This is a genomic window from Nonomuraea aurantiaca (genome assembly GCF_020215705.1).
GTDB classification, from domain to species: domain Bacteria; phylum Actinomycetota; class Actinomycetes; order Streptosporangiales; family Streptosporangiaceae; genus Nonomuraea; species Nonomuraea aurantiaca.
The window spans coordinates 283,267-338,246 of the sequence record NZ_JAIWNB010000010.1 but is presented as its reverse complement, the minus strand read 5'-3'; the positions used below and the strand labels follow the sequence as shown (position 1 = coordinate 338,246).

Annotated in this window: 66 protein-coding genes (1 of these 66 running past the window's edge); 56 read left to right on the top strand and 10 right to left on the bottom strand. The window is 68.3% G+C overall.

Annotated features, from left to right (window positions below):
• The 40 genes from LDL49_RS25205 to LDL49_RS25010 form a co-directional block, all read left to right on the top strand.
• A partial coding sequence (locus LDL49_RS25205) for a DNA-directed RNA polymerase subunit beta (protein WP_443689883.1) occupies window positions 1–600 on the top strand: 600 nt, incomplete at its 5' end.
• Between the two features lie 17 nt (window positions 601–617).
• Complete coding sequence (locus LDL49_RS25200) at window positions 618–4,493, top strand: DNA-directed RNA polymerase subunit beta' (protein ID WP_225293957.1); 3,876 nt, start codon at window positions 618–620, stop codon at window positions 4,491–4,493.
• Between the two features lie 567 nt (window positions 4,494–5,060).
• A complete protein-coding gene (gene rpsL / locus LDL49_RS25195) occupies window positions 5,061–5,435 on the top strand; it encodes a 30S ribosomal protein S12 (protein ID WP_214633169.1) in 375 nt (124 codons plus the stop codon).
• A gap of 2 nt (window positions 5,436–5,437) precedes the next feature.
• Entirely contained in the window at window positions 5,438–5,908 is a 471-nt protein-coding gene (gene rpsG / locus LDL49_RS25190) for a 30S ribosomal protein S7 (RefSeq protein ID WP_138670613.1), read from the top strand.
• A gap of 39 nt (window positions 5,909–5,947) precedes the next feature.
• The gene (gene fusA / locus LDL49_RS25185) at window positions 5,948–8,047 is read left to right on the top strand and encodes an elongation factor G (RefSeq protein WP_225293955.1); all 2,100 of its coding nucleotides are present in this window, start codon (window positions 5,948–5,950) and stop codon (window positions 8,045–8,047) included.
• A 151-nt stretch (window positions 8,048–8,198) separates the two neighbouring features.
• Window positions 8,199–9,392: an elongation factor Tu gene (gene tuf, locus LDL49_RS25180; protein ID WP_225293953.1), complete on the top strand. Its 1,194-nt coding sequence runs from the start codon at window positions 8,199–8,201 to the stop codon at window positions 9,390–9,392.
• Window positions 9,393–9,663: 271 nt separating this feature from the next.
• The gene (gene rpsJ, locus LDL49_RS25175) at window positions 9,664–9,972 is read left to right on the top strand and encodes a 30S ribosomal protein S10 (protein WP_012887830.1); all 309 of its coding nucleotides are present in this window, start codon (window positions 9,664–9,666) and stop codon (window positions 9,970–9,972) included.
• Window positions 9,973–9,986: 14 nt separating this feature from the next.
• Window positions 9,987–10,640 (top strand): 50S ribosomal protein L3, encoded by a 654-nt coding sequence (gene rplC, locus LDL49_RS25170; protein ID WP_225293952.1) that lies wholly within the window; start codon window positions 9,987–9,989, stop codon window positions 10,638–10,640.
• A complete protein-coding gene (rplD, locus tag LDL49_RS25165) occupies window positions 10,637–11,314 on the top strand; it encodes a 50S ribosomal protein L4 (RefSeq protein WP_225293950.1) in 678 nt (225 codons plus the stop codon). The genes rplC and rplD overlap by 4 nt, the downstream gene beginning before the upstream one ends.
• The gene (gene rplW / locus LDL49_RS25160) at window positions 11,314–11,616 is read left to right on the top strand and encodes a 50S ribosomal protein L23 (protein ID WP_221519391.1); all 303 of its coding nucleotides are present in this window, start codon (window positions 11,314–11,316) and stop codon (window positions 11,614–11,616) included. The genes rplD and rplW overlap by 1 nt, the downstream gene beginning before the upstream one ends.
• 104 nt (window positions 11,617–11,720) lie before the next feature.
• A complete protein-coding gene (gene rplB, locus LDL49_RS25155; RefSeq protein WP_225293948.1) occupies window positions 11,721–12,557 on the top strand; it encodes a 50S ribosomal protein L2 in 837 nt (278 codons plus the stop codon).
• An 11-nt stretch (window positions 12,558–12,568) separates the two neighbouring features.
• Window positions 12,569–12,847, top strand: a complete 279-nt coding sequence (gene rpsS / locus LDL49_RS25150; protein ID WP_225293946.1) for a 30S ribosomal protein S19 — start codon at window positions 12,569–12,571, stop codon at window positions 12,845–12,847.
• Between the two features lie 32 nt (window positions 12,848–12,879).
• Window positions 12,880–13,233: a 50S ribosomal protein L22 gene (gene rplV, locus LDL49_RS25145; RefSeq protein WP_219539598.1), complete on the top strand. Its 354-nt coding sequence runs from the start codon at window positions 12,880–12,882 to the stop codon at window positions 13,231–13,233.
• A complete protein-coding gene (gene rpsC, locus LDL49_RS25140; RefSeq protein WP_225293944.1) occupies window positions 13,233–14,093 on the top strand; it encodes a 30S ribosomal protein S3 in 861 nt (286 codons plus the stop codon). The genes rplV and rpsC overlap by 1 nt, the downstream gene beginning before the upstream one ends.
• 2 nt (window positions 14,094–14,095) lie before the next feature.
• Window positions 14,096–14,515 carry a 50S ribosomal protein L16 gene (gene rplP / locus LDL49_RS25135; RefSeq protein WP_214633179.1) on the top strand — a complete coding sequence of 140 codons (420 nt, stop codon included), beginning with the start codon at window positions 14,096–14,098 and terminating at the stop codon, window positions 14,513–14,515.
• Window positions 14,515–14,751, top strand: a complete 237-nt coding sequence (gene rpmC / locus LDL49_RS25130; protein WP_214633180.1) for a 50S ribosomal protein L29 — start codon at window positions 14,515–14,517, stop codon at window positions 14,749–14,751. The genes rplP and rpmC overlap by 1 nt, the downstream gene beginning before the upstream one ends.
• A complete protein-coding gene (gene rpsQ, locus LDL49_RS25125; RefSeq protein ID WP_214633181.1) occupies window positions 14,744–15,040 on the top strand; it encodes a 30S ribosomal protein S17 in 297 nt (98 codons plus the stop codon). Before rpmC ends, rpsQ begins: the two co-directional genes overlap by 8 nt.
• A 192-nt stretch (window positions 15,041–15,232) precedes the next feature.
• Window positions 15,233–15,604 carry a 50S ribosomal protein L14 gene (rplN, locus tag LDL49_RS25120; RefSeq protein WP_225293942.1) on the top strand — a complete coding sequence of 124 codons (372 nt, stop codon included), beginning with the start codon at window positions 15,233–15,235 and terminating at the stop codon, window positions 15,602–15,604.
• 8 nt (window positions 15,605–15,612) lie between these two features.
• The gene (gene rplX, locus LDL49_RS25115) at window positions 15,613–15,915 is read left to right on the top strand and encodes a 50S ribosomal protein L24 (protein ID WP_225293984.1); all 303 of its coding nucleotides are present in this window, start codon (window positions 15,613–15,615) and stop codon (window positions 15,913–15,915) included.
• Window positions 15,915–16,490 (top strand): 50S ribosomal protein L5, encoded by a 576-nt coding sequence (gene rplE, locus LDL49_RS25110; RefSeq protein WP_225293940.1) that lies wholly within the window; start codon window positions 15,915–15,917, stop codon window positions 16,488–16,490. The genes rplX and rplE overlap by 1 nt, the downstream gene beginning before the upstream one ends.
• Window positions 16,491–16,492: 2 nt before the next feature.
• On the top strand, window positions 16,493–16,678 hold the full coding sequence (locus LDL49_RS25105) for a type Z 30S ribosomal protein S14 (protein WP_090769707.1): 186 nt from the start codon (window positions 16,493–16,495) through the stop codon (window positions 16,676–16,678).
• A gap of 168 nt (window positions 16,679–16,846) precedes the next feature.
• Complete coding sequence (gene rpsH, locus LDL49_RS25100; protein WP_192789898.1) at window positions 16,847–17,245, top strand: 30S ribosomal protein S8; 399 nt, start codon at window positions 16,847–16,849, stop codon at window positions 17,243–17,245.
• A 16-nt stretch (window positions 17,246–17,261) separates the two neighbouring features.
• Window positions 17,262–17,804, top strand: coding sequence for a 50S ribosomal protein L6 (rplF, locus tag LDL49_RS25095; protein WP_225293938.1), 543 nt, complete (start codon window positions 17,262–17,264; stop codon window positions 17,802–17,804).
• Between the two features lie 2 nt (window positions 17,805–17,806).
• The gene (gene rplR / locus LDL49_RS25090; protein WP_225293936.1) at window positions 17,807–18,190 is read left to right on the top strand and encodes a 50S ribosomal protein L18; all 384 of its coding nucleotides are present in this window, start codon (window positions 17,807–17,809) and stop codon (window positions 18,188–18,190) included.
• 27 nt (window positions 18,191–18,217) lie between these two features.
• Entirely contained in the window at window positions 18,218–18,847 is a 630-nt protein-coding gene (gene rpsE / locus LDL49_RS25085; protein WP_049572667.1) for a 30S ribosomal protein S5, read from the top strand.
• A 2-nt stretch (window positions 18,848–18,849) separates the two neighbouring features.
• Window positions 18,850–19,032, top strand: a complete 183-nt coding sequence (rpmD, locus tag LDL49_RS25080; RefSeq protein ID WP_080043226.1) for a 50S ribosomal protein L30 — start codon at window positions 18,850–18,852, stop codon at window positions 19,030–19,032.
• Between the two features lie 2 nt (window positions 19,033–19,034).
• On the top strand, window positions 19,035–19,490 hold the full coding sequence (gene rplO, locus LDL49_RS25075) for a 50S ribosomal protein L15 (RefSeq protein WP_225293933.1): 456 nt from the start codon (window positions 19,035–19,037) through the stop codon (window positions 19,488–19,490).
• Between the two features lie 169 nt (window positions 19,491–19,659).
• Window positions 19,660–20,970 (top strand): preprotein translocase subunit SecY, encoded by a 1,311-nt coding sequence (gene secY, locus LDL49_RS25070; RefSeq protein ID WP_225293931.1) that lies wholly within the window; start codon window positions 19,660–19,662, stop codon window positions 20,968–20,970.
• Complete coding sequence (locus LDL49_RS25065) at window positions 20,970–21,620, top strand: adenylate kinase (protein WP_225293929.1); 651 nt, start codon at window positions 20,970–20,972, stop codon at window positions 21,618–21,620. The genes secY and LDL49_RS25065 overlap by 1 nt, the downstream gene beginning before the upstream one ends.
• Before the next feature lie 109 nt (window positions 21,621–21,729).
• The gene (gene map / locus LDL49_RS25060; protein ID WP_225293927.1) at window positions 21,730–22,533 is read left to right on the top strand and encodes a type I methionyl aminopeptidase; all 804 of its coding nucleotides are present in this window, start codon (window positions 21,730–21,732) and stop codon (window positions 22,531–22,533) included.
• A gap of 20 nt (window positions 22,534–22,553) precedes the next feature.
• Window positions 22,554–22,982: a DUF1707 SHOCT-like domain-containing protein gene (locus tag LDL49_RS25055; protein WP_225293925.1), complete on the top strand. Its 429-nt coding sequence runs from the start codon at window positions 22,554–22,556 to the stop codon at window positions 22,980–22,982.
• A 138-nt stretch (window positions 22,983–23,120) separates the two neighbouring features.
• Window positions 23,121–23,570, top strand: a complete 450-nt coding sequence (locus tag LDL49_RS25050) for a hypothetical protein (protein WP_225293923.1) — start codon at window positions 23,121–23,123, stop codon at window positions 23,568–23,570.
• Between the two features lie 320 nt (window positions 23,571–23,890).
• Entirely contained in the window at window positions 23,891–24,112 is a 222-nt protein-coding gene (gene infA / locus LDL49_RS25045) for a translation initiation factor IF-1 (RefSeq protein ID WP_012887858.1), read from the top strand.
• 24 nt (window positions 24,113–24,136) lie between these two features.
• On the top strand, window positions 24,137–24,250 hold the full coding sequence (gene rpmJ, locus LDL49_RS25040) for a 50S ribosomal protein L36 (RefSeq protein WP_003956441.1): 114 nt from the start codon (window positions 24,137–24,139) through the stop codon (window positions 24,248–24,250).
• 218 nt (window positions 24,251–24,468) lie between these two features.
• The gene (gene rpsM, locus LDL49_RS25035; RefSeq protein WP_214633192.1) at window positions 24,469–24,849 is read left to right on the top strand and encodes a 30S ribosomal protein S13; all 381 of its coding nucleotides are present in this window, start codon (window positions 24,469–24,471) and stop codon (window positions 24,847–24,849) included.
• A gap of 45 nt (window positions 24,850–24,894) precedes the next feature.
• Window positions 24,895–25,299, top strand: coding sequence for a 30S ribosomal protein S11 (gene rpsK / locus LDL49_RS25030; protein WP_020542285.1), 405 nt, complete (start codon window positions 24,895–24,897; stop codon window positions 25,297–25,299).
• Window positions 25,300–25,319: 20 nt separating this feature from the next.
• Window positions 25,320–25,946 carry a 30S ribosomal protein S4 gene (gene rpsD / locus LDL49_RS25025; protein WP_225293921.1) on the top strand — a complete coding sequence of 209 codons (627 nt, stop codon included), beginning with the start codon at window positions 25,320–25,322 and terminating at the stop codon, window positions 25,944–25,946.
• A 92-nt stretch (window positions 25,947–26,038) separates the two neighbouring features.
• Window positions 26,039–27,055: a DNA-directed RNA polymerase subunit alpha gene (locus LDL49_RS25020; RefSeq protein ID WP_214633194.1), complete on the top strand. Its 1,017-nt coding sequence runs from the start codon at window positions 26,039–26,041 to the stop codon at window positions 27,053–27,055.
• 157 nt (window positions 27,056–27,212) lie between these two features.
• Entirely contained in the window at window positions 27,213–27,782 is a 570-nt protein-coding gene (gene rplQ, locus LDL49_RS25015) for a 50S ribosomal protein L17 (RefSeq protein WP_225293919.1), read from the top strand.
• A gap of 129 nt (window positions 27,783–27,911) precedes the next feature.
• On the top strand, window positions 27,912–28,925 hold the full coding sequence (locus tag LDL49_RS25010) for a tRNA pseudouridine synthase A (protein ID WP_225293917.1): 1,014 nt from the start codon (window positions 27,912–27,914) through the stop codon (window positions 28,923–28,925).
• A 19-nt stretch (window positions 28,926–28,944) separates the two neighbouring features.
• Here the strand turns inward: LDL49_RS25010 and LDL49_RS25005 are convergent, their stop codons facing one another.
• The 3 genes from LDL49_RS25005 to LDL49_RS24995 all read right to left on the bottom strand — a co-directional run bounded on the left by LDL49_RS25005 (window position 28,945) and on the right by LDL49_RS24995 (window position 33,342).
• Window positions 28,945–31,275, bottom strand: a complete 2,331-nt coding sequence (locus LDL49_RS25005) for a hypothetical protein (protein WP_225293915.1) — start codon at window positions 31,273–31,275, stop codon at window positions 28,945–28,947.
• 354 nt (window positions 31,276–31,629) lie between these two features.
• Window positions 31,630–32,550: a hypothetical protein gene (locus LDL49_RS25000; protein ID WP_225293914.1), complete on the bottom strand. Its 921-nt coding sequence runs from the start codon at window positions 32,548–32,550 to the stop codon at window positions 31,630–31,632.
• A 24-nt stretch (window positions 32,551–32,574) separates the two neighbouring features.
• Window positions 32,575–33,342, bottom strand: coding sequence for a CAP domain-containing protein (locus LDL49_RS24995; protein ID WP_225293912.1), 768 nt, complete (start codon window positions 33,340–33,342; stop codon window positions 32,575–32,577).
• Window positions 33,343–33,663: 321 nt separating this feature from the next.
• Here LDL49_RS24995 and rplM point away from each other — a divergent pair, with 321 nt between their 5' ends.
• Genes rplM through LDL49_RS24965 form a run of 6 tightly spaced genes read left to right on the top strand, consistent with a single transcriptional unit; the run spans window position 33,664 to window position 39,785 of the window.
• Window positions 33,664–34,107, top strand: a complete 444-nt coding sequence (rplM, locus tag LDL49_RS24990; RefSeq protein WP_225293910.1) for a 50S ribosomal protein L13 — start codon at window positions 33,664–33,666, stop codon at window positions 34,105–34,107.
• A gap of 26 nt (window positions 34,108–34,133) precedes the next feature.
• Window positions 34,134–34,655, top strand: a complete 522-nt coding sequence (gene rpsI, locus LDL49_RS24985) for a 30S ribosomal protein S9 (protein WP_225293908.1) — start codon at window positions 34,134–34,136, stop codon at window positions 34,653–34,655.
• 1 nt (window position 34,656) lies between these two features.
• On the top strand, window positions 34,657–36,003 hold the full coding sequence (gene glmM / locus LDL49_RS24980) for a phosphoglucosamine mutase (RefSeq protein WP_225293906.1): 1,347 nt from the start codon (window positions 34,657–34,659) through the stop codon (window positions 36,001–36,003).
• 57 nt (window positions 36,004–36,060) lie between these two features.
• On the top strand, window positions 36,061–37,170 hold the full coding sequence (locus LDL49_RS24975; RefSeq protein WP_225293904.1) for an ATP-grasp domain-containing protein: 1,110 nt from the start codon (window positions 36,061–36,063) through the stop codon (window positions 37,168–37,170).
• Window positions 37,167–38,270, top strand: a complete 1,104-nt coding sequence (locus LDL49_RS58460; RefSeq protein WP_225293902.1) for a GNAT family N-acetyltransferase — start codon at window positions 37,167–37,169, stop codon at window positions 38,268–38,270. The genes LDL49_RS24975 and LDL49_RS58460 overlap by 4 nt, the downstream gene beginning before the upstream one ends.
• Before the next feature lie 27 nt (window positions 38,271–38,297).
• Window positions 38,298–39,785: a class I adenylate-forming enzyme family protein gene (locus LDL49_RS24965; protein WP_225293901.1), complete on the top strand. Its 1,488-nt coding sequence runs from the start codon at window positions 38,298–38,300 to the stop codon at window positions 39,783–39,785.
• Window positions 39,786–39,806: 21 nt separating this feature from the next.
• On the opposite strand, the gene LDL49_RS24960 is transcribed toward LDL49_RS24965, so the two are convergent.
• Genes LDL49_RS24960 through LDL49_RS24940 form a run of 5 tightly spaced genes read right to left on the bottom strand, consistent with a single transcriptional unit; the run spans window position 39,807 to window position 44,227 of the window.
• Window positions 39,807–40,523 carry an ABC transporter permease subunit gene (locus tag LDL49_RS24960; RefSeq protein WP_225293899.1) on the bottom strand — a complete coding sequence of 239 codons (717 nt, stop codon included), beginning with the start codon at window positions 40,521–40,523 and terminating at the stop codon, window positions 39,807–39,809.
• Window positions 40,524–40,569: 46 nt separating this feature from the next.
• Window positions 40,570–41,484: an ABC transporter ATP-binding protein gene (locus LDL49_RS24955; protein ID WP_225293897.1), complete on the bottom strand. Its 915-nt coding sequence runs from the start codon at window positions 41,482–41,484 to the stop codon at window positions 40,570–40,572.
• Window positions 41,481–42,338: an ABC-2 transporter permease gene (locus LDL49_RS24950; protein ID WP_225293895.1), complete on the bottom strand. Its 858-nt coding sequence runs from the start codon at window positions 42,336–42,338 to the stop codon at window positions 41,481–41,483. The genes LDL49_RS24955 and LDL49_RS24950 overlap by 4 nt, the downstream gene beginning before the upstream one ends.
• Entirely contained in the window at window positions 42,331–43,242 is a 912-nt protein-coding gene (locus LDL49_RS24945; protein WP_225293893.1) for an ABC transporter ATP-binding protein, read from the bottom strand. Before LDL49_RS24945 ends, LDL49_RS24950 begins: the two co-directional genes overlap by 8 nt.
• A 40-nt stretch (window positions 43,243–43,282) precedes the next feature.
• On the bottom strand, window positions 43,283–44,227 hold the full coding sequence (locus tag LDL49_RS24940; protein ID WP_225293891.1) for a DUF389 domain-containing protein: 945 nt from the start codon (window positions 44,225–44,227) through the stop codon (window positions 43,283–43,285).
• Window positions 44,228–44,272: 45 nt separating this feature from the next.
• On the opposite strand from LDL49_RS24940, the gene LDL49_RS24935 reads away from it, so the two are divergent.
• The gene (locus LDL49_RS24935; protein WP_225293890.1) at window positions 44,273–44,410 is read left to right on the top strand and encodes a hypothetical protein; all 138 of its coding nucleotides are present in this window, start codon (window positions 44,273–44,275) and stop codon (window positions 44,408–44,410) included.
• Here LDL49_RS24935 and coaA read toward each other — a convergent pair.
• Window positions 44,382–45,299, bottom strand: coding sequence for a type I pantothenate kinase (coaA, locus tag LDL49_RS24930; protein ID WP_225293888.1), 918 nt, complete (start codon window positions 45,297–45,299; stop codon window positions 44,382–44,384). The two genes, LDL49_RS24935 and coaA, sit on opposite strands and share 29 nt — an antisense overlap.
• A 198-nt stretch (window positions 45,300–45,497) precedes the next feature.
• Here coaA and LDL49_RS24925 point away from each other — a divergent pair, with 198 nt between their 5' ends.
• The gene (locus LDL49_RS24925; RefSeq protein WP_225293886.1) at window positions 45,498–46,916 is read left to right on the top strand and encodes an alkaline phosphatase PhoX; all 1,419 of its coding nucleotides are present in this window, start codon (window positions 45,498–45,500) and stop codon (window positions 46,914–46,916) included.
• On the opposite strand, the gene LDL49_RS24920 is transcribed toward LDL49_RS24925, so the two are convergent.
• Window positions 46,913–48,139, bottom strand: a complete 1,227-nt coding sequence (locus LDL49_RS24920; protein WP_225293884.1) for an aminotransferase class V-fold PLP-dependent enzyme — start codon at window positions 48,137–48,139, stop codon at window positions 46,913–46,915. The genes LDL49_RS24925 and LDL49_RS24920 overlap by 4 nt on opposite strands.
• On the opposite strand from LDL49_RS24920, the gene LDL49_RS24915 reads away from it, so the two are divergent.
• The 8 genes from LDL49_RS24915 to LDL49_RS24880 form a co-directional block, all read left to right on the top strand.
• The gene (locus LDL49_RS24915; RefSeq protein ID WP_225293882.1) at window positions 48,138–49,526 is read left to right on the top strand and encodes an aminotransferase-like domain-containing protein; all 1,389 of its coding nucleotides are present in this window, start codon (window positions 48,138–48,140) and stop codon (window positions 49,524–49,526) included. The genes LDL49_RS24920 and LDL49_RS24915 overlap by 2 nt on opposite strands.
• Window positions 49,527–49,634: 108 nt before the next feature.
• Entirely contained in the window at window positions 49,635–50,174 is a 540-nt protein-coding gene (locus LDL49_RS24910) for a hypothetical protein (protein WP_225293881.1), read from the top strand.
• Window positions 50,175–50,199: 25 nt separating this feature from the next.
• Entirely contained in the window at window positions 50,200–50,550 is a 351-nt protein-coding gene (locus LDL49_RS24905) for a holo-ACP synthase (protein WP_225293879.1), read from the top strand.
• A 9-nt stretch (window positions 50,551–50,559) separates the two neighbouring features.
• Window positions 50,560–52,011, top strand: a complete 1,452-nt coding sequence (locus LDL49_RS24900; RefSeq protein ID WP_225293877.1) for an NAD(P)H-hydrate dehydratase — start codon at window positions 50,560–50,562, stop codon at window positions 52,009–52,011.
• 134 nt (window positions 52,012–52,145) lie between these two features.
• Entirely contained in the window at window positions 52,146–53,276 is a 1,131-nt protein-coding gene (gene alr, locus LDL49_RS24895) for an alanine racemase (protein ID WP_225293983.1), read from the top strand.
• Window positions 53,273–54,322, top strand: coding sequence for an alpha/beta fold hydrolase (locus tag LDL49_RS24890; protein WP_225293876.1), 1,050 nt, complete (start codon window positions 53,273–53,275; stop codon window positions 54,320–54,322). The genes alr and LDL49_RS24890 overlap by 4 nt, the downstream gene beginning before the upstream one ends.
• A complete protein-coding gene (gene tsaE, locus LDL49_RS24885) occupies window positions 54,322–54,786 on the top strand; it encodes a tRNA (adenosine(37)-N6)-threonylcarbamoyltransferase complex ATPase subunit type 1 TsaE (RefSeq protein WP_308016183.1) in 465 nt (154 codons plus the stop codon). Before LDL49_RS24890 ends, tsaE begins: the two co-directional genes overlap by 1 nt.
• A gap of 138 nt (window positions 54,787–54,924) precedes the next feature.
• A protein-coding gene (locus LDL49_RS24880; RefSeq protein WP_225293874.1) for a hypothetical protein crosses the window boundary here: on the top strand, window positions 54,925–54,980 show its start. It continues 640 nt past the right edge of the window; only the first 56 of its 696 coding nucleotides appear in the window; the start codon lies at window positions 54,925–54,927; its stop codon lies off the right edge, out of view.

Below are 54,980 nucleotides of genomic sequence, written 5' to 3'. Positions count from 1 at the left end.
GACGGCGCCCACGAGGAAGAGATCGTCGGCCTCCTCGACAGCACGATTCCCAACCGTGACGGGGATCGGCTGGTTCAGCACAGCGGGAAGGCCCGGCTGTTCGACGGCCGCTCCGGCGAGCCGTTCCCGTACCCGATCTCGGTCGGCTACATCTACATCCTCAAGCTGCTCCACCTGGTCGACGACAAGATCCACGCACGTTCGACCGGCCCCTACTCCATGATCACCCAGCAGCCGCTCGGCGGTAAGGCCCAGTTCGGTGGCCAGCGCTTCGGTGAGATGGAGGTGTGGGCTCTGGAGGCCTACGGCGCCGCCTACGCCCTCCAGGAGCTGCTGACGATCAAGTCCGACGACGTCCTGGGCCGCGTGAAGGTCTACGAGGCGATCGTCAAGGGCGAGAACATCCCCGAGCCGGGAATTCCCGAGTCCTTCAAGGTCCTCATCAAGGAAATGCAGTCGCTGTGCCTGAATGTCGAGGTGCTCTCCAGCGACGGCATGTCCATCGAGATGCGCGACACCGACGAGGACGTCTTCCGCGCCGCGGAAGAGCTCGGCATCGATCTGTCCCGGCGTGAGCCGAGCAGCGTGGAAGAAGTCTGAGGGGGAGATCGCAGAAAATGCTAGACGTCAACTTCTTCGACGAGCTCAGGATCGGCCTCGCGACGGCCGACGACATCCGTCAGTGGTCGCATGGCGAGGTGAAGAAGCCAGAGACCATCAACTACCGCACCCTCAAGCCGGAAAAGGACGGGCTCTTCTGCGAGAAGATCTTCGGTCCGACCCGCGACTGGGAGTGCTACTGCGGCAAGTACAAGCGCGTCCGGTTCAAGGGCATCATCTGTGAGCGCTGTGGCGTCGAGGTGACTCGCGCCAAGGTGCGTCGTGAGCGGATGGGCCACATCGAGCTGGCCGCGCCCGTCACGCACATCTGGTACTTCAAGGGCGTCCCGTCGCGCCTTGGCTACCTGCTCGACCTCGCCCCGAAGGACCTGGAGAAGGTCATCTACTTCGCGGCGTACATGATCACGCATGTCGACACCGAGATGCGTGAGCGTGACCTGCCGTCGCTGGAGGCGAAGATCTCCGTCGAGCGGCAGCACATCGAGCAGCGCCGTGACGCCGACGTCGAGGCCAGGCAGAAGAAGCTCGAAGGCGACCTGGGCGAGCTTGAGGCCGCGGGCGCCAAGGGCGACCAGCGCCGCAAGGTTCGTGAGGGCGCCGAGCGCGAGATGCGTCAGCTTCGCGACCGGGCCCAGCGCGAGCTGGACCGGCTCGACGAGGTCTGGAGCCGCTTCAAGAACCTCAAGGTCCAGGACCTTGAGGGCGACGAGCTGCTCTACCGCGAGATGCGCGACCGCTTCGGCCGCTACTTCAAGGGCGGCATGGGCGCGCAGGCGATCCAGGACCGCCTGATCAGCTTCGACCTCGACGTCGAGTCTGAGAACCTGCGCGAGACGATCCGCAGCGGCAAGGGCCAGAAGAAGGCCCGCGCGCTCAAGCGGCTCAAGGTCGTGTCGGCGTTCCTCAACACCACCAACTCGCCGCGCGGCATGGTGCTCGACTGCATTCCGGTCATCCCGCCGGACCTGCGCCCGATGGTGCAGCTCGACGGTGGCCGGTTCGCGACCTCCGACCTGAACGACCTCTACCGCCGGGTCATCAACCGGAACAACCGCCTCAAGCGTCTGCTCGACCTCGGCGCCCCCGAGATCATCGTGAACAACGAGAAGCGGATGCTCCAGGAGGCCGTCGACGCGCTGTTCGACAACGGCCGTCGTGGTCGCCCGGTCACCGGTCCCGGCAACCGTCCGCTCAAGTCCCTCAGCGACATGCTGAAGGGCAAGCAGGGTCGTTTCCGCCAGAACCTGCTGGGCAAGCGAGTCGACTACTCCGGCCGTTCGGTCATCGTCGTCGGCCCGCAGCTCAAGCTGCACCAGTGCGGTCTGCCCAAGCAGATGGCGCTGGAGCTGTTCAAGCCGTTCGTGATGAAGAGGCTGGTCGATCTCAACCACGCCCAGAACATCAAGTCGGCCAAGCGGATGGTCGAGCGGGCCCGTCCGGTCGTGTGGGACGTGCTCGAAGAGGTCATCACCGAGCACCCCGTGCTGCTCAACCGCGCTCCGACGCTCCACCGCCTGGGCATCCAGGCGTTCGAGCCGCAGCTGGTCGAGGGCAAGGCCATCCAGATCCACCCGCTCGTCTGCACCGCGTTCAACGCGGACTTCGACGGCGACCAGATGGCCGTGCACCTGCCGCTGTCGGCTGAGGCCCAGGCCGAGGCACGCATCCTGATGCTCTCGACCAACAACATCCTCAAGCCGGCCGACGGCAAGCCCGTGACGATGCCCACCCAGGACATGGTCATCGGCCTCTACTGGCTGACCACCCACAAGGACGGCGCCACGGGTGAGGGCCGGGTCTTCGGCTCGATCGCCGAGGCCCAGATGGCCTTCGACCGCCACGAGCTGGACATTCAGGCGAAGATCCAGATCAGGCTCAAGGACGTCCTGCCGCCCCGTGAGTGGGTCGCGCCGGAGGGCTGGGAGCAGGGTGACCCGATCCGCCTGGAGACGACGTTCGGCCGGTGCCTGTTCAACCAGACGCTCCCGGCGAGCTACCCGTTCGTCAACTTCCAGGTCGGCAAGAAGCAGTTGTCCACGATCGTGAACGAGCTGGCCGAGACCTACCCCAAGGTCGACGTGGCCAACTCGCTCGACGCGCTCAAGGACGCCGGCTTCCGCTGGGCGACCCGTTCCGGCGTCACGATCTCGATCGACGACGTCGTCGCGCCGCCGAACAAGGCCGACATCATGGAGAACTACGAGCGCCGGGCCGACAAGGTCCAGCGCGAGTACGAGCGCGGCCTGATCACCGACGAGGAGCGCCGTCAGGAGCTCATCGAGATCTGGACGCACGCCACGGCCGACGTCGAGACCGACATGGTCAACGCCTTCCCGGCGACCAACCCGGTCTGGATGATGGTCAACTCCGGTGCCCGAGGCAACAAGATGCAGGTGCGTCAGATCGCCGGCATCCGTGGCCTGGTGTCCAACACCAAGGGTGAGACGATCCCGCGTCCGATCAAGGCCTCGTTCCGCGAGGGCCTGTCGGTGCTGGAGTACTTCATCTCCACCCACGGACAGCGGAAGGGTCTGGCCGACACCGCCCTGCGTACCGCCGACTCGGGTTACCTGACCCGTCGTCTGGTGGACGTCGCGCAGGACGTCATCGTGCGTGAGATCGACTGCGGCACCGACCGCGCGGTCCCGCTGCACGTCGGCGAGCGGGACTCTTCGGGCAACCTGGTCAAGGCGGAGAACGCCGAGTCCAACGTGCACGGCCGCATCCTGGCCGAGGACGTCGAGGTCGACGGCAAGGTCATCGTGGCGGCGGGTGTCGACATCAACGACATCCACGTCACCGCGCTGGTCGAGGCCGGCATCGCGACCGTCCGCACGCGGAGCGCGCTCGTCTGCGAGGCCAAGATCGGCGTCTGCGCGACCTGCTACGGCCGCTCGCTGGCGACCGGCAAGCTCGTCGACGTCGGCGAGGCGGTCGGCATCATCGCCGCCCAGTCGATCGGTGAGCCGGGCACGCAGCTGACGATGCGTACCTTCCACACCGGTGGTGTGGCTGGCGCGGACATCACCCACGGTCTGCCCCGTGTCCAGGAGCTCTTCGAGGCGCGCATCCCCAAGGGTGTCGCCCCGATCTCCGAGGCCGAGGGCAGGGTCCGCATCGACGAGACCGACAAGTCCCGGAAGCTCGTCATCACTCCTGACGACGGCTCGGAGGAGATCGCCTACCCGGTCTCGATGCGTTCGCGCCTGCAGGTCTCCGACGGCCAGCGTGTGACGGTCGGCCAGCAGCTGGTCGCCGGTGCGGTCAACCCCAACGAGGTGCTGCGCATCCTCGGCCCGCGGGCCGTGCAGCTGCACCTGGTGGCGGAGGTCCAGCAGGTCTACCGCTCGCAGGGTGTGTCGATCCACGACAAGCACATCGAGATCATCGTGCGGCAGATGCTCAAGCGCGTGAACGTGCTGGAGTCCGGCGAGACCGACCTGCTGCCCGGCGAGCTCGTCGAGCGCCCGCGCTTCGAGCAGATGAACCGCGAGACGGTGGCGGAAGGTGGCTCTCCGGCCGCCGGCCGTCCGGTGCTCATGGGCATCACGAAGGCGTCGCTCGCCACCGAGTCGTGGCTGTCGGCGGCCTCCTTCCAGGAGACGACCAGGGTCCTGACGGACGCGGCGATCCACGCCAAGTCCGACTCGCTCCTGGGCCTGAAGGAGAACGTCATCATCGGTAAGCTCATCCCGGCCGGTACGGGCATGCCCCAATACCGCAACATCCGGGTCGAGCCGACCGAAGAGGCCAAGGCGGCCATGTACACCGTCGGCGGATACGACGGTTCCGCGGCCGACTACACCTTCGGCACCGGTAGCGGCGAGGCCGTTCCGCTGGAGGAGTACGACTTCGGGCAGTACAACCGCTAGTCGCTCTTTGAAGCACCGCGCCCGGATCTCCGCGATCCGGGCGCGGTGCTTTTGTCTGCCCGCTCCTTTACCGACCTGTGCGCCGCTACGTGCGCCCTCTGGGCCGTCCGGGTGGTGGGAGGGTGGCCGGGACTGCCCGGGCGGTCCAGGGGCCCGGTGCGCCGATGCAGCGCTGCGCGCGGCGTCCCGGGGAACCGCGACCAACCACTCCGCAGGCCGGATATGATAGGCGCGGAGCAGTAGCCGGGCATGCATCGAAGAGGCCCAGCGACCAGCAGTAGTGGCAGAAGCGTTGTCCGCTTTGTCGCGCTGCTTTGACGTGTCGCGTGGGCCTGGGTAGTCTAGAGCATCGTGCCCGTCGTTAGCGGGCTCTCGGCTGTGCGCTCATATACAGGAGCGCCGGACGGCTTCCTGGCTCTAAGTCCCTGCGGATGTGTCTGTGCGAAGTGCGCGACACGCCCGAGCGCGGGGGCGCCGAGACGGGGAAAACCAGCAGGTCATGACACCGGCAGAACCTGCGAATGAACACCAGACGTATTACCGGCCAAGGCACGAAACGGAGTGGCAGTGCCCACTATTCAGCAGTTGGTCCGCAAGGGCCGGCAGGACAAGGTCGCCAAGACCAAGACTCCTGCCCTAAGGGCGAATCCGCAGCGGCGAGGTGTATGCCAGCGCGTTTACACCACGACCCCCAAGAAGCCCAACTCGGCACTGCGCAAGGTGGCCCGTGTGCGGCTCACCAACGGCATCGAGGTCACGGCGTACATCCCGGGTGTGGGCCACAACCTGCAGGAGCACTCCATCGTGCTCGTGCGCGGCGGTCGTGTGAAGGACCTGCCGGGTGTCCGCTACAAGATCATTCGCGGTTCGCTGGACACCCAGGGTGTCCGCAACCGCAAGCAGGCTCGCAGCAAGTACGGCGCGAAGAGGGAGAAGAGCTAACTATGCCTCGCAAGGGTTCTCCCGGCCGCCGTCAGCTCATGTCTGACCCGGTTTACAGCTCGCCCCTGGTCACCGCTCTGATCAACAAGGTGCTCCTGGACGGCAAGCGTTCCATCGCGCAGTCGATCGTGTACGGCGCCCTTGAGGGCTGCAGGGACAAGACGGGCAACGACCCGGTCGTCACCCTGAAGCGCGCGCTTGACAACGTCAAGCCGACCCTCGAGGTTCGCAGCCGTCGCGTTGGTGGCGCGACCTACCAGGTGCCGGTCGAGGTGCGCGCCGCGCGCAGCACGACCCTGGCCCTGCGCTGGCTGGTGCAGTACTCCCGCGCCCGCCGCGAGAAGACCATGACCGAGCGCCTCATGAACGAGCTCCTCGACGCCAGCAACGGCCTCGGGGCGAGCGTCAAGAAGCGCGAGGACACCCACAAGATGGCCGAGTCCAACAAGGCCTTCGCCCACTACCGCTGGTAACCCCGGCGGGTTCGACGAGACGACGAGGACGCGAGAGAAGTGGCCGCAACGACCGCCCTTGACCTGGCGAAGGTCCGGAACATCGGGATCATCGCCCATATTGACGCGGGTAAGACCACCACGACTGAGCGCATCCTGTTCTACACCGGCATCAACTACAAGATCGGTGAAGTCCACGACGGCGCAGCCACCATGGACTGGATGGAGCAGGAGCAGGAGCGTGGTATCACGATCACGTCTGCCGCGACGACCTGCGAGTGGGCCGGTCACACGATCAACCTGATCGACACCCCGGGCCACGTCGACTTCACCATCGAGGTCGAGCGCAACCTTCGTGTCCTCGACGGTGCGGTCACCGTGTTCGACGGTGTCGCGGGCGTCGAGCCGCAGTCGGAGACGGTGTGGCGTCAGGCCGACCGCTACAACGTCCCCCGCATCTGCTTCGTGAACAAGATGGACCGCGTCGGCGCGGAGTTCCACCGCTGCGTCGACATGATGGTCACCCGTCTTGCCGCGACTCCCGCGGTCATCCAGCTTCCCTGGGGCGTTGAGGCCGGCTTCCGCGGCGTCATCGACCTGGTGAAGATGAAGGGCCTGCTCTGGAGCGAGGACGCGGCCAAGGGCGAGATGTACGACGTCGTCGACATCCCGGCCGACCACGCCGAAGCCGCTCGCGAGTGGCGTGACAAGCTCGTCGAGACCGTCGCCGAGAACGACGACGAGATGATGGAGCTCTTCCTCGAGGCCATCGAGCCCACCGAGGAGCAGCTGGTCGCGGCCATCCGCCGCGCGACGCTGGCCAGCGCCATCAACCCGGTTCTCACCGGCACCGCGTTCAAGAACAAGGGCGTGCAGCCCCTGCTCGACGCGGTGGTCGCCTACCTCCCCGCGCCGACCGACATCCCGGCCTTCGAGGGCCACGCGGTCGGCAACGAGGACAAGGTCGTCGTACGTCACGCGGACCCGACCGAGCCGTTCTCCGCTCTCGCTTTCAAGATCGCGAGCGACCCGCACCTGGGCAAGATCACCTACATCCGCATCTACTCCGGCACGCTCGAGGCGGGTTCACAGGTCGTGAACTCGGTGAAGGGCAAGAAGGAGCGGATCGGCAAGATCTACCAGATGCACGCGAACAAGCGTGAGGAGCGCCCGGTGGCCTCCGCCGGTCAGATCGTCGCCGTCATGGGTCTCAAGGACACCACGACCGGCGACACCCTGTCCGACCCGGCCAACCAGGTCGTGCTCGAGTCGATGACGTTCCCGGCTCCGGTCATCAACGTCGCGATCGAGCCCAAGACCAAGGGCGACCAGGAGAAGCTGTCGACCGCGATCCAGCGGCTGGCCGAGGAGGACCCGTCCTTCCAGGTCCGTCGTGACGAGGAGACCGGCCAGACGGTCATCTGGGGCATGGGCGAGCTTCACCTGGAGATCCTCGTCGACCGCATGCGTCGCGAGTTCAAGGTCGAGGCCAACGTCGGTCGTCCGCAGGTGGCCTACCGCGAGACCATCCGCCGCACGGTGGACAAGGTCGACTACACCCACAAGAAGCAGACGGGTGGGTCCGGCCAGTTCGCGCGGGTCATCATCAAGCTCGAGCCGCTGGGCGAAGGCAACGACGGCTACGAGTTCGAGAACAAGGTCACCGGTGGCCGTGTCCCGAGGGAGTACATCCCCTCGGTCGACGCGGGTGCTCAGGAGGCCGCCGAGTTCGGCGTGCTGGCCGGCTACCCGATGGTGGGCGTGAAGGTGACGCTCATCGACGGTGCCGCGCACGACGTCGACTCCTCGGAAATGGCCTTCAAGATCGCCGGCTCGATGGCCTTCAAGGAGGCCGCTCGCAAGGCCGATGCTGTACTCCTCGAGCCGATGATGGCCGTCGAGGTCACCACGCCCGAGGACTACATGGGTGACGTCATCGGTGACCTCAACGGTCGCCGCGGGCAGATCCAGGCGATGGACGAGCGGGCAGGCGCCCGTGTCGTCTCGGCGCTCGTACCGCTTTCTGAGATGTTCGGCTACGTGGGCGACCTGCGTAGCAAGACGCAGGGGCGCGCGAGCTACAGCATGCAGTTCGACTCCTACTCGGAGGTGCCCCCGGGCATCGCCAAGGAGATCGTCGCGAAGGCCCGGGGCGAATAGTCCCGGGACCCCCGGCTGGGCCTCGCCAAGCCGTCAAGGGGCTTCGGCCTCTGGTGGGGCGGTGCGAGCCGCCCCACCGCCTAGGGGTTCGGGATCACCCGGGCCCGAGTGTGTTAGACGAAAGTCAGACAGATTCTCAAGGAGAGAACCAGTGGGCAAGGCCAAGTTCGAGCGGAACAAGCCGCACATGAACATCGGCACCATTGGGCACATCGACCACGGTAAGACCACGCTCACCGCGGCGATCACCAAGGTGCTTCACGACCGTTTCCCCGAGCTGAACAAGGCGACGCCGTTCGACAAGATCGACAAGGCGCCCGAGGAGAAGGCCCGCGGAATTACGATCTCCATCGCGCACGTCGAGTACCAGACCGAGAAGCGCCACTACGCCCACGTGGACTGCCCCGGTCACGCCGACTACGTGAAGAACATGATCACCGGTGCCGCGCAGATGGACGGTGCGATCCTCGTGGTCGCCGCCACTGACGGCCCGATGCCGCAGACGAAGGAGCACGTCCTCCTGGCCCGCCAGGTCGGCGTCCCCTACATCGTCGTGGCCCTCAACAAGGCCGACATGGTCGACGATGAGGAGATCCTGGAGCTCGTCGAGCTCGAGGTCCGTGAGCTCCTGTCCGCTCAGGAGTTCCCCGGCGACGACCTGCCGGTCGTCCGCGTCTCCGCGCTCAAGGCTCTCGAGGGCGACTCGAAGTGGGCCGACAGCATCATCGAGCTGATGAACGCGGTCGACGAGAACGTGCCCGAGCCGCCCCGTGAGACGGACAAGCCGTTCCTCATGCCGGTCGAGGACGTCTTCTCGATCACCGGTCGTGGCACGGTCGTCACCGGCCGTATCGAGCGCGGTGTCGTCAAGATCAACGAGCAGGTCGACATCATCGGCATCAAGCCGGAGAAGACGACCACCACCGTCACCAGCATCGAGATGTTCAACAAGATGCTCGACGAGGGTCACGCGGGCGACAACGCCGCGCTGCTGCTCCGTGGTATCAAGCGCGACGACGTCGAGCGCGGCCAGTGCATCATCAAGCCGGGCACGACCACCCCGCACACCGAGTTCGACGGCCAGGTCTACATCCTGTCGAAGGACGAGGGCGGCCGCCACACGCCGTTCTTCAACAACTACCGCCCGCAGTTCTACTTCCGTACGACTGACGTGACCGGTGTCGTGCACCTCCCCGAGGGCACCGAGATGGTCATGCCGGGCGACAACACCGAAATGCGCGTTGAGCTGATCCAGCCCATCGCCATGGAGGACGGTCTGAAGTTCGCGATCCGTGAGGGTGGCCGCACCGTCGGCGCCGGCCGGGTCGTCAAGATCATCAAGTAGTACGATCGCGGGGCGGCGGTCGGCCCTCGTAAGAAGGCCGACCGCCGCGCCACGAGGGCAGGAGTCCCTACGGCTTCCGCCCTCAGGCTCCACGGGAAAGCCGTGATCTCGCAGTGGCTTCGGAGTGACCGAAGTAACTGCCGGATCACGGAAGAAAACGGCAGATCGAAAACGTCTGTCACGTGGGGCCGTGCGGGTTCGACCTGCACGAACAGCGGCAACAGGCCGCACGATACTTTTTCAGACGACAGCGAAGGACACCGAGGCCACTATGGCGGGACAAAAGATCCGCATCCGGCTTAAGGCCTATGACCACGAGGTCATCGACAGCTCGGCCAAGAAGATCGTCGAGACGGTGACGCGGACTGGCGCGAAGGTCGCGGGCCCGGTGCCGCTGCCGACCGAGAAGAACGTGTACTGCGTCATCCGCTCGCCGCACAAGTACAAGGACAGCCGCGAGCACTTTGAGATGCGCACGCACAAGCGGCTGATTGACATCATCGACCCGACGCCCAAGACCGTCGACTCGCTCATGCGGCTCGACCTCCCCGCGGGCGTCGACATTTCGATCAAGCTCTGAGGGAACGCACTGACATGGCTAAGACGATCAAGGGCGTCCTGGGCAAGAAGCTCGGCATGACCCAGGTCTTCGACGCGGACAACCGGATGGTTCCGGTGACCGTGGTGGAGGCCGGTCCGTGCGTGGTGACCAGGGTCCGCACCGCCGACAAGGATGGCTATTCCGCCGTTCAGCTCGGCTTCGGACAGGTCGACCCGCGGAAGGTCAACAAGCCGCTCGGCGACTACCTGCGTAAGCACGACATCACCCCGCGCCGTTACTTCGCGGAGATCCGCACCGACGACGCGAGCGACTACACCCTGGGCCAGGAGCTGCTGGCCGACACCTTCGAGGCCGGCCAGTTCGTCGATGTGACGGGCAAGAGCAAGGGCAAGGGCTTCGCGGGCGTCATGAAGCGGCACGGCTTCAAGGGTCTGGGCGCGTCGCACGGTACGCAGCGCAAGCACCGCTCGCCGGGTTCCATCGGTGGCTGCGCCACCCCGGGCCGCGTATTCAAGGGTCTGCGCATGGCTGGCCGGATGGGTAACGTCCGCACCACCGTGCAGAGCCTCAAGGTTCACGCCATCGACGTCGAGAACGGTCTCATCCTGATCAAGGGTGCGATCCCCGGCGCCAACGGCAGCCTGGTCCTCGTCCGTACCGCTGCTAAGAAGGGGGCTGCCAAGTGACCAGCAATCGCGTAAACAGCATTGACGTCCTCGACGCCAGCGGTAGCAAGGCCGGCACCGTCGACCTGCCCGAAGACATCTTCGGCGCCAAGGTCAACATTCCGCTGATCCACCAGGTGGTCGTGGCCCAGCTCGCCGCTCGCCGGCAGGGCACCCACAAGGCCAAGACCCGTGGTGAGGTCAGGGGCGGCGGCAAGAAGCCGTATCGCCAGAAGGGCACCGGTCGCGCCCGTCAGGGCTCGACCCGCGCGCCGCAGTTCACCGGTGGTGGCGTCGTCCACGGCCCGGTGCCGCGCGACTACTCGCAGCGGACGCCCAAGAAGATGAAGGTCGCCGCCCTGCGTGGCGCCCTGTCGGACCGGGCCGGCGGCGGTCGCGTGCACGTGGTGAGCGGTCTGGTCACCGGCGAGACGCCGAAGACCAAGGCGGCTCTCGAGGCCCTGCGTAAGATCACCCAGTCCAGGACCGTCCTCCTCGTCGTCGACGAGGCCGACGAGCTGACCTGGCTGAGCCTGCGCAACGCTCCCGAGGTCCACCTGCTGGACTCCGGGCAGCTCAACACCTACGACGTGCTCTGCCACGACGACGTGGTCTTCACCCAGGAGGCGTACGACCAGGTCGTGGCGCGTTTGTCGGCAGGGTCGGCCAATTCGAGTGAAGGGGCAGACGCCTGATGGAGAAGATCGCCGACCCGCGCGACGTCATCATCAAGCCGGTCGTCTCTGAGAAGAGCTACGGCCTGATCGATGAGAACAACAAGTACACGTTCCTGGTGAAGAAGACCGCGAACAAGACCCAGGTCAAGATCGCCGTCGAGCAGATCTTCGGGGTCAAGGTCACCAGCGTGAACACGATCAACCGGCAGGGCAAGCGCAAGCGCACCCGCACCGGTTTCGGCAAGCGTCCCGACACCAAGCGCGCGATTGTGAGCCTGGTCGAGGGCGATCGGATCGACATCTTCGGTCAGATCGGCTAGCAGCCATAGAAGTAGGCGGGCCGTACGGCTTGCCAGGGGTCGAGACCGTCGCACGCCCGTGCGGCGGGCTCACCCATGTAACCGACGAAGGATGAACGAAAAAGATGGGCATCCGTAAGTACAAGCCGACGACTCCGGGTCGCCGCGGCTCGAGTGTCTCGGACTTCTCCGAGATCACCCGCAGCACGCCCGAGAAGTCGTTGCTTGCGCCCCTTCATGGCAAGGGCGGCCGCAACGTACACGGCCGGGTCACCGCGCGCCACCAAGGCGGCGGTCACAAGCGCGCCTACCGGATCATTGACTTCCGTAGGCATGACAAGGACGGCATTCCGGCGAAGGTCGCTCACATCGAGTACGACCCCAACCGCACCGCCAACATCGCTCTGCTGCACTACGCCGACGGCGAGAAGCGCTACATCATCGCGCCGACCGGCCTCAAGCAGGGCGACCGCATCGAGAACGGCGCCGGGGCCGACATCAAGCCGGGCAACTGCCTGCCGCTGCGCAACATCCCGACGGGTACCTTCATCCACGCGGTGGAGCTCCGTCCGGGCGGCGGCGCCAAGCTCGGTCGCTCCGCGGGCGCTCAGATCCAGCTGCTCGCCAAGGAAGGCCAGTACGCCACGCTGCGTATGCCGTCCGGCGAAATGCGCATGGTCGACGTGCGCTGCCGGGCGTCGGTGGGTCAGGTCGGCAACGCCGAGCAGGCCAACATCAACTGGGGCAAGGCCGGCCGTATGCGGTGGAAGGGCAAGCGCCCGACCGTCCGTGGTGTCGCCATGAACCCCGTTGACCACCCGCATGGTGGTGGTGAGGGTAAGACCTCCGGTGGTCGCCACCCGGTGAACCCGAAGGGCAAGCCTGAGGGCCGCACCCGCCAGGCCAACAAGTCCAGCGACCGGCTGATCATCCGCCGCCGGAGCAAGAGGAAGAAGCGGTAGGAGCAGCCGATATGCCACGTAGCCTTAAGAAGGGTCCCTTCGTGGACGGCCACCTCGCCAAGAAGGTGGACGCCCAGAACGAGAAGGGCACCAAGACCGTTATCAAGACGTGGTCGCGGCGCTCCATGATCGTGCCTGACATGCTCGGGCACACGATCGCCGTACACGACGGCCGCAAGCACGTCCCGGTGTTCGTCACCGAGTCGATGATCGGCCACAAGCTGGGAGAGTTCGCCCCGACGCGCACCTTCCGCAGCCACGTCAAGGAAGATCGCCGCAGCCGGCGATAGACGCCTTCAGAAGCAGTTAAGAGGAGTAAGCGATGGAAGCCAGGGCTCAGGCGCGGTTCGTCCGCGTCACGCCCCTCAAGGCCCGCCGCGTGGTGGACCTTATTCGCGGGCTGCCCGCTTCGGAGGCGCAGGCCGTGCTGCAGTTCGCTCCCCAGTCGGCGAGCGAGCCGATCTACAAGGTGCTCTCGAGCGCCATGGCAAATGCAGAGCACAACTTCGATCTCGACCCCCAGACGCTCTTCGTGAGCCGGGCGTGGGTCGACGAGGGCCCGACGCTGAAGCGGTTCCGTCCGCGTGCCCAGGGTCGTGCCTATCGGATCAACAAGCGGACGAGCCACATCACCGTGATCGTGGAGTCCCGCGAGCCGAAGGGAAGGACCCGATAGTGGGCCAGAAGGTTAACCCGCACGGGTTCCGCCTCGGCATCACGACCGACTTCAAGAGCCGGTGGTACGCCGACAAGCTGTACAAGTCGTACGTCGCCGAGGACGTGTCGATCCGTCGCATGCTGCAGAAGGGCATGGAGCGGGCCGGTATCTCCAAGGTGGAGATCGAGCGCACGACCGACCGCGTCCAGGTCGACATCCACACCGCCCGGCCGGGCATCGTCATCGGCCGTCGCGGCGCGGAGGCCGACCGGATCCGTGGCGACCTGGAGAAGCTGACCAAGAAGCAGGTCCAGCTCAACATCCTCGAGGTGAAGAACCCCGAGATCGACGCCCAGCTCGTCGCGCAGGGTGTCGCCGAGCAGCTCTCCAGCCGTGTCTCGTTCCGCCGCGCCATGCGCAAGGCGATGCAGTCGGCCATGAAGAGCGGCGCCAAGGGCATCCGGGTGCAGTGCTCCGGTCGTCTTGGCGGCGCCGAGATGTCGAGGTCGGAGTTCTACCGCGAGGGCCGGGTGCCGCTGCACACGCTCCGCGCGGACATCGACTACGGCTTCTACGAGGCCCGCACCACCTTCGGCCGCATAGGCGTGAAGGTGTGGATCTACAAGGGCGAGGCCCCCACCAGCCGCGCCGAGCGCGAGGCGGCCGCTGCCGGCGCCCGTGCCGGCCAGCGTCGTGACCGTGACGACCGTCGCGGTGGCGGCGGCGGCGGTGGCGGCGGCGACCGTCCGCGCCGTGGTGGCGCCGGTGGCGCCCGTCGCGGTGGCGGTCGTGGCGACCGCGCCCCCAGGACTGAGGCGGCCTCTCAGGCTGCCCCCGAGACCGGCCCGGCTGCGCAGCCGGGTGCTGAAGGGAGCTGACCATGCTGATCCCGCGCAGGGTCAAGCACCGCAAGCAGCACCGGCCCGACCGCAGCGGTGCCGCCAAGGGCGGCACCAGGGTCGTGTTCGGCGAGTTCGGCATCCAGGCGATTGAGCACTCCTACGTGACCAACCGCCAGATCGAGTCGGCTCGTATTGCGATGACCCGTCACATCAAGCGTGGTGGAAAGGTGTGGATCAACATCTACCCCGACCGCCCGCTGACCAAGAAGCCGGCTGAGACCCGCATGGGTTCCGGTAAGGGTTCGCCCGAGTGGTGGATCGCCAACGTCAAGCCGGGTCGCGTCATGTTCGAGCTTTCCGGTGTCGCCGAGTCGGTTGCCCGCGAGGCGCTCACTCGCGCGATCCACAAGCTGCCCATGAAGTGCAAGATCGTTAAGCGTGAAGTTGGTGAGGCGTGATGGCTAAGGGCCTGACCGCCGGCGAGCTGCGAGTCGAGGACGAGGACACCCTGGTCCAGAAGCTCAAGGAAGCCAAGGAGGAGCTGTTCAACCTCCGCTTCCAGGCAGCGACCGGACAGTTGGAGAGCCACGGGCGGCTGCGCGCCGTCCGCCGCGAGATCGCCCGTATCTACACCGTGATGCGCGAGCGCGAGCTTGGCATCATCACGGTCGAGAAGGAGACGAGCGATGGCTGAGACCGAGACCACAGAGACCACCGAGACGAACGACGACTCGCGGAACTTCCGCAAGGTCCGTGAGGGCCTGGTCGTCAGCGACAAGATGGACAAGACCGTCGTCGTCGCCGTCGAGGACCGGGTCAAGCACCGGCTGTACGGCAAGGTCATCCGCCGTACGACCAAGTACAAGGCGCACGACGAGGCCAACGCCTGTGGCGTCGGCGACCGCGTGCTGCTGATGGAGACCCGCCCCCTCTCCGCCACCAAGCGGTGGAGGGTCGTGGAGATCCTCGAGAAGGCCAAGTAATCTAACGGCTTCTCGGATATAACGCGCCTCGTGGGGGCTTCCAGGCCCCCATGACGGTGTCCAAGGACGCGAGGCTCCGGCCTCGTGTCGCCTGCGGTGCGGCTCCAGGGCTGTGGCCGGAGGAAAAAGACCATACAAGTTCCGCCAGGCTCGGCAACGACGAGAACCGGCGCGACTAATCAGGAGAAAACAGTGATCCAGCAGGAGTCGCGGCTCAAGGTCGCCGACAACACGGGTGCCAAGGAGATTCTTTGCATCCGCGTTCTCGGTGGCTCGGGCCGACGCTACGCCGGTATCGGCGACGTCATCGTCGCCACCGTCAAGGATGCCCTGCCCGGTAGCACCGGCGTCAAGAAGGGCGACGTGGTCAAGGCCGTCATCGTCCGCACGGCCAAGGAGCGCCGCCGGCCGGACGGCTCCTACATCCGCTTCGACGAGAACGCCGCCGTCATCATCAAGGACAGCGGTGACCCTCGTGGCACCCGTATCTTCGGCCCGGTGGGCCGTGAGCTGCGCGACAAGAAGTTCATGCGCATCATCTCGCTCGCGCCGGAGGTGCTGTAATGCCGAAGCTGCATGTGAAGAAGGGTGACCTCGTCCAGGTCATCACCGGCAAGGACAAGGGTGCCAAGGGTCATGTCATCGCCACCCTCCCGCGGGAAGACCGCGTGGTGGTCGAGGGCGTCAACATGATCAAGAAGCACACCAAGGAGACCCACCAGGGCCCGCGTGGCGCCAAGACCGGCGGCGTGCAGACCATGGAGGCTCCCATCCACGTGAGCAACGTGAAGAAGCTCAAGGACGAGAAGCGCGAGGACAAGCCCGCCGACAAGAAGGCCGAGGACAAGGCCGACGAGACGGGTGAGGACAGCTGATGACTGCCACGACCACTGAGACCGAGCGTCCGACGCCGCGCCTCAAGACGAAGTACCGCGAGGAGATCGCGGCCAAGCTTCGCGAGGACTTCGGCATCGAGAACGTCATGCAGATCCCCGGCCTGGTGAAGATCAAGGTCAACATGGGTGTCGGCGAGGCGGCTCGCGACTCGAAGCTCATCGAGGGCGCTGTTCGCGACCTCACCGTGATCACCGGCCAGAAGCCGGCCGTCGTCCGGGCGCGCAAGTCCATCGCCCAGTTCAAGCTGCGCGAGGGCATGCCGATCGGCGCGCACGTCACGCTCCGCGGCGACCGGATGTGGGAGTTCCTCGACAGGCTGCTGTCGCTGGCGCTGCCCCGCATCAGGGACTTCCGTGGCCTGTCGCCCAAGCAGTTCGACGGCAACGGCAACTACACGTTCGGTCTGACCGAGCAGGTCATGTTCCACGAGGTCGACCAGGACAAGGTCGACCGGCCGCGGGGCATGGACATCACGGTAGTGACCACCGCGAAGACCGACGACCAGGGCCGGGCGCTGCTGAAGCTCCTCGGGTTCCCCTTCAAGGAGGCCTGATCATGGCGAAGAAGTCGCTGATCGCCAAGGCAGGGCGTAAGCAGAAGTTCGAAGTCCGGGCGTACACCCGCTGCACGCGTTGTGGCCGGCCCCGCGCCGTCTACCGCAAGTTCGGGCTCTGCCGCGTGTGCTTCCGTGAGATGGCGCACCGGGGCGAGCTGCCCGGCATCACCAAGTCCAGCTGGTAGTTACCCTAGGGGGCGGCCATGTGTCGCCCCCGTGGGGGCTGCTCGCCGTACATATGTAGAACTGTCAAACCGGGTGCTCTCCCAGAGAGCACCCATGACCGCGCCGAAGGTCCACCGGTAGAGCTCTGCTTCACCGACTGGAAACCGCGGCGAGGAAGGCCACTGGCCATGACGATGACCGACCCGATCGCAGACATGCTGACGCGTCTGCGTAATGCGAACTCGGCGTATCACGACAGCGTGACCATGCCGTATTCGAAGATCAAGGCGCACATCGCCGAGATCCTCCAGCAGGAGGGTTACATCCAGGCTTGGACCGTCGAAGACGCCAAGGTTGGCAAGAACCTCGTGGTGGAGCTCAAGTTCGGGCCTACCCGTGAGCGGTCGCTCGCGGGTCTGCGCCGGGTGTCGAAGCCCGGTCTGCGGGTGTATGCGAAGAAGGACAACCTGCCTCGCGTTCTGGGAGGGCTGGGTGTCGCGATCATCTCGACGTCCGCCGGTCTCATGACCGACAAGCAGGCCGGCAAGCGTGGCGTGGGCGGGGAAGTCCTCGCCTACGTCTGGTAGAGGGGAGGAACACAGCATGTCGAGAATCGGACGGCTGCCCATCCCTGTGCCGAGCGGCGTTGACATCGCGATCAGCGGCCAGGATGTCCAGGTCAAGGGCCCGAAGGGCACGCTTTCTCATACAGTCGCGGATCCCATCACGGTGGGTCGCGATGACGACGGCGCTATCGCCGTCACCCGGCCCAACGACGAGAACAAGGTCCGTGCGCTGCACGGCCTGTCCCGGACGCTGATCGCCAACATGGTGCAGGGCGTCACGCAGGGCTACTCCAAGACCTTGGAGATCGTCGGCGTCGGTTACCGCGTTCAGGCCAAGGGCCCGACGCAGCTGGAGTTCGCACTGGGCTTCAGTCACCCGGTCATCGTCGACGCCCCCGAGGGCGTCACCTTCCGCGTCGAGAAGCCGACCCTGTTCCACGTGGACGGCATCGACAAGCAGAAGGTCGGCGAGGTCGCGGCCAACATCCGCAAGTTGCGCAAGCCTGACCCGTACAAGGGCAAGGGCGTGCGTTACCAGGGCGAACAGATCCGCCGCAAGGTCGGAAAGGCTGGTAAGTAGGCATGGCTCCGAAGACTGCGTTCGGCAAGCACACGGCTGCCCGCACCGTCTCGCGGGCCCGCCGTCACCGCCGCGTCCGCAAGAACGTCGTCGGTACGGCCGCGCGTCCGCGCTTGGTCGTCAACCGTTCGACTCGTCACCTGTTCGTGCAGATCGTGGACGACTCCGTCGGCCACACGCTGGTGAGCGCGTCCACCATGGACTCCGCGCTGCGCACGCTCGAGGCTGACAAGACCGAGAAGGCCAAGAAGGTCGGCGAGCTCCTCGCTCAGCGGGCCAAGGAAGCCGGGATCACGGCGGTCGTGTTCGACCGTGGTGGCAACCGCTACGCCGGGCGCATCGCCGCTCTGGCGGACAGCGCCCGCGAAGGTGGGCTCGAGTTCTGATATGGCAACTGAGATGAGGAACCACTGATGGCTGCAGCTCCGCGTCGCGGTGGCGGCACCGGTGGCGAGCGGCGGGACCGTCGTGACGATCGCCGCGGTGGCGCCGCCGACAAGGGCGTCTCGTACATCGAGCGCGTAGTGAAGATCAACCGAGTGGCCAAGGTCGTGAAGGGTGGTCGTCGCTTCAGCTTCACCGCCCTCGTCGTCGTCGGTGACGGCAACGGCCTGGTCGGCGTCGGCTATGGCAAGGCCAAGGAAGTCCCCGCGGCCATCGCCAAGGGCGTCGAAGAGGCCAAGAAGCACTTCTTCAAGGTCCCGAGGATCCAGGGCACCATCCCGCACACCGTGCAGGGTGAGGAGGCGGCCGGTGTCGTCTTCCTGCGTCCGGCCTCCGCCGGTACCGGCGTCATCGCCGGTGGCCCGGTGCGCGCCGTTCTGGAGTGCGCCGGCATCCACGACGTCCTGTCCAAGTCGCTCGGCTCGGACAACCCGATCAACATCGTGCACGCCACGGTGGCGGCTCTGAAGGGTCTTTCCCGGCCCGAGGAGATCGCCGCCCGCCGCGGTCTGCCGATCGAGGACGTCGCTCCGGCCCGGATGCTGAAGGCTCAGCGCGAAGGCATCGCCGAAGCGGCGGCCGCCAAGGCGGTGAGCTAGTCATGGCACGCCTGAAGATCACTCAGGTTCGCTCGAAGATCGGTGGCAAGCAGAACCAGCGTGACTCGCTGCGTTCGCTTGGCCTGAAGCGAATCGGCGATGTCGTCGTCAAGGAGGACCGGCCCGAGATTCGCGGCATGGTCTCCGTGGTGACGCACCTCGTCGAGGTGGAAGAGGTCGACTAGTCATGACTGACAAGGCTCCGCTCAAGATTCACGACCTGCGTCCGGCTCCCGGCGCCAACAAGGCCAAGATCCGCAAGGGTCGTGGCGAGGCGTCCAAGGGTAAGACGGCCGGTCGCGGCACCAAGGGCAGCCACGCCCGTACGACGGTCCCCCTCGGTTTCGAGGGTGGCCAGGTGCCGCTGCAGAGGCGTCTGCCGAAGCTCAAGGGCTTCTCCAACGCGCTGTTCAAGACGACCTACCAGGTCGTCAACCTGGACAAGATCGGCGAACTGTTCCCCGAGGGTGGCGAGGTCACCGTCGAGACGCTGGTCGCCAAGGGTGCTGTCCGCAAGAACCAGCTGGTGAAGGTTCTCGGCACCGGCGAGATCTCGGTCGCGGTCAACGTGCAGGCGCATGCCTTCTCGTCCGCCGCGAAGGAGAAAATCGCCGCTGCTGGGGGTTCCGTTACCGAGCTGTAAGAGCTATTACGAGGCGTGGGGGCTCCGACCATGGGCCCCCACGCCCGTAGTGCGTTAGAGTTCGCGAGACGGCAGGATTCTGTCCGGCTCGTTTTGACCTGAGACTTCTGATGGCAGATCCCCGCACCATCGCATACTCACACCGCCTTATAGGCGCGCAGGAGGGACCGTGCTGACCGCGTTTACCCGGGCGTTCCGGACGCCGGATCTGCGCAAGAAGTTGCTCTTCACTCTGGGCATCATCGCGCTGTTCCGACTCGGCTCGGTTCTTCCGACTCCGGGAGTTCACGTCCAGAACCTTGCGTCCTGTTTTGATCAGGTCCGCAACGGTGAAAACGGCAATATCTACGGGATGGTGCAGCTGTTCAGCGGCGGCGCGCTCCTGAAGTTGTCGGTGTTCGCACTGGGCATCATGCCGTACATCACCGCCAGCATCATTCTCCAGCTTCTCGTCGTCGTGATCCCACGCCTCGAAGCCCTCAAGAAGGAGGGGCAGGCCGGTCAGACGAAGATCACACAATATACGCGTTATCTGACGATCGGTCTGGGCATCCTGCAGTCGACGGCGTTCATCGCGCTGGCGCGCTCCGGGCAGCTCTTCCAGGGTTGTGACAAGGACGTCCTGCTCGACCCCGACAACATCTTCATGATCGTCACGATGGTCGTCATCATGACGGCCGGCACCTCGGTCATCATGTGGCTGGGCGAGCTCATCACCGACCGTGGTGTGGGCAACGGCATGTCGATCCTCATCTTCACGCAGGTCGTCGCGGTCTTCCCGTCCGAGCTGGCCAGCATCTTCCAGGCCAACAAGTTCACCTTCGCCGTCGTCATGGTGGTAGGCGTCTTCATGATCGCCGCCGTGGTCTTCGTCGAGCAGGCGCAGCGCCGCATTCCGGTGCAGTACGCCAAGCGGATGGTCGGACGCAGGATGTACGGCGGCACGTCCACCTACATCCCGTTGAAGGTCAACCAGGCCGGCATCATCCCGGTCATCTTCGCGTCCTCGCTGCTCTATCTGCCGCAGCTGCTGACCTCGCTGTTCGCCAACGCGGAGAACCCCAACGCGGTCGTGCAGTGGATCTCCGCGAACCTCACCAAGGGCGACACGCCCATCTACATGATCACGTTCTTCGTCCTGATCGTGTTCTTCACCTACTTCTACGTGTCCATCACTTTCAACCCCACTGAAGTGGCCGACAACATGAAGAAGTACGGTGGGTTCATTCCGGGCATCCGCCCGGGACGGCCGACGGCTGGATACCTGAGTTTCGTGCTCACCCGTCTGACCGCCCCCGGCGCGCTCTATCTGGGTCTGATCGCCATGATCCCGATCGTCGCGCTCGCGGTGGCCGGAGCGAGCCAGAACTTCCCGTTCGGAGGGACGAGCATTCTGATCATGGTTGGCGTCGGCCTGGACACGGTCAAGCAGATCGAGAGCCAGTTGCAGCAGCGTAATTACGAAGGCTTCCTGCGGTAGTGCGTCTCGTTCTGGTCGGGCCCCCCGGAGCGGGTAAGGGGACACAGGCCCAGTACATCGCGTCGAACCTGTCCATCCCGAAGATCTCGACAGGTGACATCTTCCGTGCCAACGTCTCCGGGGGCACGGAGCTCGGCAAGCTCGCCAAGACGTTCATGGACCGCGGCGACCTGGTGCCCGACAAGGTCACCATCGCCATGGTCCGTGACCGTCTCGCCGAGGACGACGCGCAGGACGGCTTCCTGCTCGACGGCTTCCCCAGGAACGTCGCTCAGGCCGAGATCCTGCGCGACATGCTGAAGGAGTGGGGCCAGGCGCTCGACCTGGTCCTGGAGCTGGTAGTGGACGACGACGAGGTGGTCAGGCGGCTGGCCGGCCGCCGCACCTGTAGCCAGTGCGGCCGCATCTGGCACGTCGAGTTCGATGACAAGAAGGACGACCGGTGCGACGCCTGCGGCGGCACGCTGTTCCAGCGTGACGACGACAAAGAGGAGACGGTCAGGCATCGCCTGGAGGTCTACCAGGAGCAGACGGCGCCGCTGGTGTCCTACTACGCGGACGAGGGCATCCTCGTGGGTGTCGACGCGACCGGTCCGGTCGAGGAGGTCACCCAGCGGGCCATGGAGGCCATCCGCCCTTTCATGGGGTAAGCCCGATGGCCGACTGCGGAGGTGGCACGGATTTCCGTGCCACCTCGCGGCTATTGTGAGGGAATTGGGCTCCCACATCGGCCCGTTGAGACCCCGGGGGGTGCCACACGTGTTCAAGAAGAACCGGCATGGAATCCAGATCAAGACGCCCGAGCAGCTCGACAAGATGCGGGCGGCCGGTCTGGTGGTCGGGCGAACGCTCGACCTGTTGAAGCGCTCCGTCGAGCCGGGGATGACGCCCCTGGACCTCGACGCCATCGCCGAGAAGGCGATCAGGGATGAGGGCGCCATCCCGTCGTTCAAGGGCTACCAGGGGTTTCCCGCCACGATCTGCGCCTCGGTCAACGAGGAAGTGGTCCACGGCATCCCGACGGGCGCCCGCGCGCTGCGCGAAGGCGACGTCATCTCCATCGACTGCGGGGCCATCCTCGACGGCTGGCACGGCGACTCGGCGGTCACGGTGCCGGTGGGGGAGGTGGACCCGAAGCTCACCGAGCTCATGAGGATCACCGAGGAGTCGATGTGGCGCGGCATCGCCGCGCTGACCGTCGGCCGCCACCTGTCGGACATCGGGTACGAGGTGGAGCGCTACGTCAAGTCGCAGGGCCGCTTCGGCATTCCGCCCGAGTACGGCGGCCACGGCATCGGCACCGAGATGCACATGGACCCCTGGATCGCCAACCACGGCCGTCCTGGCAGGGGACCCGTGCTGGAGGCCGGGATGTGCCTGGCCATCGAGCCCATGGTCAACCTGGGCACGGAGCGCACCCGCGTACTGGCCGACGATTGGACCGTCGTGACGATCGACGGCAAGCAGTCCGCACACTTCGAACACAGCGTCGCGGTGACACATAATGGTCCTTGGGTGCTTACCGCTCTCGATGGGGGCAAAGAGCGCCTGGCGCAGCCGTAGACGAGCCGGGAGTGGTGGGTATGGCGCAGAGCCCCGAGATGCGTGCCTCGGACGTCGACCGCGACCGGGTGGCCGCCGTGCTCCGGGAGCACACCGCGCAGGGCCGCATCACGATGGACGAGTTCAACGAGCGGCTCGAACAGCTCTACCAGAGCAAGACCTACGGCGAGCTGGCCCGGTTGACCGCGGACCTGCCGGACGTGGACCTGCGCAACCCGCCCGCCAAGCTGACCGAGCCCACCCCGGCGCCCAAGAGCGGGATGCACTCGGGGATGCGCGCGGCCTGGAGCGCGTGGGCCGCGGCGAGCTCGATCAACTGGGTGATCTGGCTGATCGTGAGCATCACCTCCGGGCACGTGATCTATCCCTGGCCGCTGTGGGTGATGGGTCCCTGGGGTGCGATTCTGCTGATCAGCACCATCTTCGGCGGCGGTCCGAAGCAGCGGTGAGTGTGTAGTAGTGCACTGTGTGCATTCGTCCGCAGAAGGCAGGAGATGTCCTTCCTAACGTAAGCGGTGCCGGACAACAGAGGGGCTCACCCGAGCAGTCCCGGTCCGGTACGGGGAACCGTCTTACAGGAGGACACAGTGGATATTCGTCACCTTCTCGCGGGCACCGCTCTCGCCGGATCGATGGTCGCCGGAGCGCTGGCCATCGCTCCCACGGCCCAGGCCGACGCCGCGACCGCCACCCAGGCGCAGAGCGCCCAGGCCAGCCCGAAGCACTTCTTCGGCCCGTACTTCTCCAACGGCTCCGAGAACGGCGGCCACGAGTCGTACTTCAAGGGCTACTGGCAGAAGCGCGGAGGCGGCTACTACTTCTACGGCGACCTGTACGACCGGCACCACAACGACGGTGACTACAGCTACGTGTGGTTCAAGTACTACGACCGCCACGGCGACTTCCACCGCAACTGGTACCGGTCCGACGACCACCGTCACTTCGATGGCATCCGCTTCAAGAGGGACTTCAAGATCCAGGTGTGCGAGGGCGGCTCGCGCAACAGCGGCTGCGGCAGCTGGCACGACGTCTTCTAAGCACATCAGGGTCACATCAGGGGGGAGTCATCCCAGGGGGTGTGCCGACTCGCAGGGCCCGCCGGTTCGCCGGCGGGCCCTTTGCTGTGCCGCCCGGTCCATACGGGTTGGCGGGTGCGGTAAGCTGACTCGTGGTTGTGTCAGGACACCTGACACGCGTTTCGCGTTTTTGTCTCAGGTGTCGTACACTCCTTACTCGGCTCACTATGACTATCACGCGTCGGCGCCCGTTGCCGGTCGCCGCTCTCTTCGAAGCGTGAGGTCGCGGCTGCTTAGTGAACCGGAGCCTCAGACGATCGATCAGTGAAACGCGAGGAATTTTGGCCAAAAAAGACGGCGCCATCGAGATCGAGGGCACTGTGGTCGAGTCGCTCCCGAACGCTATGTTCCGGGTGCAGCTTGACAACGGCCATAAGGTCCTGGCCCACATCAGCGGACGGATGCGGATGCACTACATCCGGATCCTGCCCGACGACCGGGTAGTCGTGGAACTGAGCCCCTACGACCTGAGTCGTGGGCGGATCGTCTACCGATACAAGTAAGACGTCTGAGGAACACGAAGGACAATGAAGGTAAAGCCGAGCGTCAAGAAGATCTGCGACAAGTGCAAGGTGATCCGCCGGCACGGTCGCGTCATGGTGATCTGCGACAACCTGCGCCACAAGCAGCGTCAGGGTTAGTCGCCGTAAGGCTTCTCCGAGTCCGCCCCGGTTAGGGAGCGGGCTCGACGCATGAGAAGCCTGAGACAGTAATCGCGCGTCACACCTGAGCAGGCGGCCTAATTTCCGGGCCGTACCACCCAGGAGACCCCCGGTCGGAGGCCGGGGCCCTCACCCCGGGCATGGGGAGGGGTCGTGAGGCGCAAGACCTCCGCCACAACGAAGGAGAATGCCCGACCATGGCTCGCCTGGTTGGCGTCGACCTCCCCCGCGAAAAGCGGCTGGAGATCGCTCTCACCTACATTTACGGAATCGGCCGCACCCGTGCGCTGGAGGTCCTCGAGGCCACCGGCGTCAGCGGCGACACCCGCGTGCACCAGCTCACCGACGCTGAGCTCGTCCCGATGCGTGACTACATCGAGGCGAACTTCAAGATCGAGGGTGACCTGCGCCGCGAGGTTCAGGCCGACATTCGACGCAAGATCGAGATTGGGTGCTACCAGGGCATTCGGCACCGCAAGGGCCTGCCTGTCCACGGTCAGCGCACGCAGACCAACGCGCGCACCCGCAAGGGCAAGAAGAAGACCGTGGCCGGCAAGAAGAAGCCCGGTAAGAAGTAGTCCACGCAGCCGCGGGACCGAACACCTCAGGAGTGAAGGCAAAGGATGCCTCCTAAGAGCCGTCAGGGTGCGCCCAAGAAGGTGCGCCGCAAGGAAAAGAAGAACGTCGCTCATGGGCACGCCCACATCAAGAGCACGTTCAACAACACGATCGTTTCGATCACCGACCCCAACGGGAACGTGATCTCCTGGGCCAGCGCCGGCCACGTGGGTTTCAAGGGCTCCCGTAAGTCCACCCCGTTCGCCGCTCAGATGGCCGCCGAGAACGCCGCCCGCCGCGCCATGGAGCACGGCATGCGGAAGGTCGACGTCTTCGTCAAGGGTCCCGGCTCCGGCCGTGAGACCGCGATCCGTTCCCTTCAGGCCACCGGCCTCGAAGTGGGTTCGATCCAGGACGTCACCCCGGTTCCGCACAACGGCTGCCGTCCGCCGAAGCGCCGCCGCGTCTGACACCCAGGAGAATCTGAGAAATGGCTCGTTACACGGGTGCGGACTGCAAGCTCTGCCGCCGCGAGAAGACCAAGCTCTTCCTCAAGGGCAGCAAGTGCGAGTCCGCGAAGTGCCCCATCGAGATCCGTCCTTACCCGCCGGGTGAGCACGGCCGCGGACGTCCCAAGGAGTCCGAGTACCAGCTTCAGCTTCGTGAGAAGCAGAAGACCCGCCGCATTTACGGCGTCCTCGAGAAGCAGTTCCACAACTACTACGAGGAAGCCACCCGCAAGAGCGGCAAGACCGGTGAGGCGCTGCTCCAGATTCTGGAGAGCCGTCTCGACAACGTGGTCTACCGCGCCGGGTTCGCCCAGTCGCGCGACGCCGCTCGCCAGCAGGTCCGTCACGGACACTTCCTGGTCAACGGCAAGAAGGTCGACATCCCCTCGTACCGCGTGCGTGAGCACGACATCATCGAGGTCCGTGAGACCAAGCGCAACCTGCTGCCCTACGAGGTGGCCCGCGCCACCGCCGGCGACCGCTCGGTCCCCGCGTGGCTCGGCGTCGTGCCGGACAAGATCCGCGTCCTGATCCACCAGCTGCCGGTCCGCCAGCAGATCGACACCCAGGTTCAGGAACAGCTGATCGTCGAGTACTACTCGAAGTAAGTAGTGGTTGAGGTGCGGTTCGCCGCACCTCAACTAGGCTTGTATCGGAGTGGCGTCATATAGCGGGCGCCACGCGAAAAGGGGAGACCCACATGCTGATCGCTCAGCGCCCGACTCTTCTCGAAGAGTCGATCGACGACACCCGATCCCGATTCGTCATCGAGCCGCTGGAGCCGGGTTTCGGCTACACCATCGGCAACTCGGTCCGCCGCACGCTGCTGTCGTCCATTCCGGGCGCGGCCGTGACGAGCATCCGGATCGAGGGCGTGCTGCACGAGTTCTCGACGGTTCCCGGGGTCAAGGAAGATGTCACCGACATCATCCTCAACCTCAAGGAGCTCGTCGTCTCGTCCGAGCACGACGAGCCGGTCGTGATGTACCTGCGCAAGCAGGGCCCGGGTGAGGTCACCGCCGCCGACATCGCGCCGCCGGCCGGTGTCGAGGTGCACAACCCCGAGCTGCGCATCGCCACGCTCAACGGCAAGGCGAAGCTGGAGATGGAGCTGACCGTCGAGCGCGGTCGCGGCTACGTCTCCGCCGCGCAGAACAAGCAGCCGGGTCAGGAGATCGGCCGTATCCCGATCGACTCGATCTACTCTCCGGTGCTCAAGGTCACTTACAAGGTCGAGGCGACCCGAGTCGAGCAGCGTACCGACTTCGACCGTCTGATCCTCGACGTCGAGACCAAGCCGGCCATGAAGCCCCGCGACGCGGTGGCCTCCGCCGGTAAGACCCTCGTCGAGCTCTTCGGCCTGGCCCGTGAGCTCAATGTCGAGGCCGAGGGCATCGACATCGGCCCGTCGCCGACCGACGCCGCCCTGGCCGCCGACCTGGCGCTGCCGATCGAGGAGCTGAACCTGACCGTTCGCTCCTACAACTGCCTCAAGCGCGAGGGCATCCACACCGTGGGTGAGCTCGTCGCCCGCAGCGAGCAGGACCTGCTCGATATAAGGAATTTCGGCGCCAAGTCGATCGAAGAGGTCAAGCAGAAGCTGCACGAGATGACGCTGGCGCTCAAGGACTCCCCGCCCGGGTTCGACCCGAGCGCGGTGGCCGGCGCCGGTTACGACGACGACGACAGCGCGTACGTCGAGACCGAGCAGTACTAAGCCATCGCGAGGGCTCTGCCTCGCGACTCCCCGCGCCGAGCGGTTCCCGCTCGGCGCGGGCGACGGTAACGGCTCGCATCGCCCCTAGAGCGACTGCGACCGGCCCGACTCCGGTACCTGGTACGGCCGGGGCGGGTTAACTCACAAGGAGAACGCAATGCCCAAGCCCACCAAGGGTGCACGTCTTGGCGGCAGCCCGGCGCACGAGCGGCTGATCCTGGCGAACCTCGCCACGGACCTGTTCCGCCACGGCAAGATCCGCACCACGGTTGCCAAGGCCAAGCGCGTCCGCCCGCTGGCGGAGCGCCTGATCACCAAGGCGAAGAAGGGCGACATCCACAACCGTCGCCAGGTGCTCACGGTCGTCAAGGACAAGGGCGTCGTCCACCACCTGTTCACGGACATCGCGGTGACGTTCGCCGAGCGTCCCGGCGGTTACACCCGCATCACCAAGGTGGGCGCCCGTAAGGGTGACAACGCCCCCATGGCGGTGATCGAGCTGGTGACCGAGCCGCTGAACCCGGTTCGCGTGTCGCGCACGGAGGCTCCGGCCGCCGCTGCCGCTCCTGCTCCCGCCGCTGAGGCCGAGGCTGAGACCGAGGCGCCGGCTGCTTCGGAGACCGACGCGTCGGACGAGGCCGCCACGACCGAGGCCACCACGGCCGAGGCCGCTGACGCGGGCTCGGACGAGGCTGCGGCCGACGAGGCGAAGAAGGACGAGGCCTGATCCGTCAGGTCGGCTGAATCGGGCCCAGAACTCCGTCATGCGGGGATTCCGGGCCCAGTTGAATAGGGCTCGGGCCCCTCTCGCGGGGGTTCGGGCCTGTTCGCGTTTTCGGGCACTCTGGGGAGAGTGATGGTGATACGGCTCCGGCTTGATCTCGGCTACGACGGGACCGACTTCTCCGGGTGGGCCAGGCAGCCGGGGCTGCGTACGGTCCAGGGGGAGATCGAGCGGGCGCTCGGCAGGATCCTGCGGCTGGCCGAGCCACCGGCGCTGACCGTCGCGGGGCGTACGGATGCGGGGGTGCACGCGCGTGGGCAGGTGGCGCACGTGGATCTTCCCCTGGAGGCGTTCTCCGCACTTGACCGCAACCACCGCAGATCCGCCGGGCCCGAACCCGCGCTTACCGATCCAGCGGCCTTTCTGGCTCCCCACCCTGCGGCGGCGCTGTCGGCTGCCGACGTCGCGGTGGGTTTCCCGGCTGTCGGCCCTGGGGTGCTCGGCGCGGTGTTGCCGCTGGACGTGGATGAGCGGCTCGCTACACTCCTGCGGCGGCTGGCCGGGGTACTGGAGTCGGATGTGCGCGTTCATCGGGTCTCCGTGGCTTCTGAGGGCTTTGACGCACGGTTCTCCGCCCTGTCACGGCGGTACGCGTACCGCGTGAGTGACGCGGCCGGTGGGGTGGATCCGTTGCGGCGCCGGGAGGTGGTCTGGCACAACCGGCCGCTGGACCTGGACGCGCTGAACGCGGCGGCCGCGCACCTGCTCGGCGAGCACGACTTCGCCGCCTTCTGCAAGAAGCGCGAGGGAGCCACCACGATCCGGCGGCTGCAGCGGCTCGACTGGGTGCGGGAGGGCGACGGGGTGCTGGTCGCCACCGTGGTCGCCGACGCGTTCTGCCACTCGATGGTGCGGTCGCTGGTCGGCTCCCTCCTGTCGGCCGCCGATGGGCGCCGGCCCGTCGAGTGGCCGGGGCAGGTGCTGGGGCGGGCCGTACGGGACTCCGGGGTGCACGTGGCGCCCGCGCACGGCCTGTGCCTGGAAGAGGTGAGCTACCCGCCCGACGCGGAGCTCGCCGCGCGCGCCCTCGCGACCCGGCGCGTCCGCACGCTGGGCGATGATCCGCCCGCTGTCGACGCGCCGTAGCCCCGTGCCGAGCGGTTCGTCAGTCGTTGGTGAGGCGGCGTTCCAGGGCCTGTGAGGTCTGGTCGCGGAAGGCGCCGCTGACCTTGCCGAGTGTCTTCTCCTTGGTGCCGGGCGTGTGGCCGTCGGCGTACGTGGCGTAGCTGAAGACGATGTAGCGGCCCCAGACCAGCCCCGCGGCGTAGCCGCCCGCGATCTCCACGCGTTCGCCGCCCGTGCCCGCCGCCGAGGGGAGGCCACGGAACCAGACGTTGCGGCCGAGGTTCTTGGCCTTGTCGGCGCTCATGGCGGCCTCTTTGGTCGGCAGTACGGCGATTCCGGTCGTCACGGCGTAGCGGCGCTTGGTGTCGACGTATGTCGCCCGTACGATCCGGCTGCACTTCTGCTCGCGCAGCGCGTCGGCGAAGGGACCGGAGGCGGCCTTGTCGCAGCTCGAGGTCATGTCGGTCTTGACCTTCGAGAACACGGCTCCCTCCGCCTCGATCTTCTTCTTCGGGAACGCCTCGGAGAGCGACATCTTGCGCGGGTCGGTCTGCTCGGAGTTGAGGATCGAGGTGGCGGGGACGACCGGGGTCGTGGAGGCGTCGGGGCTGACGATGGCCGGGGGTGCCGTGGTCGGCGGCTCCTTGGCGGCCGTCGTGGCGGCGTTCGGTGCCGGGGCGCTCACCGACTTGTAGGCGAAGAAGCCGCCCGTGGCGACGCCTGCCAGTGCGAGGACGCCCAGGGTGATGAAGAGTGCCTTCCGGCCCGCCGGCTTGCCGGGCTGCCCGGCGACGGGCGGTGTGGCCTGGAACGGCGACTGCTTGAACGGTCCCTGCCCGTAGGGGGCGGGGAGTCCCTGAGGGGGTGTGGAGCGGTCCTGCGAGGCCGGGACGGGCAGGGCGGGGGTGGGTTTCTGACCCCATACCTCGAACGGGAGGTCGGGGACCTTGCCCTTCTGCTCGGGGCCGCCAGGGGGGATCGGCGGCCAGACCGGGACGTCGCTCGGCTCGGCCGGGTGTCCGGCCGCGTTCGGGTCGAAGGCGGGGGGCGGGGTGCTTGCGTCGAAGGCGTGCGGACGGGCGTTGGGGCCGAGGGCGTGGGGGGCCGTCGCACCGGACGCGGGCGCGGTGGCGTTCGGGTCGAACGCGGGCGCGGTGGTGTTCGGGTCGAAGGTGCCGGGGGCGCCTGTGCTGGGGTTGAAGGCGTGGGGGGCCGTCGCGTCGAAGGTGGGCGCGGTGGTGTTGGGGTCGAAGGCTGGAGGGACCGCCTCATTGGCGGCGAAGGGACGGGCGGACGCGCCCCTTGCGTCGAAGGGGGCGGTCAGGTTCGGGTCGGTCTGGTAGTCCTCGGCGTCCTCTGAGGGGTCGCCCTCTTCGTAGTCGGCCGCGGGCTGTCCGAACGCGGGGCCCTTGGTCGTCGGCCCTCCGTACACGGAGCTCTTGGGCGCGGGGTCGCCGTCGCCGGACGTGGGGGCGCCGGGCGGGATGATGCCCCCCGGCCGGGTGGGCGCGTCGTCCGGAGGCGAGTTGTCCGATGGGACGTTCCAGGGCGACGTCGGGTCTGATACGTCGTCGGCCTCCGGCTCCACGGCGAGCTCGCCCGTGGCGGCGGGCCAGGGCGGCATGGCGGGCGGGTCGGAGACGGGGGCGGGCCATACCTGCATGCCCGCGGCGGCGGCGGTGAAGGCCGGTGGCGGCTCCCACGAGGGCGCACCGGGCACCACGGGCTCGACCGCCCAGGTGGCGGGCTCCTCCGGGATGGGTGCGGGCCAGGCGCCGGCCGCCGGGGACCATCCGGTGTTGGGCCGGCCGGGCGCCTGGGCGTCCGGCTCCGGCTCGGCGTGCTGCCACGAGGGCTGGGGACCGGAGGGCTGACCGCCCGGTTGGGGCGCGGCGGACTGCCACGGAGGCTGAGCGCCTGACCCGGGGGCGTGTGATGGAGGCTGAGTGCCTGGCTCCGGGCTGTGCGACGGAAGCTGGGCGCCTGGTGGCAGGGTGTGTGCCGGAGGCTGACCGCCCGGTCGCGGGGGTGTGGAGCCCGCAGACGGGGTGCCCGTGGCAGAAGGTCGCGGAGACGGGGACGGGGTGCCGGGTTGGGCGCCGAGGTTGCGCGGCAGGCGGCCGCGCATGGGGCGGGGCGGGCCCTGGGGGTCGGCGAACCAGTCGTACGGCGCGGCGTCGTCGCCGGCCACCTCCCACGGCTGCGCGCCGGGGAAGGCCGGCAGGCCAGGAAGGTCGGACTGGTCCTCGGCCGACGCCGGGTCCGACGGTTGCGGTTCGAACGGCTGCCACTCGGCCGGCGAGTCGAAGGCCGATTCCCCCGTCACCGTCTGCTCGGCGTCCGACGGCGTGCCCGGGAAAGCGGGCAGCATGTCATGACCGGCATCGTCATAACCGGCGCCGCCATGACCGGCACTGTCAGAGCCGGCGGCACTGTCAGAGCCGGAGTGAGCGCCCGTGCCGGGCTCCGGCGGCGATGCTGGAGTAGAGCCGGGCGCCTCGTGAGACGCCCGTGACTCGGGATATTGAAGGGGCTGGCCGAAGCTCGGCGGTGGCGTCGCCGGTGCGGCCGAGCCGTCAGATTCCCTACGATCGTTGTCAGACCCAGGTTCCTGGCCACGCATAAGGGGGAGCCTAGCGAGAGTCGCGAGATCGTTATGCCGGTATGGGCGTTCCCGACTGGATCATCGATGCCGTTTGGGTACGTATGAAAAGGTTTGAGGCTTTCAGGCGCCCGGATGGCCGGTCAGAGTCCGGGAGTCAAGGGCCTTGAAGACGGTGGCCTTGGTGATGTCGTCGACCGCCTGGAAGAGCTTCTTCTGCCCCTTCTTGTCAGGCTTGCTGCCGTCCTTGTTCTGGAACCAGATCATGACGGCGTAGTGGCCGTACATCCACATCTGGGTGCCGCCGCTGCCGGAGCCGAGGCTCTTGGTGAGCGAGTCCTTGCCGGCCAGTGGCTTGACGTAGTCGGTCTTGCTGCCGACCGACTGCACCTTGGTCGCGGTCTTGCTGGACTTGAGGTTGGCCACGCCGACCGTGCCCATCAGCTTGCCGGCCTTGTCGCGGAAGCTCGCGCGGATGATCTGCGTACACTTGCCGGCCTTGAGGGCCTTCTGCAGCTTGTCGCCGACGGCTCCGTCGGAGCACTTCTTGACCTTGCTGGTGACCGTCATCGTGTACGAGCGGCCGGCGACGGTGATCTTCTTGGCCGGGAACAGCTCCTTGACCGTGAGCGGGTCGGGGTCGGTCTTGCGATCGGCCGCGTAGCTGTACTTGCCGGGCGGCGACGACGGCAGCGGCGCCGAAGTGCGGCGGGCCGCCAGGGTCTCGGCCTGCTGGGGGCCGCCTGACTTGAACATCACCACGAGGCCCCCGACGAACAGGCCGAGCACCGCGAGGCCGCCGAGCGTGAACCAGAGCGGTCCACGCGAGCGTTTGCCCTCGTCGTAGGGGCTCCATGTCGTGCTGCGGCGCGCCGGTTCGGTGGGCGGCTGGGCCGCGGCCGGCTCCTTGGCCTTGGGACGGGTGGCAGCCCCGACCGGTTCGAAGGGGTTGCGGGAGCCGCCGGGTTCGGCCGTGTCACGGGCCCTGCGAGAACGGCGGGGGGTGCTCTCCGTGCTGGTGTCACGTTCGTCGGGAAAACCCATGCGGCGACATTACCGTGAAGGTGGTCATGAGTAACCGAAGTCCTGCGTCCACCAAGGACCGCCGGGACCGGCCACCACGCCGACCCCGATGGACTCGATGCGGCAGTTGAGGATGTTCTGGCGGTGGTCGGTGCTGTCGAGCCAGCCGCGGACCGCCTCTTCGGGGGAGGTGTAGCCGCGGCCGATGTTCTCGGCGGCGCCCGCGCGGTATCCGGCGCGCTCCATCCGGTCCCACGGCGACGAGCCGTCAGGGGAGTCGTGGGTGAAACGGCCGCTGCTCGCCATCTCAAGGGAGTGCGTACGGGCCGAGCGGGTCAGCCTCGCGTCGGTCCGGAGGCGGCCGCAGCCGCGCTTGACCCTGGCGGCGTTGGTGAGGCTGACGACCTTGGCCGCCATCGCCGGCGACATCTCGGCGGTCTGCTCGCCGAGCACCCGCGTGGGGTCCTCCGCGGTGTAGCCGGGCACGGTGTTGCCGTCCGGGCTCTTGGTGGGCTTAACCCTGACGCTGCCGCGCGGGACCCCGGCGGTGCTCTCCCTGGGGATGCGCCCGGCGTACGGCTGCGCCTTCTTGGGCGTGGGCGTGGGCGTGGCCTTGGGCTTGGGCTTGGCCGCAGCGGCGGCAGGTGGGGCCGTCTCGTTGAGGTAGATGTGGCCGGTTTCTTCGACGTTGTCCGTCAACCGCCCGATCAGCACACCCGTGAACAGAACCGCCATAAGACAGGCGAGCACCCCCAGATGGTTCCGGCGCCGTGCGCTCCGCTGGGTGTGCCGGGTGAGAGAGGTGTGCCACATGCCACACCCAACGATAGAGATGTCTGGTCCTGGGAAAGAAGGGATCCCAGGGAACCGAAATCGAACCGTTCTGTGTCGGGTAGACTGATCGCAGGTTACCGGTCTTTTGACCAGCACCCTTAAATGCGGGTAGCCTAATCAATCGTTGTGTGCATAGGTCCAGCGCGACCGATGCGCGGCGCGTCCGGCGTCATCTCCCATCATCAGCCCATCGGGCCAGGGAGACGGAAGGTCCGGGCTGCCGTGTGCCCGCACCGACCGACCCTAGAGCTGTCGCTTCCCGACAGCGCCGAAGACGCGAGCATAAAGAAGGCTACGACCGTGCGCACGTACTCACCGAAGCCCGCCGACGTTCAGCGTCAGTGGTACGTCATCGACGCGACCGATGTCGTGCTGGGCCGGCTGGCCAGCCACGTCGCGATCCTGCTCCGCGGCAAGCACAAGCCGATCTTCGCCAACCACGTCGACACCGGCGACTTCGTCGTCATCATCAACGCGGACAAGATCGCGCTCACCGGCAACAAGCGTGAGCAGAAGAAGGCCTACCGCCACTCGGGTTACCCGGGCGGTCTGCGTTCCGTCAGTTATGGCGAGCTCATGGACAAGCGGCCGGACAAGGCCGTCGAGAAGGCCGTCAAGGGCATGCTGCCGAAGAACTCCCTCGGCCGGAAGATGGCCAAGAAGCTCAAGGTCTACGCGGGGTCCGAGCACCCGCACCAGGCCCAGCAGCCGGTGCCGTTCGAGATCACCCAGATCGCCCAGTAGTAGTCCGAAAGATTTAGAGGAGAACCGTGGCTGAGCCCACCGGTGTCGAGACGGCCGTCGAGGCCGAGGTGGAAGGCTTCTCCGGCGAGGAGTTCCCTTCCGAGTACACCACCGAGTCCACCGCCAGCGCTGACGCTCCCGTGCGCAAGCCCGTCACCACGGGCAACTCGTACGGCACCGGCCGCCGTAAGGAGGCGATCGCCCGCGTGCGCATCGTCCCCGGCACCGGCAAGTGGACGATCAACGGTCGTTCGCTGGACGTCTACTTCCCCAACAAGGTCCACCAGCAGATCGTCAACGAGCCCTTCGTGGTGCTCGGCGCCGAAGAGGCGTTCGACGTCATCGCGCGCATCGACGGTGGCGGCGTGACCGGCCAGGCCGGCGCGCTGCGCATGGGCCTGTCCCGTGCGCTGACGGCCCTTGATGTCGAGACCAACCGAGCGCCTCTGAAGAAGGCCGGCTTCCTCACCCGTGACGCGCGCGCCACGGAGCGGAAGAAGTACGGCCTCAAGAAGGCCCGTAAGGCTCCGCAGTACAGCAAGCGCTAAATTGGCGCGTCTTTTCGGCACCGACGGGGTTCGTGGGGTCGCTGGTCGCGACCTCACGGCGGAGCTCGCCATGGACCTCTCGGTCGCGGCGGCTCACGTCCTCGGCGATGCGGGCGCGTTCACGGCCACAGGACGTCGTCCTGTGGCCGTCGTAGGCCGGGACCCACGTGCCTCGGGGGAGTTCCTCGAGGCCGCAGTGGTCGCCGGCCTTGCGTCGTCCGGAGTGGATGTGCTGCGCCTCGGCGTGCTGCCCACCCCGGCCGTCGCCTACCTCACCGCGGCGCTCGGCGCCGACATCGGCGTCATGCTGTCGGCCTCGCACAACGCGGCGCCGGACAACGGCATCAAGTTCCTGGCCCGGGGCGGCTTCAAGCTGTCCGACGCGGTCGAGGACGAGATCGAGCGGCGGCTCGGCGAGGACTGGACCTTTCCCGTCGGCTCCGCCGTCGGCCGGGTTCGTGACGCCTACGGTGAGGCCGACCGTTACATCTCCCATGTGCTGACCACGGTCAGTGGCCGGCTCGACGGCCTCGACATCGTCGTCGACTGCGCCCACGGCGCCGCCCACATGGTCGCGCCCGAGGCGCTGGTGCGGTCCGGAGCCAGGGTGGAGGCCATCGGCGCGCGGCCCGACGGTCTCAACATCAACGCCGGCTACGGCTCCACCCATCTGCCCAAGCTGCAGCAGGTCGTCGTCTCGCGCGGCGCCGACCTCGGCATCGCCTACGACGGCGACGCCGACCGCTGCCTGGCGGTCGACCACACCGGCGCGATCATCGACGGCGACCAGATCATGGCGATCCTCGCGGCCGAGATGCACGCCGAGGGCACGCTGGCCAAGGACACCGTGGTCGCGACCGTGATGTCCAACCTGGGCTTCAAGCTGGCCATGCGCGACGCGGGCATCCACGTCGTGGAGACCGCGGTGGGCGACCGCTACGTGCTGGAGCGCATGAAGTCCGACGGCTACAACCTGGGCGGTGAGCAGTCGGGTCACGTCATCATGCTCGACCACGCCACCACCGGAGACGGCCTGCTCACCTCGCTGCACCTGCTCTCGGTCGTGGCCAGGTCGGGCAAGTCGCTGCGCGAGCTGGCCGCGGTGATGACGCCGCTGCCGCAGATCCTGATCAACGTCAAGGACGTGGACCGGGGCAAGGCGTCGGTGCCCGAGCTCACCGAGGCCGTGGCGCTGGCGGAGAAGGAGCTGGGTGAGACGGGCCGGGTGCTGATCAGGCCCAGCGGCACCGAGCCGATGATCCGCGTGATGGTCGAGGCCTCGTCCGAGGAGCAGGCCTCCGAGGTCGCCGGCCGGCTGGCCGACGTGGTCCGGGTCGCCTGCGTCTGAGGCTTTTCCGGTGAGGGGCACGGCGGCGCCGTGCCCCTCACGCGTATCCTGCGGCTGGTGAGCGTGACTGTGCTGATCACCGGTGGGCGGGCGCCCGTGGCGCTGGACCTGGCCAGGAAGTTCGCCAGGTCGGGTGCGCGGGTCGTGGTGGCCGAGAGCTCGCGGGCGCAGCTCTGCGCGCGGTCCTCGGCCGTGGCGGTGAGCCATCGGGTGCCGCCGCCCAACCGGGCCCCCGAGGCGTTCGCCGACGCGCTGGCCGACATCGTCAAGCTGGAGGGCGTGCGGCTGGTCGTGCCCACCTGCGAGGAGATCTTCTGGGTGGCGCGGGGGCGGAAGCGGCTGCCCTGCGAGGTGCTGGCCGAGCCGCTCGGGACGCTGCGGGCGTTGCACAGCAAGTGGGAGTTCGTCCAGCTGGCGAAGGGGTTCGGGCTGCCCGTGCCCGAGACGGTGCTGGTGACGTCGCAGGCTGACCTGGCCGGGATCCGGCGCCCGTTCATCCTGAAGCCGGTTTTTTCGCGCTTTGGTACGAAGGTGCGGGTTGTTCGCGGAAATATTGGGTTAAGGCCGGGTGAGGGGCCCTGGGTGGCTCAGGAGTTGCTCGGCGGGCAGCAGATCTGCACCTACTCCGTGGCCGTGAAGGGGCGATTGGTGGCTCATGCCGCCTACGCGGTGGAGTTCACGGCTTCTGGGGCTTGCGTGAGTTTCGAGCCGGTGGAGCAGGCCGAGGTGGACGCGTGGGTGACGGAGTTCGTGGCGCGGGGCGGGTTCAGCGGGCAGATCGCCTTCGACTTCATGGTGGGCGACCGGGTGTTGCCGCTGGAGTGCAACCCGCGGGCCACCAGCGGGGTCCATCTGCTGGGCGACAAGCTGGCCGGGGTGCTGCTCGGTGACGTACCCGAGCGGCCGCTGCGGCCCGCGCCGGGCGCGCGGGCGATGATCGGGCTGGCGATGCTGGGCTTCGGCCTGGCGGGAGTACGGTCCTGGCCGGAGTTGCACCGGTGGGCGAGCGTGGTGTCGGCCGCTGAGGACGTGATCGCGGTGAAGGGGGACCGGGGGCCGTTCCTGGCGCAGTTCGAGGTCCTGGGGGAGAACTGGATCCGCTCGTTGTGGACGCGGCGGTCGCTGATCGAGTGCTCGACGTACGACATCGAGTGGGACGGCCGGTGAAGGCCGAGCTGTACACGAAGGACACCCTGGGCGCGTTGCCCTGGCCCGACACCGAGGACGGCGCGTACGCGCGTGACTACCTGATCCCGCTCATCGAGGACGGGACCGAGGCGTTCGTCGGCAATGTGACCACGGCCTACGGGGTGCTGCTCGTGGACGGGCGCGTGGTGCTGCCGGTGTCGGTCAATGACGGTGAACAGGGGAACGCGTGGGTGTGCTCGCCGTACACGCACTACGTGACCTATGCCGGTGAAGAGCTGCGCGTGCTCGGCAGCGGGGTGCTCCGCGCGGTGCTGGCGGCGGCGCTGTCCGCGCTGGGCGCGCTGTGCCGGTGGTCGGAGCTGGACCGGGTGGTGCTGGTCAACAACTGGCTGCTGTCCACGAACCTCTATCCGGCCATCGAGCCCGCCCATGAGCAGGCCGCCATCCGCTTGCTGCGGGAGCGGTTCCCCGGGCACGCCGTCGCGTTCTGCTCGGTGAACCGGCGGATCGACGGCTGTGTGATGGTGCCGGGGCGGCGGGTCTATCTGGTGCGGCCGGGGGAGCAGGAGGCCCGGTATCGCAAGCGGTGGCGGCGCGATCTGCGGCTGGTCGGGCGCAGGGGGTATGAGGTGGTGCGGCCGGGCGAGGGTGACGCGGCTCGGGTGGTCGAGCTTTATGACCTGCTTTATCTGGATAAGTACTCACGGAACAATCCGCAGTTCACCGAGCGGTTCATCCGCGAGACCATGCGGGCGGGGACGATCACCTACTGGGCGCTGGCCAGGGATGGGCGGATCGACGGGGTGCTCGGTTACTTCCACCGCGACGGGACGCTGACCACGCCGATCTTCGGCTACGACACCGCGCTGCCGCAGGGGATCGGGCTCTACCGGATGTTGAGCGCGCTGGTCTATCAGATCGCTGTGGACGAGGGGCTGGCGGTCAACGACAGTGCGGGTGCGGGGGAGTTCAAGCGGCTGCGTGGGGCGGTGCCGGAGATCGAGTATCGGGCGGTGTATGTCGGGCATCTGCCGTGGCGGCGGCGTACGGGCTGGGTGATGCTGGCCTGGCTGCTCGACCGGATCGCGGTGCCGATCATGCGGCGTTACGAGCTTTGAGGGCTTTGAGGGCTTTTGGGGAGTGGCATGCGGAGTGATCTGCTGGCTCAGGTGTTCGCCGCCTGCGAGCGTACGCCCCGGGCGACGGCGATCGTGGGGGCGCGCGGGCGGGAGCTGACGTTCGGCGGGCTGCGCGAGCGGGCGCTGCGCATCCGCGACCGGCTGGTGGCGGAGGGCCTTGAGCGCGGGGACGGTGTGCTGTACGCCGTCGAGCCCTCGCCGGACGCGATCGCCGTGGCGCTGGGCGTGGTCGCCGCGGGCGGGGTGCTGGTGCTGGCCGATCCCGGTCTCGCGCCGGAGGTCCTGCGCGCGCGGCTCCGGCTGGCCCGGCCGCGCTGGGTGGTGGCGGGGTCGCTGCTGTACGCCGTCACGTCGTTCGCGCCGCTGCGCGCGCTGGCCAGGCGCCGGGGCGTGCTCCTGCCCGGCCTCCGCGATCCGCTGCCGGAGCTGGAACTACGCCACGCCTACACGGGCCGGTGGCTGCCCGGCGTGCCGAGAGCCGCGGTACGGTTACGCGGCCTGGGCGGCCCGATGCCGACGACCGACGCGAGCCGGGGTGAGGTGGACGATCCGGCGGCGGTGATCTTCACCTCCGGCACCACCGCGCACCCCAGGGCCGTCGTCCACACCCGCGCGTCCCTTGCCGCCGGGCTGGAGATCTTCAGGGACCGCTTCCCCGTCGAGCCCGGCGACGTCGTCCACACCGACGGCCTCATGCTCGGCCTGCCCGCCCTCATCGGCGGCGCCACCTGGTCGATGCCCGGTCCGGCCAAGCTGATCTTCGAGCGCCGGGTGACCCACCTGTACTGCGTGCCCGTCGAGCTGGCCGGGCTCGTCGACCGGGTGGAACGGCTGCCGGACAGCCTGCGTCACCTGCTGCTCGGCTCGGCCCCCGCGCCCCCGGCCGTACTGCGGAAGGCGATCGCCGCCGCGCCCGGTGCGGAGGTGCTGAGCGTCTACGCGATGACGGAGGCGCTGCCGATCGCGCTGGCCGGCGCGGCCGAGAAGCTGGCCTGCGCCGAGGGAGACCTGCTCGGCGCGCCGCTGCCGGGAGTCGGCGTGCGGTTCACCGAGGACCAGGAGCTGGTCGTCAGCGGCCCGCACGTGGCGCGCGGCTACCTGGGCGAGCCGCCGCACGACGAGGTGGCCACCGGTGACCTGGTCCGCCTGGACGGACAGGGCCGTCTCGTCCTGCTCGGCCGGAAGAAGGACATGATCCTTCGCGATGGGTTCAACATCTACCCGAGCCTGTACGAACCGGCCATCGCCGCGCTGCCCGGCGTGGCCGACGCGGCCATCGTCGGCCTGGCCGATCCGGTCACCGGGGACGAGGAGGTCGTACTCGCGCTGGTGCCCGGTGACGGCTTCCAGGAGGCGGCGGTACGCGCCCGGCTGCCCGCGCTGGTCGACGCGGGCGCGCTGCCCGACCGGATCGCGGTGCTCCCGGACTTCCCGCGATCCAGCAGGCGCAAGCTCGACCGGGCGGCGCTGCGCGCGGCCATCGGCCGCCCGTGAGCGCTGCCCATGATGGAAGGGCTATTCGTCGCCCGTCAGCGTGAAGACCCGCAGCCGCTGTCCGGCCCAGAGCACCGCGCCCAGCGTTACGATGATCAGCGCCGGTACGGCGAAGCCGAGCGTCACGTTGGCCGTCAGGAACGGGGTGCCGGAGAGCTGGTCGGCGATCGTCAGGGCCCACTGCTGGATGGAGAACTTCTGCGCCCCCGGCACGAACGAGCCGACCAGCGTCTCCCACAACAGCGCGTAGATGATCCCGATCGTGACCGCGTGGCGGGTCAGGATGCCGAGCAGCAGGAACACTGCGGCGTAGGCGATGCCCGCGACCAGCGCGCCGAGCGCGAAGCCCGCCGCGAGACCGTCCTCGTTGCCCACCAGCAGCCAGGCCGCGAAGTACGTCGGGACCGCCGCGAACACCGCCAGCAGCGAGGCGGCCACCAGGAACTTCGTCTGCGCGATGGCCGGCCGGGAGATCGGCTTGGACATCAGGTGGATGATCGTGCCGTCGTCGATCTCCGGGGCGATCACCCCGGTGCCCGCGATGAGGCCGAGCAGCGGAAGCATCGTGCCGATGGCGAACTTGGCCATCAGCAGCTCGGCCGAGCGCGGGTCATCGCCGCCGAACACCCGCAGCATGACGGCCAGCCCGATCAGCGCCAGCGGCAGCAGAAGCAGAAGGAAGATCCTGCGCCTGCCCAGCAACGCCCGGTAAGTAATGCCTGCGACCACTGAGTTCATTGCCTCACCCCATTGGTCGCTGGGATCCGGTATCTTCGCGGGTTCATCAGGCGCTCCTGTTGATCAGGTAGGCGAAGACGCTCTCCAGGTCCTCGTCGGCGGGGGAGACCTCGTGCAGGCGGATCCCTTCGGCGCGGGCGACGCGCGGCAGCAGCCGCGCGAAGCGCCGGAACTCGACCGCCTGGACCTCCAGCCCGCCCGCGCCGAGCGAGACGCCGCCCGCCGAGCTGTCGAGCATCAGGGCGGCGGCGAGCTTCCTGTCGTCGCTCGACCGGATCCTGAACAGGTGCGGCCGGTCGGTCATCAGCCGGCGGATCTCGCGGAAGTTGCCCGAGGCGGCGTGCCGGCCCGCGACCAGCACCTCGATCTGCTGGGCGACCCGCTCGACCTCCTCCAGGATGTGCGAGCTGAACAGGATCGTCTTGCCCGCCGTGCCCATCGAGCGGATCAGATCCATCAGGTGCAGCCGCTGGCGCGGGTCCATGCCGTTGAACGGCTCGTCGAGCAGCAGCACCGGCGGGTCGTGGACGAGCGCGGCGGCGACCTTCACCCGCTGGCGCATGCCCTTGGAATAGGTCTCGACGCGGCGGTCCTTGGGCTCCTCCATCTCGACCGTGGCCAGCGCCTTGCGGGCGGCCTCGACCGGATCGGGCAGACCGTGGAGCCGGGCGGCGGACAGGACGAACTGCCAGCCGGTGAGGAACCCGTAAACACCCTCCCGTTCAGGAACCAGGCCGATGTTCTTATAGATGTGGTGGTTTTTCCAGATCTTGGTGCCGTCCATCGTCACCGTGCCGCCCGAGGGGGCCAGGAACCCGGCCATCATGTGCAGCAGCGTCGACTTGCCCGCGCCGTTGGGGCCGAGCAGGCCGGTGACGCCGGGACCGATCGTCATCGTGACGTCGTTGACCGCCACCACGTTGCCGTACCAGCGAGAGACCTGTGCGAGCTCGATGTTCATCGGGCGGCCGCCTTCCGATAGCGGGCCGCGAGCGCCGCCAGGCCGATCCCGATGAGCACGACCACGAGGATCGCCGGGACGGGCCCCGGCGGGTAGCCGCCGTCCGGAACGTTGGGCGTGGTGCCGAACAGCCACACCTGTACGGCGTCCACCAGCCAGAACGGGTTCAGCAGCCAGGCCCACGCGGCTCCCGACTCGTTGCCCGTCGAGTACAGCGTGCCGAAGATGACCGGGACGGAGGCCGAGGTGAGCAGGTAGAGGGCGATGACGGAGGCGACGCCGAGCCCCCGCCTGGGCGTCAGCGAGGCGATGGCCAGGCCGAACGACGACAGCAGGAGTGCGAGCACCAGCGCCATGACCAGGGCCCCGAGGTATTCCTTGGTCTGCGGCGGCCCGTCCATGTCGATCACCAGCTCGCCCACGTAGATCACCGTGAGCGGCACGGCGAGCAGCAGGAACAGCGCGGCGGTCATGGCGATGACCTTGGCGGTCACGTACTCGGCGATCGTGACCGGACGTGACAGGTAGAGCGGCAGCACCCGGAAGCGCAGGTCGGGCGCGACGACCGTCGGCGCCTGCGCGGCCAGGAAGATGGCCACGACCGTCTGCATATAGACCGCGAAGCCGCTGTAGCTCATGCCGCGCCGGCTCATCAGGGCCATCATCGCGATCGACACGACCGCGGGCAGCAGCATGATGACGCCCAGGGCGAACGGGATGATCTTGCTGCGCGCCGTACGGCCGAGGCCGAAGACGCCGCGCAGGCTGTGGACGGTGAGCGCGCGCGTCGAGTAGCCGCGGCCGAGCCGCGGACCGTCGTAATGGCGGTAACCGATGTCATAGATCTCAGACACCCGCGTCGACCTCCTCCCTGAAGACGTCCTCGATGCGGTGGCGGCCCTGTTCCAGCCGGATCAGGCAGAGGTCGAGATCGACGGCCGCGTCGCGGATCGCGTCGAACGTCTCCGGGCCCGTCACCTTGACCAGCAGCAGGCGGCCGTGCTGGACGGCGCCGTGGCCGAGCTCGGACAGCCGCTCGGCGAGCGGCTGCGTGCCCTCCTCGACCTCGACCGTGACGGTCTGCGTGGCCTGGGTGAACCCGGCGATCGCGGACGAGCGCAGCAGCCGGCCCCCGTCGATGACGATCACGTGGTCGCAGATCCGCTCCAGCTCGCCGAGCAGGTGCGAGGTGACGAGCACGCTGATGCCGAAGTCGGTGCCGATGCGCCTGATCAGCGCCAGCATCTCGTCCCGGCCGCGCGGGTCGAGCCCGTTGGTCGGCTCGTCCAGGAAGATCAGTTTGGGGTCGTGCACGAGCGCCTGGGCCAGCTTGACCCGCTGCTTCATGCCGGTGGAGTAGCCGCCGATGGCGCGGTAGCGCTCCTCGGCCAGGCCGACGTGGCGCAGCACGTCGGCGGCGCGCTCGCGGGCGGCCGTACGCGGCAACCCGGACATCTGGGCAAGGTGGACGACCAGCTCGGTGGCGGACACGTCAGGGGGAAGGCAGTCGTGCTCGGGCATGTAGCCCACGAACCTGCGGATCTCGGCGCCCTGCGTGGTCACGTCGAGATCGAGCACCCGCGCGCCGCCCCCGGTCGGGGGCAGCAGGCCCAGCAGGATCTTGATCAGCGTCGACTTGCCCGCGCCGTTCGCCCCGACCAGGCCGGTGACACCGGATCCGACGGTGACCGTCAGCTGGTCGAGTGCCGTGACGGTCGGGAAGCGTTTGGTCAGCCCCTCGGTAGCGAGGATGTGCATGATCCGGACCCTACCGGCCGGACACGGGGTGTGGCCTCGTTCACACGGATGAACGATGTCCTACTTGAGGCCAGAATTTCCGCTGGATCACCAGGGTGACGGTGCCTGAGATGATCATGCCGGCGATGTTCAGCGCGAGTTGCGCCACTGAGCCGCCGACCTCGCCCCAATCGCTGAGCGCCAGTGCCACGGCCACGTAGCCGGCGGCGGGGACCGTGGTGACCGAGATGAAGACGCCGATCAGGGCGGACGACTTGCCCGCCGTGATCGACAGCACCCCGGCGGCGCCCGCCAGCAGCGCCACGATGAAGGACCAGCGGTCGGGCTTGACGATGAACTGGACCTCCTCGTTCACCCGCAGGTTGCTCAGGTCGATCCAGCCCATCCAGCGCGAGACCAGCGCGCAGGCGAACGTGATCGCGATCGCCACCGCGAACCCGACGACCAGGGTCTTGAGCGAGGAGACGATCAGCCGGCCCCGGCCGCGGAGCAGGCCGAAGCAGATGGCCGCGATGGCGCCGAACTCGGGGCCGAGCACCATCGCGCCGACGATCAGGATGGGTGAGTTCTGCAGGACGCCGATGCCCGCGAGCTGCGTGGCGATCGCGAGGAAGGCCAGGTACGCCCACGTGATGCGCGACTCGGCCCGCACCCTCTGGGCGAGCTCCGCCCAGATGACCGCGTCGTCGGGGTCGCCGGGAGCCTCCTCGACGGCGTCCGCGGCGACCTTGGACAGGGCCAGGTGCACCTGCTCGACGGCGATCGAGCCTTCGTCCTGCACCCACTTGAGCCGGTCGATCACCTCGTTGGCCGCCTCGCGCGCGACGTCGCAGAGGATCAGATCGCCCTGCGGCTCGCGGGCCGCGCCGGGCAGCACGACGACGTTGGTGACGCCCGTGCACTCGTCGAGCACGGCCGTCACCTCCTCCGTACGGGTGGACGGGGTGATCAATCGAAGATGTAGCACCGGGTCATTCTCGTCCATTCGATGTTGATGAGGCGTTGACCGCCGTACGCGAGGGTCTCTCACATGAGGCAGACGTTCAGGTGTCACGAGGACGGCGAGGACTGCTGGTTCGCCGACATAGACGATCAGGGGTGCGCGGGCAGGTTCGCGACCTACCTGTTCGAGGAGGTGTTCAGGTACGGCGAAGCCGTACCCGCCTGACGGAGTGGTCGGCGCCCTTCTGCATGACCAGGCCGGCGCGGCCACGGGTGGGGGCGATGTTCTCGACCAGGTTGCGCTCGTTGATGTCGCGCCAGACGTTGACGGCGAACTCCGTCGCCTCCTCGTCGGAGAGGTCGGCGATGTACTTGAAGTAGGACTTGGGGTCCTCGAAGGCGGTGCGGCGGAGCTTGTGGAAGCGGTCGACGTACCAGGCCCGGATGTCCTCCACCTTGGCGTCGACGTAGATCGAGAAGTCGAAGTAGTCGTTGACCGCCAGGGACGTGGGCGGAGCGGGCTGCAGCACGTTCAACCCCTCGATGATCAAAATGTCCGGACTTTTCACTACTTGTTTGGCGCCGGGGATGATGTCGTATTCGAGGTGGCTGTAGACCGGGGCCTGCACCTCCGGCAGCCCGGCCTTGACCTCGGCGACGAACCTGACCAGCGCCCTGCGGTCGTAGCTCTCGGGGAAGCCCTTGCGATGCATGATCCCCTCGGACTCCAGCACCGCGTTGGGATAGAGGAAACTGTCGGTGGTGAGCAGCTCCACGTGCGGGTGCTCGGGCCAGCGGGCCAGCAGCGTGTGCAGCAGCCGCGCCGTCGTCGACTTCCCGACCGCGACACTGCCCGCGATGCCCAGGATGTACGGCACGCGCTGCCCGGGATGCCCGAGAAACGCGCTCAGCACGCTACTGCGTTGTTTGGACCCGGTGAAGTGGAGGTTCAGCAGCCGGGTCAGGGGGAGGTAGATGTCGGTGACCTCGGCGAGGTCGATGGGATCGTCGACGCCACGCAGCTCTTCCAGCTCTGCCTCGGTGAGAGTCAAGGGCGTGTTCTTGCGGAGTTCGCTCCACTGCTCCCTGCTCAGTTCAACGTAGCCGTTGTTCACGTTGGCAGCGTATCGACGGCGGGCACACGCGCTCTCGACCGGGTGGCCCTCTCTATCCACAGCCTGTGGATAAAGACATGGGATTACCGATGACCAGTTTGGGGTAGCGCGACGCCTCGCGCCGGGGATCTCACCAAACCGGGCATGCGGCGATTTGTCAGCGGCTACTGTTCGGAGACCTGACCTTCGGGAGGCCTTGTGGACCGTCGTCGCTTTCTGACCAGAGCAGGCCTGGCCGCCGCGGCCGGGATCACCGGGCCGTTCGCCGGAGTGGCCTGCGCGGGCGCCAGGGGCGGGGTCACGCGGGCGACCGGCTACGGGCCGCTGAAGGCGGTGCGCGACGCGCGTGACGGGAAGGTCAGGCTGCACCTGCCCGACGGGTTCAAATACCGCTCCTTCAGCCCGGCGGGCAGCAAATACTCCGACGGCTCCACCGTGCCGGGCCGGCACGACGGGATGGCCGCGTTCCGGGGGCCGCGCGACACCGCGATCCTCGTGCGCAACCACGAGGTCAGCGGTGCGGTCGGCGCCTTCGGCGACAAGGACAAGGCCTACGACCCGGCGGCCGGCGGCGGCACCTCGACCCTCCACGTCACCCGCTACGGCGAGGTGCTCAAGAGCGCCCCGTCGCTCAACGGCACGATGATGAACTGCTCCGGCGGCCCTATGCCGTGGAACGCCTGGGTGAGCTGCGAGGAGACCGTCAACGGCCCCGACGTGGCCAACGACTTCTCCGGCGGCGACAACGGCAAGCTGACCCGCAAGCACGGCTACATCTTCGAGGTGCCGGTGTCGGGCACCTCCAACGGCAAGCCGATCAAGGCCGCCGGCCGGTTCGCGCACGAGTCGGCCGCGTTCGACCCGCAGGCGGGGGCGCTCTACCTGACCGAGGACTGCTTCGCGTTCGCCTCCGGCTTCTACCGCTACACGCCGCCCAAGCACCCGCTCAAGGCCGGGCGGCTGCTCGACGGCGGCCGGCTGCAGATGCTCGCGATCAAGGGCTCGCCGCGCAAGGACCTGTCCAAGGGGCAGCGGCCCGGCGCGACGTACAACACGGTATGGGTGACCATCGACGACCCCGACCCCACCTTCACCGGCAAGCCGTCGAACGACGAGGCCGTCCAGGCCGTGGGCAAGCAGGGGCGGGCCGCGGGCGCGGCGATCTTCTCCCGGCTCGAAGGGGCCATCTACCACCAGGGCACCGTGTACTTCTGCTCCACCCAGGGCGGCGCCACCGCCGAGGGTGACACGCCGCCGTCCGGGTTCGGCAAGGGACGCGGGCAGGTGTGGGCGTACGAGACGTGGACCGGGCGGCTCCGGCTCGTGTACGAGTCGCCGCGCTCGTCGGTGCTGGACCTGCCCGACAACGTGACGGCCAGCACCCGAGGCACGCTGGTGCTCTGCGAGGACGGCGACGGCGACAACTTCCTGCGCGGCCTCACCAAGCAGGGCCAGATCTTCGACTTCTGCCGCCTGGAGCCGGTGGCGGGCGACCCTGGCGCGGAGTTCGCGGGCTCCACCTTCGGCCCCGGCGGTCACACCCTGTACGTCAACGTCCAGTCCAAAGAGGGCACCTCGTTCGCCATCTGGGGACCCTGGCAGCGGGGCTCGTTCTAGCCGCCCGCCAGCTCCGCGACCGCGGCGGCCACCTGGTCCACCTCCTCGTCGGTGTTGTAGTAGTGCGGTGACAGGCGCAGGCACCAGTCGACGTCCTTGTCGCCGAAGTCGAACTGCGCGAACTCCCGGAAGCTGAGCGCCGAGTTGATCCCCTTCGCGTCCATGGCCGCCTTGAACGGTTCCGGACGCCACCCCTCGATGGTGAAGGTGACGATGGCGCCCAGCTCGAGGCCCTTTTCGAGCACGCGTACCCCTGGAACGGCGTCGAGCAGGACGCGCAGCCCGGCGGCCAGCGCGGGCGAGCGGCGCGCGATGGCCTCGACGCCGACCTCGCGGGCGTAGCGGGCGGCGGCCGCGCAGCCCAGCACGGTCGCGTACGGGAACTCCCACTCCTCGAACCGCGCGGCGGACTCGGCGGGCTGGTAGCGGTCCGGCCCGGTCCAGCGGGCGCCGCGCATGTCGATGAACAGCGGCTCGTACCCCGCCTTCAGCACCCGGTCCGACACGTAGAGGAAGCCGGAGCCACGCGGGCCGCGCAGGAACTTCCGGCAGGTGGCGGTGAGCAGGTCGCAGCCGATCGCGGCCACGTCGATGGGGTACTGGCCGATCGACTGGCACGCGTCGACCATGTACAGCAGGTCCAGCTCGCGGCAGTGGCGGCCGATCTCGGCGACCGGCTGGACCAGCCCGGAGTTGGTGGGGATGTGGGTGGCGCTCACCAGCCGGGGCCGGTGCTCCCGCATGAGCGCGGCCATCGCCGCCACGTCCACGCCGCCCTCCGGCGCGTCCGGCGCGTGCACGACGCGCACGCCGAAGCGCTCGCGCAGGGACAGGAACGCGATCTGGTTGGAGATGAAGTCGTTGCGGGTGGTCAGGATGACGTCGCCGGCCTCGAACGGGATCGAGGACAGGGCGGTGGCGAAGGCGTGAGTGGCGCTACCGGCGAACGCGATGTTTCCGGGAGCACAGTTGATCAGGGCCGCGAGCTCCGCATAGAACGCGCGGACCTGGACGGCCCGGGCCGCCGCCGCCTCATAGCCACCGATCTGGGCTTCCAGTCGCAGATGGTCGAGCATCGTGGCCAGCACCGGAGCGGCCAGCAGCCCGCATCCGGCGTTGTTGAAGTGCACGACCTCCGCGCACCCGGGGGTGTCGGCCCGGAGGCTCTCGACGTCCAGTAGCGATCCCGAGTCGGAGGCGAAAGCGCTATTATCAAGTATCATGTCGGATAGTAGCAGTTCGTCGGAACTGGCAGTGCGGCTGCGTGCCCTGCTGTCGGGGCTGGCACCGGGCGACCGCCTGCCCAGCAGCCGCGACCTGGTCCAGCGCTACCGGGTGGGCCCCGTCACCGTGTCGCAGGCCATCGCCGCCCTGGCCGCCGAGGGCGCGGTGATCACCCGTCCGGGCAGCGGCACGTTCGTGGCGCCGCGTGCCAGGGCGGGCACCGAGGTCGCCGACACCGCCTGGCAGACGGTCGCGCTCACCGACCGGGCCGTGGACACCCGCTCGCTGACCGACGCGCTCGGCCCGCCGCCCGCAGGGACGATCACCCTGGACGGCGGCTACCTGCATCGATCGCTGCAGCCGACGCGGGCACTGGCCGCGGCGCTGGGCCGCGCGGCCCGCCGGCCCGATGCCTGGGACCGGGCGCCCGCGATCGGCCTGTCGCCGCTGCGGGCCGTGTTCGCCACCATGGCGGGCGGCGGCATCACACCGGACGACGTGCTGATCACCGCGGGCGGGCAGAGCTCGCTGTCGATGGCCTTCCGCGCCATCGCGGGACCCGGCAACCCGGTCCTGGTGGAGTCGCCCACCTATCCCGGCGCCATGGCCGCCGCCCGCGCGGCCGGGCTCAGCCCGGTGCCGGTGCCCATGGACGCCGACGGGCTGCGGCCGGACCTGCTGGCCGAGGCGTTCGAGCTGACCCGCGCGCGGGTGCTGTACTGCCAGCCGGTCCACCACAATCCGACCGGCGCGGTGCTGACGCCCGAGCGCCGCCGCCAGGTCGTCGAGGTGGCCAGGGCGGCGGGCGCGTTCGTGATCGAGGACGACTTCGCCCGGTACCTGGGCCACGGCGGGCCCGTGCCGCCGCCGCTGGTGGCCGACGACCGTGACGGAACCGTCGTCTACCTGACCTCGCTCACCAAGCCGGCCGCGCCGAGCCTGCGCATCGGGGCGCTGGTGGCGCGCGGCCCGGTGATGGCGCGGCTACGGGACGTCCGCCTGGTCGACGACCTCTTCGTCTCCCGCCCGCTCCAGGAGGCCGCGCTGGAGCTGGTCAGCTCGCCGGCCTGGGAACGGCACCTCCGTACGCTGGCCACGGCCCTGCGCGACCGGCGCGCGGCACTGGCCGCCGCTCTCGCGCGCGAGCTGCCCGGCTGGAGCGTCGCGCGGCAGCCGACCGGCGGGCTGCATCTGTGGGCGCGGCTGCCCGACGGGCTGAGCGACCCGGCGATGGCCGCCGCCGCCCGGCAGGTCGGGGTCGCGGTCAGCGCGGGCAGCCGCTACTTCGCCACCGAAGTGCCGGCCGCGTGGCTGCGCCTCGGCTTCGCCGAGACGGCGGACGCCGCCGAGCTGGTCGAGGGCGTACGGCGGCTGGCCCGCGTCTGAGACTGATTCCCCGACGGCGGCTGGTCCGTTGGCTGAGACCCCCTGATTGAAGCCGACCAGGAGGTTGTTCATACTCCGATGAGGACACTCGCGACAGGAGGGCTCCTCGTGCTGTACATCTTCGGCTTCGAGCGGATCGGCGTGGCCGTGAGCGATCTCTACTTCGTCGACCCCGATCCGATCAAGGGCCAGGAGGGCGCCGAGCACGGCGTCCGCCTCGAAGTACGGATGCTCGAACCGGGGCAGCTGAACGGGTCCATCTATTCGGCGCGGCCCATCAACCTCGACCGGCCCCTCTGGCGCGTCGACCTGCTGGAGTCGGTCGACGGCCGCCCCGGCAGCTTCGACCGCACCCATCACCATCCGGTCTTCACCGGATGGGACCCGGGCCCGCGCGTCTTCGACAGGGAGCTGTCGAGCGACCCCCTTCAGTGGCTGGCGGGCAAGCTGGCGGACCTGGACGCCGTGCTGGAAAGGGCGGGGGTGGAGCGCGACGAGTCGATCGCCGCGGACGTGGCCGAGCTGCGCGGGTGCGTCCCCGAGATCGTCGAGAGCGTCAACCGCCTGCTCACCAGGGTCGCGAAGGGCGAGCTCGGCAGGGCACCCGGTGACGGGCCGGCCGACAGCGTGCGGGCCAGCTGGCTGTAGGCACGCGCCCGGTTAACCTGAGGGGATGATCCTGGGCATCGGCGTGGACGTGGTCGACATCGCGCGGTTCGAGTCGGCGCTGGAACGCACGCCGGGTCTGCGCGAGCGGCTGTTCACCGAGGTCGAACGGCCGCTCGCCGTACACTCGCTGGCGGCCAGGTTCGCCGCCAAGGAGGCCGTCGCCAAGGCGCTCGGCGCGCCGAAGGGGCTCGGGCACCTGGAGGCCGAGGTGCGCTGCGACGAGAGCGGCAAGCCCGAGCTGCGCGTCACGGGCAAGGCCGCCGAGGTCGCCTACGGCCTGGGCGTCAAGCGCTGGCACATCTCGCTCAGCCATGACGCGGGTGTGGCGATGGCCTACGTGATCGCGGAGGGATAGCTTCAGATCATGCGTACCGCCTACACCGCCGACCAGATCAGGACCGCCGAGCGCGCGCTGATGGCGCGGCTGCCCGACGGCACGCTCATGGACCGCGCCGCCACCGGGCTCGCCGCCGTCTGCGCCGGCCTCCTCGGCAGGGTGTACGGCACGCGTGTGCTGCTGCTCGTCGGCAGCGGCGACAACGGCGGCGACGCCCTGTACGCCGGGGCCCGGCTGGCCGGGCGCGGCGCCCGGGTCGAGGCCGTCCTGGCGGGCTCCAAGACCCACGAGGCCGGCCTGGAGGCGTTCCGCCGGGCGGGCGGCACGATCGCCGGGCCGGACGCCGTCGACCGGGCCGAGCTGATCGTCGACGGGCTGGTGGGGATCGGGGCGACCGGGGCGTTGCGGGAGCCGTACGCGGGGCTGGCCGAGGCGGCCAACGCCGCGCCCGGCCTGGTCGTCGCGGTGGACGTGCCCAGCGGCGTCGACGCGAGCACCGGTCAGGTGGACGGGGTGGCCATCGCGGCGCAGGTGACCGTGACCATGGGCGCTGCCAAGGCCGGGCTGCTCGTCGATCCGGGCGCGGGCAAGGTGGGCGAGATCGAGCTGATCGACGTCGGGCTCGGCCCCTACCTGCCCGAGCCCGACGTCGTGGCGTTCACCCACCGCGACGTCGGCGGCCGGCTGAAGCAGCCGATGGGCGAGTCCGACAAATACCGCAGGGGCGTCCTGGGCGTCGCGGCGGGCAGCGACCGCTACACGGGCGCCGCCGTGCTCGCTGTGGGCGGCGCGCTGCGCGCGGGCGCGGGGATGGTGCGTTACGTGGGGCCGAGCGAGCCGGTGGCCCAGGTACGCAGCCACTGGCCGGAGGCGGTCATCACCGAGCTGAGCGAGCCGTCGATCGACGACGTCGGCCGGGTGCAGGCATGGGTGCTGGGGCCCGGTCTGGGCACCGGCGACTGGGCGCACGAGCTGGCCGCCAGGGTGCTGGCCGCCGACGTGCCCGTGCTGATCGACGCCGACGGCCTGACCCTGGTCGCCCGTGACCGGTCGCTGCTCCGGCGTACCGCCCCGGTGCTGATCACGCCGCACGCGGGCGAGCTGTCGCGGCTGCTGGAGGTGGACCGCGAGGCGATCGAGGCGGGCCGGCTCCGGTACGCCCGCCGGGCGGCGGCGGAGCTGGGCGTGACCGTCCTGCTCAAGGGCTCGACCACGGTCGTGGCCGAGCAGGGCCGGCCCGTACGGGTCAATCCGACCGGCACGGCCTGGCTGGCCACCGGCGGCACGGGGGACGTGCTCTCCGGCATGGCCGGCGCGCTGCTCGCCCAGGGGCTCGACTGCTACGACGCGGGCTCGTGCGCTGCCTACCTGCACGGGCTGGCCGGGCGGATCGCGGCCGAGGGCGCGCCCCTGACGGCCGCGGACGTGGCATCGGCGGTTCCGGCGGCGATCCGTACGCTGCGCGACTCTTCCGGGTGAGCCGGAGTCCGCCCGGCGGACCTCAAGCCCAGGTGAGCCGGAGTTCGCTCTGCGGACCTCAAGCGGACCTCGACAGGGGCGATTCGCGCTCGACCACGTGAGTGAGCTGCCAGACTGGAGGGATGACATCCCCGATGGCGACGCCCGCGGAGGCGCGGGTCGATCTGGCCGCGATCAGGCACAACGTGGCGCTGCTCAAGGAGCGCGCGGGCGGCGCCGAAGTGCTGGGGGCCGTCAAGGCCGACGCCTACGGGCACGGGCTCGTCCCGACCTCCGAGGCCGTGCTGCGGGGTGGCGCGAGCAGGCTCGGCACCGCCTACATCCGTGAGGCGCTCGCGCTGCGCGCCGGTGGCATCACCGCGCCGCTGCTGTCGTGGATCATCACTCCCGGAGAGCCGCTGGACGAGGCGCTCGAAGCCGGCATCGAGCTGTCGGCGGCCGACGCGCCGCTGCTCGACGAGATCGCCGCCGCGGCGCGGCGCACCGGGCGGACCGCCCGGACGCACCTGGAGGCCGACACCGGCATGAGCAGGGGCGGCGCCCCGCTCGCCGCCTGGCCGGAACTACTGGCCAGGGCGCTCGCCCTCCAGGCCGAGGGCGCGATCGAGATCGTCGGCCTGTGGTCCCACTTCGCCTGCGCGGACGTACCGGGGCATGGCTCGATCGACCGGCAGATCGAGGCGTTCGAGGCGGCGCTCAAGCAGGCCGAGCAGGCAGGCGCGGCCGGGTCCCACGTCATCAGGCACCTGGCCAACTCCGCCGCGATCCTGACGCTGCCGCGGACCCACTACGACATGGTCCGGCCCGGCATCGCCATGTACGGGCTCAGCCCGGTCCCCGAGCTGGGCGACTTCGGGCTGCGACCGGCGATGACGCTCGTGGCGCGGATCGCTCTGGCCAAGCGGGTGCCGGAGAGCTCGGGAGTGTCCTATGGGCACCTTTATGTCACGAGTTCCGAGACGACGCTTGGGCTGGTGCCGCTCGGGTACGCCGACGGGATCCTCCGGCACGCGACGGGGCGGGCAGAGGTTCTGGCGGGCGGTCGCCGAAGGGCGATCGCCGGCCGGGTGTGCATGGACCAGTTCATGATCGACATGGGCGACGAGCCGCTCGCCGCAGGGGACGAGGTCATCCTGTTCGGCCCTGGTGGGAGGGGTGAACCGACCGCTCAGGAGTGGGCGGATAACCTCGGCACGATTACGCATGAGATCGTGACCAGGATCGGTTCGCGGGTGCCGCGGGTGTATAGGGGATCAGGGACATGACGACGACAACACGGCGGAAGGTCGGGATCGCCGGCGCCATCGTCGGTGCCGCTTCGGCCGGTGTGGCGGCGGCGGCGCTGGCCAAGCGCTACGCGGTGGGCCGCATGAGGCTGCGCCCCGACGCCGAGGCGAGCGAGCGGTTCGGCGAGCTGCGCGGCAGGGACCTCACGCTGGTCACCTCCGACAACACGGAGCTGCACGTCGAGATCGACGGGCCCGAGGACGCGCCGCTGACCATCGTGTTCTGCCACGGCTACTGCCTCAGCCTGGAGTCGTGGCACTACCAGCGCCGCGACCTGCGCGACACCTACCGCATGGTGCTGTGGGACCAGCGCTCACACGGCCGCTCGCAGCGCGCCACCGCCGAGGACTGCACGATCGACCGGCTGGGCGACGACCTGGCCGAGGTGATCGGACAACTGGTGCCCGGCCCGTGCGTGCTGGTCGGCCACTCCATGGGCGGCATGACGATCATGGCGCTGGCGGACCGCCATCCCGAGCTGTTCGGTGACAAGATCCGCGCGGTGTCCCTCATCGCCACCTCGGCGGGCAAGCTGGCCGAGATCACGCTGGGCCTGCCGGCGCTGCTGTCCAAGGCCGTGCACAAGCTCGCCCCGTCGACGATCTCGCTGCTGGGCCGGCGGGGGGCGTTCGTCGACAAGACCCGCAGCGCGGGCAGCGAGATCGCGTTCCTGATGACCCGCTACATGGGCTTCGGCGACTCCAAGAACGTCAGCCCCACCCTGGTCGACTTCGCCGAGACGATGATCAGGGCGACGCCGACCGAGGTGTTCGCCAACTTCTACCCCGCGCTGATGAACCACGACAAGCTGGCCGCCCTGGACGTGCTCGACCCGGTGCCGACCGCGATCCTGGTCGGCGACAAGGACTGGCTCACCCCGCCCGACCACAGCAAGGCGATCGCCGCCGCGCTGCCCAACGCCCAGCTCACCGAGGTGCCCGACACCTCGCACCTGATCCAGCTGGAGCGTCCGGGCGTGGTCAACGACGCGCTGCGCGACCTGATCAAGCGAGTGGAGTTGTAGTGGCCGAAAGGCTTCCGACCGCCGAGGACATGCGCGCCTATGGCGCCCGGCTGGCCGCCGGGCTACGGGCGGGCGACCTGCTGATCCTGTCCGGCCCGCTCGGCGCGGGCAAGACCACGCTGGTGCAGGGCATCGCCGAAGGGCTCAAGGTACGCGGCCCGATCACCTCGCCCACGTTCGTGATCGCCAGAGTGCACCCGTCGCTCCGCCAGGGGCCGCCGCTCGTCCACGCCGACGCCTACCGGCTGGGCGGGGACCTCGAGGTCGACGACCTCGACCTCGACGCCTCGCTCGAGGAGTCGGTGACGGTCGTGGAGTGGGGCGAGGGACTGGTCGAGGGCCTGTCCGACGACCGCCTGGAAATCCACATCGATCGCGAGAGCGGAGACGACGCCCGCGTCGTCACGCTGCGCGGCGTCGGCGCGCGGTGGGCCGACACGCCGTCCGAACCTGCGGAAAAGTAAAATCCGCCCTGTCTTCCGGCAAAGCTGCCACCCTTGACGTACCTCACCATCGATAGAAAACATGATCATTGGTAAGGGATTCGCCCAGAAAATCTGGGTATCAGGAGGGGCGGCGTCCACTTTTTTGGTGGATGCTTGGTGAAGGACGGCGCGGAGTGGGGTGCGGCGGTGCTCAGGGTCAGGCGAGTCGCGTA

Coding starts and splice junctions, on each gene's coding strand:
- LDL49_RS24920 (WP_225293884.1), bottom strand. CDS start 48,139: ATGATACTTGATAATAGCGCTTTCGCCTCCGACTCGGGATCGCTACTG.
- LDL49_RS24905 (WP_225293879.1), top strand. CDS start 50,200: ATGATCCTGGGCATCGGCGTGGACGTGGTCGACATCGCGCGGTTCGAG.
- LDL49_RS25005 (WP_225293915.1), bottom strand. CDS start 31,275: ATGCTGCCCGCTTTCCCGGGCACGCCGTCGGACGCCGAGCAGACGGTG.
- LDL49_RS24915 (WP_225293882.1), top strand. CDS start 48,138: ATGTCGGATAGTAGCAGTTCGTCGGAACTGGCAGTGCGGCTGCGTGCC.
- alr (WP_225293983.1), top strand. CDS start 52,146: ATGGCGACGCCCGCGGAGGCGCGGGTCGATCTGGCCGCGATCAGGCAC.
- rpsQ (WP_214633181.1), top strand. CDS start 14,744: ATGGCTGAGACCGAGACCACAGAGACCACCGAGACGAACGACGACTCG.
- rpsE (WP_049572667.1), top strand. CDS start 18,218: ATGGCTGCAGCTCCGCGTCGCGGTGGCGGCACCGGTGGCGAGCGGCGG.
- rplC (WP_225293952.1), top strand. CDS start 9,987: ATGGCTAAGACGATCAAGGGCGTCCTGGGCAAGAAGCTCGGCATGACC.
- LDL49_RS24955 (WP_225293897.1), bottom strand. CDS start 41,484: ATGAACATCGAGCTCGCACAGGTCTCTCGCTGGTACGGCAACGTGGTG.
- LDL49_RS24945 (WP_225293893.1), bottom strand. CDS start 43,242: ATGCACATCCTCGCTACCGAGGGGCTGACCAAACGCTTCCCGACCGTC.
- rplE (WP_225293940.1), top strand. CDS start 15,915: ATGACTGCCACGACCACTGAGACCGAGCGTCCGACGCCGCGCCTCAAG.
- rpsH (WP_192789898.1), top strand. CDS start 16,847: ATGACGATGACCGACCCGATCGCAGACATGCTGACGCGTCTGCGTAAT.
- LDL49_RS24960 (WP_225293899.1), bottom strand. CDS start 40,523: ATGAACTCAGTGGTCGCAGGCATTACTTACCGGGCGTTGCTGGGCAGG.
- LDL49_RS25105 (WP_090769707.1), top strand. CDS start 16,493: ATGGCGAAGAAGTCGCTGATCGCCAAGGCAGGGCGTAAGCAGAAGTTC.
- rpmJ (WP_003956441.1), top strand. CDS start 24,137: ATGAAGGTAAAGCCGAGCGTCAAGAAGATCTGCGACAAGTGCAAGGTG.
- rplR (WP_225293936.1), top strand. CDS start 17,807: ATGGCTCCGAAGACTGCGTTCGGCAAGCACACGGCTGCCCGCACCGTC.
- rpmC (WP_214633180.1), top strand. CDS start 14,515: ATGGCTAAGGGCCTGACCGCCGGCGAGCTGCGAGTCGAGGACGAGGAC.
- LDL49_RS25020 (WP_214633194.1), top strand. CDS start 26,039: ATGCTGATCGCTCAGCGCCCGACTCTTCTCGAAGAGTCGATCGACGAC.
- LDL49_RS24890 (WP_225293876.1), top strand. CDS start 53,273: ATGACGACGACAACACGGCGGAAGGTCGGGATCGCCGGCGCCATCGTC.
- LDL49_RS24965 (WP_225293901.1), top strand. CDS start 38,298: ATGCGGAGTGATCTGCTGGCTCAGGTGTTCGCCGCCTGCGAGCGTACG.
- LDL49_RS24935 (WP_225293890.1), top strand. CDS start 44,273: ATGAGGCAGACGTTCAGGTGTCACGAGGACGGCGAGGACTGCTGGTTC.
- LDL49_RS24995 (WP_225293912.1), bottom strand. CDS start 33,342: ATGTGGCACACCTCTCTCACCCGGCACACCCAGCGGAGCGCACGGCGC.
- rpsG (WP_138670613.1), top strand. CDS start 5,438: ATGCCTCGCAAGGGTTCTCCCGGCCGCCGTCAGCTCATGTCTGACCCG.
- rplB (WP_225293948.1), top strand. CDS start 11,721: ATGGGCATCCGTAAGTACAAGCCGACGACTCCGGGTCGCCGCGGCTCG.
- rpsM (WP_214633192.1), top strand. CDS start 24,469: ATGGCTCGCCTGGTTGGCGTCGACCTCCCCCGCGAAAAGCGGCTGGAG.
- rpsK (WP_020542285.1), top strand. CDS start 24,895: ATGCCTCCTAAGAGCCGTCAGGGTGCGCCCAAGAAGGTGCGCCGCAAG.
- LDL49_RS25200 (WP_225293957.1), top strand. CDS start 618: ATGCTAGACGTCAACTTCTTCGACGAGCTCAGGATCGGCCTCGCGACG.
- LDL49_RS25055 (WP_225293925.1), top strand. CDS start 22,554: ATGGCGCAGAGCCCCGAGATGCGTGCCTCGGACGTCGACCGCGACCGG.
- rplO (WP_225293933.1), top strand. CDS start 19,035: ATGACTGACAAGGCTCCGCTCAAGATTCACGACCTGCGTCCGGCTCCC.
- rpsS (WP_225293946.1), top strand. CDS start 12,569: ATGCCACGTAGCCTTAAGAAGGGTCCCTTCGTGGACGGCCACCTCGCC.
- rplW (WP_221519391.1), top strand. CDS start 11,314: ATGGAGAAGATCGCCGACCCGCGCGACGTCATCATCAAGCCGGTCGTC.
- LDL49_RS24940 (WP_225293891.1), bottom strand. CDS start 44,227: ATGGACGAGAATGACCCGGTGCTACATCTTCGATTGATCACCCCGTCC.
- rplQ (WP_225293919.1), top strand. CDS start 27,213: ATGCCCAAGCCCACCAAGGGTGCACGTCTTGGCGGCAGCCCGGCGCAC.
- LDL49_RS25000 (WP_225293914.1), bottom strand. CDS start 32,550: ATGGGTTTTCCCGACGAACGTGACACCAGCACGGAGAGCACCCCCCGC.
- rpsD (WP_225293921.1), top strand. CDS start 25,320: ATGGCTCGTTACACGGGTGCGGACTGCAAGCTCTGCCGCCGCGAGAAG.
- LDL49_RS25010 (WP_225293917.1), top strand. CDS start 27,912: ATGGTGATACGGCTCCGGCTTGATCTCGGCTACGACGGGACCGACTTC.
- rpsJ (WP_012887830.1), top strand. CDS start 9,664: ATGGCGGGACAAAAGATCCGCATCCGGCTTAAGGCCTATGACCACGAG.
- rplV (WP_219539598.1), top strand. CDS start 12,880: ATGGAAGCCAGGGCTCAGGCGCGGTTCGTCCGCGTCACGCCCCTCAAG.
- LDL49_RS24900 (WP_225293877.1), top strand. CDS start 50,560: ATGCGTACCGCCTACACCGCCGACCAGATCAGGACCGCCGAGCGCGCG.
- rpmD (WP_080043226.1), top strand. CDS start 18,850: ATGGCACGCCTGAAGATCACTCAGGTTCGCTCGAAGATCGGTGGCAAG.
- rplP (WP_214633179.1), top strand. CDS start 14,096: ATGCTGATCCCGCGCAGGGTCAAGCACCGCAAGCAGCACCGGCCCGAC.
- rplF (WP_225293938.1), top strand. CDS start 17,262: ATGTCGAGAATCGGACGGCTGCCCATCCCTGTGCCGAGCGGCGTTGAC.